The 40,544-nt window shown below is 64.2% G+C and carries 38 protein-coding genes, 1 tRNA gene and 1 rRNA gene; 13 read left to right on the top strand and 27 right to left on the bottom strand.

The window, feature by feature from the left end; genetic code table 11:
• Positions 1 to 114, bottom strand: a 16S ribosomal RNA gene (locus tag QZT63_RS01170); the annotation flags it as partial.
• Positions 115 to 630: 516 nt separating this feature from the next.
• Positions 631 to 1,842 carry a tyrosine--tRNA ligase gene (gene tyrS, locus QZT63_RS01165; protein ID WP_290647847.1) on the bottom strand — a complete coding sequence of 404 codons (1,212 nt, stop codon included), beginning with the start codon at positions 1,840 to 1,842 and terminating at the stop codon, positions 631 to 633.
• Positions 1,843 to 2,038: 196 nt separating this feature from the next.
• Between tyrS and QZT63_RS01160 the strand changes: the two genes are divergently transcribed.
• Positions 2,039 to 3,151 (top strand): anhydro-N-acetylmuramic acid kinase, encoded by a 1,113-nt coding sequence (locus tag QZT63_RS01160; protein WP_290647846.1) that lies wholly within the window; start codon positions 2,039 to 2,041, stop codon positions 3,149 to 3,151.
• A gap of 96 nt (positions 3,152 to 3,247) precedes the next feature.
• On the opposite strand, the gene erpA is transcribed toward QZT63_RS01160, so the two are convergent.
• Complete coding sequence (gene erpA, locus QZT63_RS01155; RefSeq protein WP_290647845.1) at positions 3,248 to 3,601, bottom strand: iron-sulfur cluster insertion protein ErpA; 354 nt, start codon at positions 3,599 to 3,601, stop codon at positions 3,248 to 3,250.
• 81 nt (positions 3,602 to 3,682) lie between these two features.
• Positions 3,683 to 4,714: an N-acetyl-gamma-glutamyl-phosphate reductase gene (gene argC / locus QZT63_RS01150; protein WP_290647844.1), complete on the bottom strand. Its 1,032-nt coding sequence runs from the start codon at positions 4,712 to 4,714 to the stop codon at positions 3,683 to 3,685.
• A 210-nt stretch (positions 4,715 to 4,924) separates the two neighbouring features.
• On the opposite strand from argC, the gene QZT63_RS01145 reads away from it, so the two are divergent.
• Positions 4,925 to 5,467, top strand: a complete 543-nt coding sequence (locus QZT63_RS01145) for a TlpA disulfide reductase family protein (RefSeq protein ID WP_290647843.1) — start codon at positions 4,925 to 4,927, stop codon at positions 5,465 to 5,467.
• A gap of 1 nt (position 5,468) precedes the next feature.
• A complete protein-coding gene (gene hemJ, locus QZT63_RS01140; protein WP_366635497.1) occupies positions 5,469 to 5,894 on the top strand; it encodes a protoporphyrinogen oxidase HemJ in 426 nt (141 codons plus the stop codon).
• Between the two features lie 157 nt (positions 5,895 to 6,051).
• Here the strand turns inward: hemJ and bfr are convergent, their stop codons facing one another.
• The 4 genes from bfr to QZT63_RS01120 form a co-directional block, all read right to left on the bottom strand.
• Positions 6,052 to 6,516, bottom strand: a complete 465-nt coding sequence (gene bfr, locus QZT63_RS01135) for a bacterioferritin (RefSeq protein ID WP_290647841.1) — start codon at positions 6,514 to 6,516, stop codon at positions 6,052 to 6,054.
• A gap of 141 nt (positions 6,517 to 6,657) precedes the next feature.
• Positions 6,658 to 6,891, bottom strand: a complete 234-nt coding sequence (locus QZT63_RS01130) for a bacterioferritin-associated ferredoxin (RefSeq protein ID WP_290647840.1) — start codon at positions 6,889 to 6,891, stop codon at positions 6,658 to 6,660.
• Positions 6,892 to 6,981: 90 nt separating this feature from the next.
• On the bottom strand, positions 6,982 to 9,252 hold the full coding sequence (gene ptsP, locus QZT63_RS01125) for a phosphoenolpyruvate--protein phosphotransferase (protein WP_290647839.1): 2,271 nt from the start codon (positions 9,250 to 9,252) through the stop codon (positions 6,982 to 6,984).
• A gap of 121 nt (positions 9,253 to 9,373) precedes the next feature.
• Complete coding sequence (locus QZT63_RS01120; RefSeq protein WP_290647838.1) at positions 9,374 to 9,916, bottom strand: RNA pyrophosphohydrolase; 543 nt, start codon at positions 9,914 to 9,916, stop codon at positions 9,374 to 9,376.
• Positions 9,917 to 10,065: 149 nt separating this feature from the next.
• Between QZT63_RS01120 and QZT63_RS01115 the strand changes: the two genes are divergently transcribed.
• From QZT63_RS01115 to QZT63_RS01105, 3 genes are read left to right on the top strand one after another with little or no spacing between them, the layout of a single operon-like run.
• Positions 10,066 to 10,728, top strand: coding sequence for an HAD family hydrolase (locus QZT63_RS01115; protein WP_290647837.1), 663 nt, complete (start codon positions 10,066 to 10,068; stop codon positions 10,726 to 10,728).
• Positions 10,725 to 11,087, top strand: a complete 363-nt coding sequence (locus QZT63_RS01110) for a CidA/LrgA family protein (protein WP_290647836.1) — start codon at positions 10,725 to 10,727, stop codon at positions 11,085 to 11,087. The genes QZT63_RS01115 and QZT63_RS01110 overlap by 4 nt, the downstream gene beginning before the upstream one ends.
• A 6-nt stretch (positions 11,088 to 11,093) precedes the next feature.
• Positions 11,094 to 11,822, top strand: a complete 729-nt coding sequence (locus QZT63_RS01105) for an LrgB family protein (RefSeq protein WP_290647835.1) — start codon at positions 11,094 to 11,096, stop codon at positions 11,820 to 11,822.
• A gap of 14 nt (positions 11,823 to 11,836) precedes the next feature.
• On the opposite strand, the gene QZT63_RS01100 is transcribed toward QZT63_RS01105, so the two are convergent.
• Both QZT63_RS01100 and QZT63_RS01095 read right to left on the bottom strand, forming a co-directional pair.
• A complete protein-coding gene (locus QZT63_RS01100; protein ID WP_290647834.1) occupies positions 11,837 to 12,385 on the bottom strand; it encodes a phosphoribosyltransferase family protein in 549 nt (182 codons plus the stop codon).
• Between the two features lie 57 nt (positions 12,386 to 12,442).
• Positions 12,443 to 12,517 (bottom strand) — tRNA-Gly (locus tag QZT63_RS01095).
• A 196-nt stretch (positions 12,518 to 12,713) separates the two neighbouring features.
• Between QZT63_RS01095 and QZT63_RS01090 the strand changes: the two genes are divergently transcribed.
• From QZT63_RS01090 to QZT63_RS01075, 4 genes are all read left to right on the top strand, one after another.
• Positions 12,714 to 13,637, top strand: coding sequence for a LysR family transcriptional regulator (locus QZT63_RS01090; protein WP_290647833.1), 924 nt, complete (start codon positions 12,714 to 12,716; stop codon positions 13,635 to 13,637).
• Between the two features lie 57 nt (positions 13,638 to 13,694).
• Positions 13,695 to 15,416: a M14 family metallopeptidase gene (locus QZT63_RS01085; RefSeq protein WP_290647832.1), complete on the top strand. Its 1,722-nt coding sequence runs from the start codon at positions 13,695 to 13,697 to the stop codon at positions 15,414 to 15,416.
• Between the two features lie 214 nt (positions 15,417 to 15,630).
• Entirely contained in the window at positions 15,631 to 16,251 is a 621-nt protein-coding gene (locus tag QZT63_RS01080; RefSeq protein WP_290647831.1) for a hypothetical protein, read from the top strand.
• Between the two features lie 15 nt (positions 16,252 to 16,266).
• Entirely contained in the window at positions 16,267 to 16,851 is a 585-nt protein-coding gene (locus tag QZT63_RS01075; protein WP_290647830.1) for an outer membrane beta-barrel protein, read from the top strand.
• A gap of 67 nt (positions 16,852 to 16,918) precedes the next feature.
• Here the strand turns inward: QZT63_RS01075 and QZT63_RS01070 are convergent, their stop codons facing one another.
• The 11 genes from QZT63_RS01070 to QZT63_RS01020 all read right to left on the bottom strand — a co-directional run bounded on the left by QZT63_RS01070 (position 16,919) and on the right by QZT63_RS01020 (position 27,648).
• Entirely contained in the window at positions 16,919 to 17,482 is a 564-nt protein-coding gene (locus QZT63_RS01070) for a cob(I)yrinic acid a,c-diamide adenosyltransferase (protein ID WP_290647829.1), read from the bottom strand.
• Between the two features lie 12 nt (positions 17,483 to 17,494).
• Positions 17,495 to 17,695 carry a DUF1289 domain-containing protein gene (locus QZT63_RS01065; RefSeq protein ID WP_290647828.1) on the bottom strand — a complete coding sequence of 67 codons (201 nt, stop codon included), beginning with the start codon at positions 17,693 to 17,695 and terminating at the stop codon, positions 17,495 to 17,497.
• 210 nt (positions 17,696 to 17,905) lie between these two features.
• Positions 17,906 to 19,885 (bottom strand): transglycosylase SLT domain-containing protein, encoded by a 1,980-nt coding sequence (locus QZT63_RS01060; RefSeq protein WP_290647827.1) that lies wholly within the window; start codon positions 19,883 to 19,885, stop codon positions 17,906 to 17,908.
• Between the two features lie 72 nt (positions 19,886 to 19,957).
• The gene (locus QZT63_RS01055) at positions 19,958 to 20,479 is read right to left on the bottom strand and encodes a gamma-glutamylcyclotransferase family protein (protein ID WP_290647826.1); all 522 of its coding nucleotides are present in this window, start codon (positions 20,477 to 20,479) and stop codon (positions 19,958 to 19,960) included.
• A gap of 163 nt (positions 20,480 to 20,642) precedes the next feature.
• The gene (locus QZT63_RS01050; protein WP_290647825.1) at positions 20,643 to 21,341 is read right to left on the bottom strand and encodes an ABC transporter ATP-binding protein; all 699 of its coding nucleotides are present in this window, start codon (positions 21,339 to 21,341) and stop codon (positions 20,643 to 20,645) included.
• The gene (locus QZT63_RS01045; protein WP_290647824.1) at positions 21,341 to 22,096 is read right to left on the bottom strand and encodes an ABC transporter ATP-binding protein; all 756 of its coding nucleotides are present in this window, start codon (positions 22,094 to 22,096) and stop codon (positions 21,341 to 21,343) included. The genes QZT63_RS01050 and QZT63_RS01045 overlap by 1 nt, the downstream gene beginning before the upstream one ends.
• Positions 22,093 to 23,373, bottom strand: a complete 1,281-nt coding sequence (locus tag QZT63_RS01040) for a branched-chain amino acid ABC transporter permease (protein WP_290647823.1) — start codon at positions 23,371 to 23,373, stop codon at positions 22,093 to 22,095. Before QZT63_RS01040 ends, QZT63_RS01045 begins: the two co-directional genes overlap by 4 nt.
• Positions 23,370 to 24,320: a branched-chain amino acid ABC transporter permease gene (locus QZT63_RS01035; protein ID WP_290647822.1), complete on the bottom strand. Its 951-nt coding sequence runs from the start codon at positions 24,318 to 24,320 to the stop codon at positions 23,370 to 23,372. Before QZT63_RS01035 ends, QZT63_RS01040 begins: the two co-directional genes overlap by 4 nt.
• A 96-nt stretch (positions 24,321 to 24,416) precedes the next feature.
• The gene (locus QZT63_RS01030; RefSeq protein ID WP_290647821.1) at positions 24,417 to 25,676 is read right to left on the bottom strand and encodes a branched-chain amino acid ABC transporter substrate-binding protein; all 1,260 of its coding nucleotides are present in this window, start codon (positions 25,674 to 25,676) and stop codon (positions 24,417 to 24,419) included.
• A gap of 239 nt (positions 25,677 to 25,915) precedes the next feature.
• Positions 25,916 to 26,401, bottom strand: a complete 486-nt coding sequence (locus QZT63_RS01025; protein WP_290647820.1) for a DUF2147 domain-containing protein — start codon at positions 26,399 to 26,401, stop codon at positions 25,916 to 25,918.
• Positions 26,398 to 27,648 carry a pyridoxal phosphate-dependent aminotransferase gene (locus QZT63_RS01020; protein WP_290647819.1) on the bottom strand — a complete coding sequence of 417 codons (1,251 nt, stop codon included), beginning with the start codon at positions 27,646 to 27,648 and terminating at the stop codon, positions 26,398 to 26,400. The genes QZT63_RS01025 and QZT63_RS01020 overlap by 4 nt, the downstream gene beginning before the upstream one ends.
• A 130-nt stretch (positions 27,649 to 27,778) precedes the next feature.
• Here QZT63_RS01020 and QZT63_RS01015 point away from each other — a divergent pair, with 130 nt between their 5' ends.
• Entirely contained in the window at positions 27,779 to 29,572 is a 1,794-nt protein-coding gene (locus tag QZT63_RS01015) for an acyl-CoA dehydrogenase C-terminal domain-containing protein (RefSeq protein WP_290647818.1), read from the top strand.
• Positions 29,573 to 29,831: 259 nt separating this feature from the next.
• Here the strand turns inward: QZT63_RS01015 and QZT63_RS01010 are convergent, their stop codons facing one another.
• From QZT63_RS01010 to gcvT, 5 genes are all read right to left on the bottom strand, one after another.
• Positions 29,832 to 30,764 carry a carbohydrate kinase family protein gene (locus tag QZT63_RS01010; RefSeq protein WP_290647817.1) on the bottom strand — a complete coding sequence of 311 codons (933 nt, stop codon included), beginning with the start codon at positions 30,762 to 30,764 and terminating at the stop codon, positions 29,832 to 29,834.
• 121 nt (positions 30,765 to 30,885) lie between these two features.
• Entirely contained in the window at positions 30,886 to 32,352 is a 1,467-nt protein-coding gene (gcvPB, locus tag QZT63_RS01005) for an aminomethyl-transferring glycine dehydrogenase subunit GcvPB (protein WP_290647816.1), read from the bottom strand.
• 18 nt (positions 32,353 to 32,370) lie between these two features.
• Positions 32,371 to 33,738, bottom strand: a complete 1,368-nt coding sequence (gene gcvPA / locus QZT63_RS01000; RefSeq protein WP_290647815.1) for an aminomethyl-transferring glycine dehydrogenase subunit GcvPA — start codon at positions 33,736 to 33,738, stop codon at positions 32,371 to 32,373.
• 33 nt (positions 33,739 to 33,771) lie between these two features.
• A complete protein-coding gene (gcvH, locus tag QZT63_RS00995; RefSeq protein ID WP_290647814.1) occupies positions 33,772 to 34,170 on the bottom strand; it encodes a glycine cleavage system protein GcvH in 399 nt (132 codons plus the stop codon).
• Positions 34,171 to 34,216: 46 nt separating this feature from the next.
• Positions 34,217 to 35,305, bottom strand: a complete 1,089-nt coding sequence (gene gcvT / locus QZT63_RS00990; protein ID WP_290647813.1) for a glycine cleavage system aminomethyltransferase GcvT — start codon at positions 35,303 to 35,305, stop codon at positions 34,217 to 34,219.
• Positions 35,306 to 35,838: 533 nt separating this feature from the next.
• Between gcvT and QZT63_RS00985 the strand changes: the two genes are divergently transcribed.
• On the top strand, positions 35,839 to 37,518 hold the full coding sequence (locus QZT63_RS00985; RefSeq protein ID WP_290647848.1) for an iron ABC transporter permease: 1,680 nt from the start codon (positions 35,839 to 35,841) through the stop codon (positions 37,516 to 37,518).
• Positions 37,519 to 37,554: 36 nt separating this feature from the next.
• Here the strand turns inward: QZT63_RS00985 and QZT63_RS00980 are convergent, their stop codons facing one another.
• Positions 37,555 to 38,733 carry an ABC transporter ATP-binding protein gene (locus QZT63_RS00980; protein WP_290647812.1) on the bottom strand — a complete coding sequence of 393 codons (1,179 nt, stop codon included), beginning with the start codon at positions 38,731 to 38,733 and terminating at the stop codon, positions 37,555 to 37,557.
• Positions 38,734 to 38,910: 177 nt separating this feature from the next.
• Between QZT63_RS00980 and QZT63_RS00975 the strand changes: the two genes are divergently transcribed.
• The gene (locus QZT63_RS00975; protein WP_290647811.1) at positions 38,911 to 39,948 is read left to right on the top strand and encodes a Fe(3+) ABC transporter substrate-binding protein; all 1,038 of its coding nucleotides are present in this window, start codon (positions 38,911 to 38,913) and stop codon (positions 39,946 to 39,948) included.
• The last annotated feature ends 596 nt before the right edge of the window (positions 39,949 to 40,544 follow it).

The following is a 40,544-nucleotide window of genomic DNA, read 5'->3' as shown; positions in this document are numbered from 1 at the left end:
TTACTCACCCGTCCGCCGCTCGTCAGCACCCCGAAGGGCCTGTTACCGCTCGACTTGCATGTGTTAGGCATGCCGCCAGCGTTCAATCTGAGCCAGGATCAAACTCTTCAGTTTAATCACAGAACCACTCGAAAGTGGCTTATTTCGGCTCGGTCACAAAAAACTCAAGGCACTTGAGCTCTTGCACCGAAGATCTTTCGCATCTTCGCCATGGTGCAAGCGCCCACACAAACCATCTGATCCGAATTTTTAAAGAGCGCGCCGCGCAGCGTCGCTGACGCGGGACACACATTATATAGCGTCGTGTGTTCCTGTCAACCGTCCTGGTTGGCGGTGCCGCCTGTTTGGCGGGTCGCGCATTATAGCGCTTGCGAACACGAGGTCAACCCTTCGTGTTGCCCTGACCGCGCGGTTTGTCGCGCCTTCAGGGACTGCGCATTCTACAGCCTCGCGACGGTCCGTCAACACCTTTTTCGGTGGATCTCCGCAGCGGTTGCGCGGTGCGGCTGTCGCGGCCGGCGGCCTTGATGCAGCATTGCCGCGTCGAGGTGTGGCCCTGTGCTCTGCCGGCCCGATAGAGCTGCGATGGCTCGCCAAGAGGCGCGTATTGTAGGCGCGAAACACTGGCCATCAAACGCTTTCTCCGGTAACGGTCACACGCGCAAATCGCCGCTTGCCCACCTGCAGCACGTACACACCCCCGGCGGCGACCGTACGGGAGGGATCCTCGACGCGCTCACCGTCAATGCGCACCGCCCCCTGACGCACCATGCGCTGACCATCGCTACTGGAAGCCACCAGGCCGCAGAGCCGCAATAGCGTCGCAATCGGCACGGTTCCCCCGCGGGCGGCAACGGTCTCCTCGGGCATGTCTTCCGGGGTGGCGCCACGCTGGAAGCGCGCCAGGAAGTTTTCCCGTGCGCGCACCCCGGCAGCGCGATCGTGAAAACGTTCCACCAGTTCTTCCGCGAGCAGGAACTTGATATCGCGCGGATTGCGCCCCTCAGCCGCTTCCTTGCGCAACTGGTCGCGTTCGGCCACCGGGCGCAGGCTCAGGAGATCAAAGTACCGCCACATCAGTTCATCGGAAATCGACATGAGCTTACCGAACATTTCGTCGGCCGGCTCCTGGATGCCGACATAGTTGTCCAGGGACTTGGACATCTTCTGCACGCCGTCCAGGCCTTCCAGCAGGGGGACAGTGATGACGACCTGAGGCCGCTGTCCATAGGCGTGCTGGAGCTGACGCCCTACCAGCAGGTTGAACTTCTGATCCGTTCCTCCCAGTTCCACGTCCGCTTTTAGTTCCACCGAGTCGTACCCTTGGATCAGCGGATAGAGGAACTCGTGGATGGCGATGGACTGGCCTGCGTGATAGCGCTTGTGAAAGTCATCGCGCTCGAGCATGCGTGCGACAGTTTGGCGCGCGGCAAGCCGGATCATGTCCGTGGCGCTGAAGGCATTCATCCAGCTGGAGTTGAACACGACATGGGTGCGTTCGCGGTCGAGAATGCGGAACACCTGCTCTTCGTAGGTGCGGGCGTTGTCGGCGACCTCCTCGGCGCTCAGCGGTTTACGGGTCACGTTCTTGCCCGACGGATCGCCGATCATGCCGGTGAAATCGCCGATCAAAAAGTAGAGGTCATGGCCAAGGTCCTGAAATTGCCGCAGCTTGTTGATGAGCACGGTGTGCCCGAGATGCAGATCCGGCGCGGTGGGGTCGAAACCTGCCTTGATCCGCAACGGGCGTCCGGCCTGCAGGCGCTCGCGCAGCTCTGCATCCACCAGGATCTCGTCCGTTCCCCGGCGCAGTTCAGCCAGGGCTTCGTCCACGTCAACCATGCCGTCATCTCCTGGGTGTTGAAGGAACGCTTGGCGATGCCGTGGAGGACCAGCATTCCCCGCGCGGCGCGATTCTACCAGCATGCGTTCAAAGGTCATCGCATGGTGGACGCAGCCAAACCAAAACTGGCCCACCCCCGCGACCAATGCACGTACTATGGTGCAACAAACGGTGCCAGCGACGGGAGGAGGTGACGTGTCCGAGGGTCTGTACGTTGGTCTGATGACCGGAACCAGCATGGACGGAATCGACGCCGCTCTGCTGGATACCGCCGATAAGCGCCTCCGGCTTCGCGCCGCCCATTCGGTACGTCATGATTCAGAGCTGCGCAGACGGCTGCTCGCGGTGGACGCGGCCACCCCACTTGGCGAGATCATTGCGCTGGATGCGCAGGTCGGTCGCGCGCTGGCGGAAACCACCCTGGCGCTGCTGGACAAGGCGGGCGTCAGCCGCGGCGATGTCCATGCCATCGGCAGTCACGGCCAGACCGTCTGGCACGACCCGGACACCCCCCGTCCGACAACACTCCAGATCGGCGACCCGACCCGCATTGCCCAGGCGACCGGCATCACAGTGGTGGCGGACTTCCGCCGTCGGGATCTGGCGGCGGGTGGCCAGGGTGCGCCATTGGCGCCGGCCTTTCACCACGCCTTTTTCGCCAGCCGCGACGAGCACCGTGTGGTGGTTAACATCGGCGGCATGGCCAATCTCACCCATCTGCCGGCTCAGGGTGAGCCCGCGCGGGTCGTTGGGTTCGATACCGGCCCGGGTAACGTGCTGCTGGACCTCTGGCATGGCAGGCACCGGGGCGGCCCTTGCGATGCACAGGGGCAATGGGCGGCGTCCGGCCGTGTGGATCCGGTGCTGCTGGCGCGTTTCCTGGACGATCCCTACTTCCGCAGACCACCGCCTAAAAGCACGGGGCGTGATTATTTCAATATGCAGTGGCTGGAGCGTGCCGGGGTGTCGAATCATGTCCCGTCGGCGGTTCAGGCGACGCTGGCGCAGCTCACCGCGGTCAGCATCGCCGATGCGGTGCAAGGGAGCATACCGGGGGCCACTCGGGTTTTGGTGTGCGGCGGCGGCGCCCATAATCGCGATCTCATGGGGCGTCTTGCCGCGGCGCTACCAACAATGACGGTGGAGGATACGGGATCCGCAGGCATTGCTCCGGACTGGGTAGAGGCCGCGGGATTCGCCTGGCTCGCTCGGGAGGCTTTGGCAGGGCGGGCCACCAACATCCCCGCGGTGACCGGCGCCAGCGGCCCCGTTCCCATGGGAGCCATCTACCCGGGTGCGGCGCGGTGAGGTTTGCTGACCTCTGGCGGGGTCGGACGAGCGCCATGGCGGTCGCGGCAGGGCGGGGTGGTGCGCAAAAACGACGCCAGCAGGCCGGACGACGAATCAAACGCCGAACGACGAGCCGCAGCCACAGGTGGTCGTCGCGTTCGGGTTGCGGATCACAAACTGTGCGCCCTGGATCCCCTCGACGTAGTCGATCTCTGCGCCCAGTAGGTACTGTGCGCTCATGGGATCCACCAACAGGGTCACGCCGTTTTTCTCCATGGCGGCATCGCCGTCTTCGACGTTTTCGTCAAACATAAACCCGTACTGGAATCCGGAGCAGCCACCACCTGCAATGTAGACACGCAGCTTGAGCGAGTCGTTGTTCTCCTCGTCGAGCAATTCCCGCACCTTGTCTGCCGCGCTGTCGGTGAACACCAGTGGGGCTTCCTGCTCAAGTGCGGCTTCGGCCATGACTCAACTCTCCGGTGAAGCAAATTGGACTTAGATCATTTTGCGCTGCAAACGGGCAACCGTCAAATTGCGGGATCGCTGTCACGGCAGCACGGCAACGCCCTCCAGCCCAGCTGTCTCGGGCAGACCGCACATGAGGTTCATGTTCTGCACCGCCTGGCTGGCCGCCCCCTTGGTGAGGTTGTCGATCACCGATAGGACGATCGCGGTGCGCCCGTCCTGGGGCGGGTGCACCGCGATCCGGCACAGATTCGTACCCCGCACGGTCCGGGTCTCGGGATGGCTGCCGGCCGGAAGAACATCGACAAAAGGCTCGCCTGCGTAGCGCTCCTCGTAGAGTGCCTGAAGGTCGGTGGCTTCGTCGCGCAGCGGCGCATACAGGCTTGCCTGCATGCCGCGCGTCATTGGCACCAAGTGTGGCAGGAATGTCAGGCCCACGGGCCTGCGAACCATGGCTTCCAGGGTCTGGCGAATTTCAGGAAGATGGCGGTGACCCGCGGCCCCATAGGCGCGAAAGTTCTCGTTGGCCTCACTGAACAGTGTCGGCACCTGTGCCTGGCGCCCGGCACCGGAGACGCCGGACTTGCAGTCTGCGACCAGTGCGTCCGCATCGACAAGGCCCGACTCCAGCAGTGGCATCCACCCCAAGGCCACCGCGGTCGGGTAGCAGCCGGGATTCGCCACCAACCGTGCCTCCCGAATGGCGGTGCGATAGATCTCCGGCAATCCGTAGGCGGCGACTTCGAGCAGCTCGGGACAGGCATGGGGGATGCCGTACCAGGACTCGAACGCGTTCACATCGCGCAGGCGGAAGTCTGCACCGAGATCCACGACACGGGTGCCATTGGCCAGGAGATCCGGCACCATACCCATGGAGGTCCCATTGGGTGTTGCGAAGAAGACCAAATCACAGCTTGCAAGCTCAGCCACATCCGGCTCGCGGAAGCTGAGCTCCACGTGCCCACGCAAGCCGGGGAACATGGCATCGACGCGTGATCCCGCATTGCCGCGCGAGGTAATCGTGTGCAGGTCCACGTGCGGATGCCCAGCGAGCAGCCGCAGCAATTCGGCGCCGGTGTACCCTGTGCCGCCAACAATGCCTATCGTGACCATATTGAACTCCGCTTTGCCTCCGCCGCCCCCGCCATCGAACCATTCGCAGCCACGGTGGTGCCTGCCTGGGTCCGGATTCTACCCCGCTGTGTCGCAAACGGCCAACGAGGCACCTGCGGACCATGCCGGAGCGCCAAGCTGCCAGTAGCCCGTGATGCGCGCCCAGCTGTAGAATGCGGTTTTCGCTGTTCCCGATGCAGGAGCACCTCAATGGCGACGCGCAAGGACATCTTGATCGGCCTTCTGGTCGTGCTGGTTATCGCCTCCGCCGGCGTGGCCTGGGTGGCCCCCTGGCAAGGCGAACGGGCCCCGGAGGTGCATTTCGAAACCCTTGATGGCGAACGTTTTGCGCTCGATGAGCTTCAGGGCCACCCCACAATTGTCGCGTTTTGGGCCACAACCTGCACGATCTGTGTCCAGGAAATCCCGCATTTCAAGGCGCTCTACGAAGAGCTTTATCCCGAGGGACTGGAGTTGATCGCCGTGGCCATGGAATACGATCCGGAAGACCAAGTGCGCGCTATGGCCAAGGAGCGGGAGATGCCCTACCGCGTGGTGCTGGACCGCGACGGCAGCATTGCCCGGGCATTCGGTGACATCCGGCTGACCCCGACCACCTTCCTGATCGGTCCGAACGGCGAGATCCTGCAACAGCGCCTCGGGATGGTGGACACAGACAAGATGCGCGAGCGCCTCACGGGGCTGCTACCGGGGGAGCAGGTCGCCTTGTTCGAGGATGACCGGCGGGGCTGACGTGGGGTATCTCTGGATCAAGGCCTTCCACCTGATCTCGGTGGTCACCTGGTTTGCAGCGATTTTCTATCTGCCGCGGCTTTTCGTCTATCACGCCATGGCCGACGATGCGATTGGACGCGAGCGCTTCAAGGTCATGGAGCGCAAGCTCTATCGCGGCATCATGACGCCCAGCGCGGTCGTGGCGATCGGCCTCGGGCTGTGGCTACTGGCGCTCAACCCGGTCTGGTTGAGCCAGGGCTGGATGCACGCCAAGCTGGCGCTTGTGGTCGTGCTGGTGGGCTATCACGTCTGGTGCGGACGCTTGCTGCGCGCCTTCCGGGAGGATCGCAACACACGCAGTCACACGTGGTATCGCGTGTTTAACGAGGTGCCGGTGCTGCTGCTCGTTGCGGTCGTTGTCCTGGCGGTGGTCAAGCCGTTCTAAAATTGGCAACGCTGCGCACCTGGGGCGCAAGCCATCCAAGTGGTGAATTACTACGGCGCCGCCCAATCCTCCCGGTGTCCTCCTTCGTGGAGCGAGCGACGCCTAAAACGCAGAGGCGGCTGCTCGTGGCAACCGATACCCGTGAGGCCGCGGCCGCCTACATTTGCGACTGCTGGTAATTCTCGAGACCGAGGCGGTCGATCAGCCCGAGCTGGGTCTCCAGGTAGTCCAGGTGCTCTTCCTCATCGGCGAGGATCTGCTCAAGCAGATCCCGGGTGCCGTAGTCCGCCACGGATTCGGCGTGGGCGATCGCATCGCGCAGATCCGGGCAAGCGCGCTGCTCCAGCTTGAGATCGCACTCCAGCACTTCGCGCACGTTCTCACCGATGAGCAGCTTCCCCAGATCCTGCAAGTTCGGCATTCCCTCGAGAAACAGAATGCGGTCAATCAGCTTGTCCGCGTGCTGCATCTCCTCAATGGACTCCTTGTACTCCTTCGCCCCCAACGTCTCCAGACCCCAGTCATTGAGCATCCGCGAATGCAGGAAATACTGATTGATCGCGGTCAGTTCGTTGTAGAGAATCTTATTGAGATACTCGATGATCTTAGCGTCACCCTTCATGCAGCGGCTCCCGTCTGGCTGGTGGTAGGCACGATCGCGTGGCTGATACGCACGCGCATTAGTGTAATACAAGGAATGAACTGACGTGGAGTGCCCTGGGCCCGCATTCAGGCATCGGCGACCGAGGTCACGGTGGTGGGATCAGGCAGATTGCCGCGCCCTGGCAGGCTCCATGGCAGGCAGGTCGATATAAACGGCCGTGGCGCTGATACTGGCGCAGGCTTCAGTGAGGATTTCCCGGGCTTCCGGGCCGCAGCGTCCGCAGCTGCTGCAAACACCCAAGTGCAGGCGCAGCTCCCGCATGGTGCGGGCGCCATTGGCAACAGCTCGACGGATATCATGGTCTGTGATGGCGCGGCAAACGCAGATGTACATGACAGTTCTCCCGTTCCATGATTGCAGTCTGAATGCAAATGCGACTGATTGTCAATTAGAACTGGGAGGTTTTGATCATGGAGCGAAGCGTTACTTGCCGGCCCGCACCAGCCCACCGAGCCCGGCCTCATCCAGGGCGCGATTGAGGCGACGGCGTACATCGGCGGGATTCTCGAGGGTCAGGGCCTCCTCCAGCAGCGAGGCCGCCTGCTGGCGTGTGAAGTTACGGATCACCCACTTCACCTTGAGCAGACTGGAGACACTCATGCTCAGCGCCTGGACACCAAGGCCGAGCAGCAGGATGGCCGAGGCCGGGTCACCCGCCATGGCACCGCAGACGCTGACGGGGCACGCGTTGCGCTCGCCCGCCTCCACCACTTTGCGCACCGCCTGTAATACGGCCGGATGCAGCTCGTCGTACAGCCCGGCCACGCGGGCGTTGTTGCGGTCCACGGCCAGGAGGTACTGGGTCAGGTCATTGCTGCCGATGGACAGGAAATCCACGCGCCGCGCGAGGCTGTCCGCCTGGTAGACCGCCGAGGGCACCTCGACCATCACGCCGAGTTGCGGCATGGTGACTTCCACACCCTCTTCTTCCAGTTCCTCGCGCGCGCGATCGATGAGGACACGCGTCTCGTCGACTTCCTGCACGCGGCTGATCATGGGCAACAGAATCCGCAGGTTGCCGCAATCGACGTTGGCGCGCAGCATTGCCCGCAGCTGGGTGAGAAAGATCTCCGGGTGGTCCAGGACCAGGCGAATCCCCCGCCAGCCCAGGAACGGGTTCTCCTCATGCACGGGGAAGTACGGCAGCGGCTTGTCGCCGCCCACATCCAGGGTCCGTAGCACAACCGGGCGTGGGACGAACGGCTCCAGCACCTGCCGGTAGACCACGGTCTGCTCATCCTCACCGGGGAAGCGCTCCCGGACCATAAAGGGGAATTCCGTGCGGTGCAGACCAATACCGTCGCAACCGCTCGCCAGCGACGAGGTGATATCGGACATCAGGCCCGTATTGGCGTACAAACCCATGGTGAACCCGCAGGGCGTCCGCGCGGGCTTGTCGCGCAGTGCCTGCAGCCCCTGGGAGAGCTCCACATCCTCGCGCAGCAGCCGGCGATACTCCTTGCGCACCTCCTTGTCCGGGTCGACATGAACACGACCGCTGTAACCGTCGACGATGAGTTCCTTGCCTTCCAGTCGGCCCACCGGGAGCTCGGCCACGCCCATGACCGCGGGAATGGTGAGCGCCCGGGCGAGTATGGCCACATGGGAGTTGCCTGACCCTCTGGCCGTCACGACGCCGAGCAGCCGCTCGGTGGGGATCTCCGCCAGCTGAGAGGCGCTGATCTCCTCGCCGACGAGAATCGTGCCCTCCGGGACCTGCCGCGTATCGCCGCTGTCCATCTGCAAACGCATGAGGATCCGCCGCCCGACATCGCGGATGTCACTGGCGCGCTCACGCAGGTACGGATCCTCCATTTCGTCGAATACGCTGACGTGCTGGGCGATGCTTTCACGCAGCGCGCCGCAAGCCCAGTTGCCTTCGCGGATGCGCTCGACGGTGCCTTCGACCAAGCTCTCGCTGTCGAGCATCTTCAGGTAGACATCGAACATCATGTGTTCGTCGGACGGGATTGCATCCGCCAGGCGGTTGGCGAGGTCCTGCACTTCCGCGCGCACGCCCTGCAGCGCCGCCTGGAATGCCTTGACCTCTGCCTCGACGTCGTGGACCGGCCGGTCGGGCACGGCGAACAGGTCTGCCGGCGAGTACGCCACCATGGCACGGCCAAAGGCCACCCCGGGCGCCCCCGGCACCCCTTCCAGTGCGCGTCGCGTGACCGGAAGCGGTGTGGGCAAACCGCCCGTGTTTTCGCCACCGGTGGCCTCACTGTGCGCAATGGCCCCGGAGAGCTGGGCGGCCATGGTGACGATAAAGGCCACCTCTTCCTCGCCGAACCGCCGCGTCGCCGACTGCTGGACGACCAATACCCCCAGGACGCGCCGGAAGTGGATGATTGGCGCGCCGAGAAAAGAGTGGAACTTCTCTTCGCCGGTCTCGGGAAAATAACGGAATCGGGGGTGGGCTTCGGCGTTCTCCAGGTTCAGTGGTTCCTTGCGCTCGCCCACAAGACCGACCAGCCCCTCATTAAAGCCGAGCCGCACGCGCCCGACAGCGTCGGGGTTCAACCCGCGCGTGGCCATGAGCACATACTCCTGGGTATCCTGGTCGACCAGATACACGGAGCAGACATCCACCTGCGTGCTCTCTGCCACGCGCTTGACGATGATATTGAGCGCATGCTGCAGACCGCGCGCCGCGTTGACTTCCTGGATAATGCTGTGAAGCGTCTGGAGCATGCCGATCATCCTGCCGCACGCCGGGCAGCCCACCCGAGCTTCCCGGGCGAGCTACCGCGGTCGTCATCGATTCCGCCAAGGTTACAGTATGGCCGGGGCTCGTCCCATGCAGCGCAGAAAGTCAGGAACCGGACGAGCCATGCTGTCGCCTTGCCCCCCCCTCCAGCGGTCTATCCCGGTCGAGTGATCCGTCCGGGAACAGCAACGGCGCCAGCTCGCGGAGCGCCTTGCGATAGACATGACGCTTGAAAAACACAACATCCCAGGCGGGCCGCCAGTAGTCCACCCAACGCCAGTCATCGAATTCCGGGCTATCGCTGACATCCAGGCGCACGGCCGACTCCGCGACGAGCAGCCGCAGCAGAAACCACTGCTGCTTCTGTCCGACGCAGACCGGGCGCTGATGTCGGCGAACCAAGTGTCTGGGCAGGTGATACCGCAACCAGCCGGACGTGGCCCCTATCACCTGAACATCTCTGGGCACAAGACCGACTTCCTCGTGCAGTTCCCGATAAAGCGCGTCCTCGGCCGTTTCGTGCTGCTTGATGCCTCCCTGCGGAAACTGCCACGCGTTCTGGCCGATCCGGCGACCCCAGAACACCCGTCCCTCCCCGTTGCAGAGGATAATGCCGACGTTCGGTCTGAAGCCATTCGAATCAATCACTTAGCATTTTCCCAACACTGGGTATGATGCAGGCATTGTTCCACAAATCATGAAGAACCGGCAAACTGCGGGCCGTGGCCCGCCCGGGACCGCGCAAGAGAACGGACCGGGGACACATTCAGATTCAACGAGGCACCCGCAACGACACTATGGCACTGGCACTGTTCGATCTCGACAACACGCTGCTCGGCGGCGATAGCGATTACCTCTGGGGCCGGTTCCTGGTCCACCGGGGGATTGTCGACGGGCCCACCTACGACGCCGCTAACGAATGCTTCTACCGCCAGTACCTGGACGGCACACTGGATATCCACGCGTACCTGCGATTTGCCTTGCGCCCGCTGACCAGGCACTCCCCGCAACAGCTTGCCGCCTGGCGCCGGGAGTTCATCGATGGCTGGATCCGGCCGCTGGTCCTGCCCCGCGGCCTGGAGCTGGTCCGACACCATGCGGCGCAAGGTGATACCACGCTCATCATTACCGCCACCAATCGCTTCGTCACTGCGCCAATCGCCGAGATTTTCCAGGTGCAGGACCTGCTCGCCACGACACCCGAACAGCGCCACGGCCACTATACCGGGGAGGTCGTGGGGCCAATCACGTTCCGCGCCGGAAAGGTCGATGCTCTGGAGCTTTGGCTGGCGGAGAACGGCGGCAGTCTGCGCGGGAGCTACTTCTACAGCGACTCGCACAACGACCTCCCACTGCTCGAACGAGTCGATTATCCCGTGGCAGTGGATCCAGACGATACCCTCCGCCAGACTGCCAAACAGAGGAACTGGGATCTCATCAGCCTGCGGGAGCCGCAATGAATGTGATTCACGGCATTACCATCATCCTAGCCTGCCAGCTGGCGGGCGAGGTCATTGTGCAGCTGGCCGGACTGCCTGTCCCCGGGCCGGTGATCGGCATGGTGCTGCTGCTGGGCGGCCTATTCTGCTACGGCGAGCCACCCGCCGCTGTGCGTTCGGTGGGCGAGACACTGCTGCGGTATCTGGCGTTGCTGTTCGTACCCGCCGGGGTCGGGATGATGGTGCACTTTCAACTGCTCGCCCGGGACTGGCTTGCCATCAGCGTCGCTCTCGTGGTCAGCACGGCGCTGACTCTGGCGGCAACCATGCTGGCCCTGCGCGTCATGCTGGCGCTGCGCAAACGCCGCGCCAGCCCTTGAGGGGCTATGACAGTGGCTGATGAAATCACTGATATTTGGGTTTCCCTCGCCGCCTCGCCGCAGCTGTGGCTGACCATGACGCTGGTGGTCTTTCTCTTTAGTGTATGGCTCAACCGCCGACTCGGTGGCAACCCGGCACTACACCCGGTGTTGTTGTCCATGGGGCTGCTCATCGCCATCTTGCTGCTGACGGGAACGGACTACGACACCTATTTTGAAGGGGCGCAATTCGTCCATTTTCTGCTCGGGCCGGCCACCGTCGCCCTCGCCATTCCGCTCTACGACTATCGCCATCAGATTCGCGCCTGGCTCGCGCCACTGCTGGTCGCCGGCATTACAGGTGCCGCCGTGGCGGCCCTGTCGGCCGTCGCCGTCGGGGCCGCGCTGGGGGGCGAGTCGACCAGCCTGATGTCCCTGGCGCCGAAATCGGTCACCACGCCCATTGCCATGGGCGTGGCGGAAAAGCTTGGTGGCCTCCCCTCGCTGACGGCGGCGCTGGTCCTGATGACCGGCAGCCTCGGGTGCATCATGGCACCGGGCATCATCCGCTTGCTGGGGATTCGCGATGACGCGGTCAAAGGCTTCGCGATGGGCCTGACCGCCCACGGGCTGGGAACGGCGCAGGCGTTCAGCATCAGCGCCAAGGCCGGTGCATTCGCCGGGCTCGGACTGAGTCTGGCAGGGCTGATTACCGCACTGATGCTGCCGCTGCTGATCGGCTTCCTGCCCGTTTGAGACTGCCCCGAAGCCTACGCTTTGAATAGGGGAAGATGAGCCAGGGCGATGACATCGCGCCCACCGTCGCCTTCGGTGCAGATCGCCGCCCGGGCCACCACCGTTGCCGAGGCCCGCGTCATGACCGCGTCCATGGCCGTTAGCGTCGAGCCCGTGCTGACGACATCATCCAACAGCACCACGGAGCTGGCCGCAACGAGGGGGCGGTCCTTGGCATCGAGGAACAACGTCTGCTCGTGGCCGGTGGTGATGGAGTGTGTGGTCGCGCTTAGGGCCTCGCCCATATAAGGCTTCCAGGTCTTGCGCAGCACAACGTAGGGGCGACCGGTGCGCACGGACAGGGCATGGGCGAGCGGGATGCTCTTGGCCTCCGGGGTGACCAGGGTGTCATAGTCATACCGCGCCAGACGCGCCGCCAGAAGGGTCGCGGCGGTCTCCACCAACTCCGTGTCGCCGAGGCTATTGAGCACGGCGATGCGCAACCCGGTGGCGACCTCGATCAGTGGCAGATCCCGCACCACGGTGCCAACGGTCAACCGATGCGTGTCAGAGGCGTTGGTCACTTCGATCTCCACCACGTAAAACGCCCCGGGGCCGAAACCCTCGGGGCGTCCGGAATCTGGAGCGGGTGATGGGATTCGAACCCACGACCCCAACCTTGGCAAGGTTGTGCTCTACCACTGAGCTACACCCGCTGATGGCGAAGCGAAAAGTTTAAAAAAACGGGCCGGGCCATTGCAAGGTGACCCGGCCACGAGGACGGTGGTTCAGGAACTGTCATTCCCAGGCGCGATCCGGCGACGGGCACGCCGGACAGCACCCGCACTATTGTTCGTGATAAGCAACAATGAAACAATCTCGCGCTCATCATCGTCAACATGAGAAGAATTCATGTTTTTGGACCTTCGACACCTCCGCGCGCTCCTCGCCATCCATGAACAAGGCAACCTCTCTCAGGCGGCCAGCACCCTGCATGTCACGCAGTCGGCCCTGTCTCACCAGCTGCGCGCGCTGGAGAACCATTTCGACACCCCCCTGTTCTTCCGTCGCTCGCGTCCGCTGCGCTGGACCCCTGCCGGACAGCAGCTCCTGGAGCTCGCCCGGCACATCGTCCCCGAAGTGGAGCGGGCCGAGTCCGCGCTTCGCAGCACTGGCGACGGACAACAGGGCCGCTTGCACATGGCCGTGGAGTGCCACAGCTGCTTCGAGTGGCTCATGCCGACGCTGGATCGTTACCGCCCGGAATGGCCGCAGGTGGAACTGGACCTGTCCATGGGCTTTAGCTTCCACCCCCTGCCGGCGCTCTACCGCGGCGACGTGGACCTGGTCATCACCTCGGACCCAGAAGCCGATCTCGGCGGCCTGACCTATGTGCCCCTGTTCCGCTACGAGATGCTCCTGGCTGTGGCCCGCGCGTCGCCGCTGGCGACCAGGGACTGGATCACGCCCGCGGATCTGGCCGACCAGACCCTCATCACCTACCCCGTTTGCCCGGAACGCCTGGATATCTTCAGCCGCTTTCTCGGGCCTGCGGGAGTGGAGCCGGCGCAGCGGCGCACAGCGGAACTCACGGTCATGTTGGTGCAGCTGGTGGCAAACAATCGCGGCGTCGCCGCGCTTCCCAATTGGGCGCTGCGCGAGTACCAGGATCAGGCGAGTATCCATGGCCTGGCGCTGGGAGAAAGCGGACTCTGGAGCACGCTGTACGCCGCGGTCCGTAACGAGGACCGGGGCAAGGCGTACGTGGACGCGTTCATCCGGCTCGCCCGGGATCGCACCGCGGAAACCCTGCCCGGGGTCCTTCCAGCCCGCTGACAATAACCGGGAACTGTTCTATATACACGGCCAACCCATCCTTTGTCCGGCGGCACCATGACCCCGATCGAGTCCCTCGACCACGGTTTCCGTCACCGTTACCTGGATTTCGCAACGTTGACCGCGCAGCTGCGCGCCTGGGCAAGCGCGTTTCCAGACGTAGTCCGGCTGAACAGCATCGGCACCACGCCGGAGCGCCGGGAGATCTGGGTCATCACCATTGGCCGCGACCCAGACGCCACCCGGGCGGCCGCTTGGGTCGACGGCAACATGCATGGCACGGAGCTGGCGGGTTCAAGCGTCGCCCTGGCCATTGCCGAGGCGATACTCAGGATACATGCAGAGCCGCAACGGGCGTCCAGCGATTTGCCCGGGCCGCTGCTTGAGGCCCTGAGCCACATCCACCTGCATGTGGCACCGCGGTTGTCACCGGACGGTGCCGAAGCGGTGCTGGAGCGCGGCGGCTTCGTGCGCTCCGTGCCCCGCCGCACCGACGGCCAGGCCCCCGGTGCCTACTGGCAGCCTCGGGACCTGGACGGTGACGGGCGCTGCCGGTACTTGCGGGTACGCGACGCCGCCGGCGATTTCGTCGCCTCCGAGCAGTTCCCGGGTTTGATGCTGCCACGGCAGCCGGAGGACTCCGCGCCCTACTTCCGCTTGTATCCGGAGGGCGACATCATCCATTTCGACGGCGAAACCATTCCCGAAGCGGACCCGCTCGCCAACACCACGGACCTTAACCGCAATTTCCCTTGGGACTGGCGCCCGGAGCCCGAGCAGACCGGCGCCGGTCTTTACCCGGGCAGCGAACCGGAGAGCGAGGCCGTGCTGCGTTTCGCCGCCCGCCACCCCAACTTGTATGCCTGGCTCGATCTGCATACCTTCGGCGGAGTTTTCATTCGCCCCCTTGGCGACTCGCCGGACAGCCGTATGGAGCCCGGCGACCGGCGACTCTTTCGACAGCTGGAAGCCTGGGCACGGACCTTCACCGGCTATCCAACGGTGAGCGGTTACGCGGAGTTCACCTACGAACCGGAGCAGCCCCTGCACGGCAACCTAACCGACTTCGCCTATCATCAGCGCGGCTGCCTGGCCGAGGTGTGCGAGCTATGGGACCTATTCCGCCGCATCGGCATGCCGGAGCAATCCCGGTTCGTGGATCACTACACCGCCGGCACGCGCAAGGACCTGGAAAACCTCGCGCGCTGGGATGCGGCGCAGAATCACGCCCGGGTTTTCGGTGACTGGGTATCGCTGGACCATCCGCAACTGGGCGCCGTCGAGGTCGGGGGGCCAGATCCCGTGATCGGCATCTGGAACCCACCACCAGAGAGCCTATCCGCGCTGTGCGAGGGCGTCGCCGCCTACTGGCTGCGGGTGGCAAGCCTCCTCCCCCGTCTTGTACTGGAGGAAGTGCTGGTCACACGGCTGGAGGAGCAACTGCTGGAGGTGACCGTGACGGTGGCGAACCACGGTTACCTGGCCACCAACGGCATCCCTTCCAGCCGCAGCCTCTCCTGGAACCACGGCATCCTTGCGGAGCTCGAACCACGGGGCTGCCGGCTGGCCTCTCCGGAAAACAGGCGCCGCCAACTGGGCCACCTGGACGGCTGGGGCGACGGGCTGGGCAGCGGGGGGCACATGCCCTGGTTCCAGCGCTCCAGGGGCAACGCCCACCGCAAGAGCGTGACTTGGCTGGTGCGCGGCGAAGGCACCCTGGAGCTTTGCGTCGGCAATGCCCGGGTGGGATGGCTGCGCCGCTCCGTGGTCGCACGCTAACGACACTCTATCGCGGACGCCATCATCGCCGTTGGCGTCGACTCGCCCTCCGGCAATGGGGCGAACCGCATGACCCCCGGTCAAGGTCACGAACGCCGGCAATACCGTTTCCGGCGGGCGCAGCCAGAAGGATCCATTGGCTGTTCGGCCTACATGACTGGCATGATGGCCGGAACGACGGCACGGCGTCCCCCGTGTGCCTAAAGGAATGTCTATGGGAAAGCTCCGTTGCATTCTCCTGGCCGTGTGCACGGCCGGCCTGTTCCTCCCGGTCACGGGCACCGCTGATGGCCGCGCGGCGGCCCTGGAGGTGGACCGGCGAATGTACTCCGGCATTGCCGGTTTCACCGCCCAGTCGCGCATGCGCGCCGAAGACAGCGCCGGTGACAACGTCAACACCCTAAGCAACGGCTTGATGCTGCGCTTCGGGCGCACGGGGCGACCCGCACGCTACGACGTGGAACTTGCGCGGACCAACTATGATGAGGGAGAGCTGTGGCTCGGAATGGCCTCCCTGGACTACCTCATCGCCGGCGGCGATCTGTTCTCTGGCTTTGTCGGTGTTGTGGCCGGGTACGGACTCCTGGAATGGAACAGTAACGATCCCTTCGATGGGGGCGAGGATTTCGGGGTCCGCGGCGAGCAGGATGGCAGCCCGGTCGTCGGTGCCCGCGCGGGCGGCTTGATCGAGGTCACGGAAATGGTGCAGGTGGAAATCGGTTATCGCTACCTGCACACGGAATTCAGCCGGCGTTTCCGCGCCAACGACGTCGGTGGCAAGGTGCGCGTACGAAACATTCGCATGGTGCATGCAGGGGTGAACTTCCGGTTCTGAGGCGGAGGCAGGATTATGCAGATGATAAGGAAGCTCCATTGGTTGGTTCACCGGCCGCTGGCGGCGCTCGTCATCGTGCTGTTGGTATTTCCGGGGTTGGCGTCTGCCGCGGACGAATCGTTTATCGGGCTCGGCGCCGGAGTGCACCGGCTTCACTTCGACAGTGACGACCGCAATGCCCTCGACGTGAACAGGGAGGACGAGATCGCGGCGCACGTGCGTGTGGGGCTGATTCGCCCGGACAATCGCCTGTACGGTCAGTGGACCATCATTCCCGCCAATGATTACTTCGTCACATCATTAACTGTCAACGCCGATTACCTCTTGCGCATGACCCCCCAAGTGCTTCTGTTTGGGGGTGTCGGCGCCGGCGCCGTCTCGCTGAGCTGGAACGGGGATAACGCCCAGGACACCATGCCGGCGCTGACCCTGCAGGCCGGTGTAATCGTGGAGATCACGCCGCGCGTGGAAGTGGAGCTGGGGGTGCGGCAGTTGTTCACCCGCCTGCGTACGGAGCCCCAGGGGGCGGATGGGGAAGCGGTAAATGTGGACCTTGATCGAATGGGTATGGCCACCGCCGGCGTGAACGTCCGTTTCTAATGTCCTGTGACCGAAATTCGGTTACAGGACATTAGCCTTGGGGCTCCCATGGCCGGGACGGAGGCGGCTAACGGTTCTTGCCCGGCACCCAGAGGACATCACCGTCGGCTTGCGCGTTGGCGAACCGGGCGGCGACAAAGAAGTAGTCCGAAAGACGGTTCATGTACTGCAGGGCGGCCGGATTCACCGTGTCGCAGGCCGCCAAAGCGGTGATGTCCCGCTCTGCCCGACGCGCCACGGTGCGCGCATGGTGTAGATGCGCAGCAGCGGCCGTGCCCCCGGGAAGGACGAACGAGGCAAGCTTCGACAGCTCCGCGTTCAGCGCATCGATGCGCTGTTCCAGCCAGTGCACCTGCGGCTCGCTCACCCGCAGTGGGGGAAATTTCGGCTCCGCCACCGCCGGGGTACACAGATCCGCGCCCACATCGAAGAGGTCGTTCTGGATCCGTTCCAGATCGGCGGCGACGGGCGATACCGCATGCAGCCGGGCGACGCCGACCACAGCATTGACCTCGTCCACCGCGCCGTAGGCGGTCACCCGTTGACCGTGTTTCGGCACCCGGGAGCCGTCGCCGAGCCCCGTCTCGCCTCCATCCCCCGTGCGCGTATAGATCCGTGTCAGTTTGACCATGGCGGCCTCCACTCACTCCGCCCTGTGCCGCGCGGGGTCCACGACAGCGACCTGCCCGAGGCGCTGCAGCACGGCACGCTTGTCGTCAACACCCATGCGCGACCAGTTGGCGATTTCGCCCAACGTGCGGCCACAACCAAGACAAAACCGCCGCTGCCCGTCCATCTGACACAGACCCACGCACGGCGATTGCGGATACGACGCAGGGGACATCCATTGCCTCCGGTGCTGCAAGTGCGAGCGGTGTAAACCACCCGGCGAGGGAGGTGAGCCGCCGCACATTCTCAACGGCCCGCGTCAAAGACGCAAGACAAGAGGCGCGCAGCCAGCAGGCCGTGATGCCCGCGATGGCGCGCATTCAAAACCAGCGGCTGGGCTGGCCTCACGCCGTTGCCGGGGGTAAGGGCCGGGACTCCAATGCGACTATTCAGGCGCCGCGAAGGCGTCAATTGTGTGATGAAACGCAAGCTCGTCGGCCCCCAGGCCGGGCATAATGGGCATGACCGTCGCCAGGCGCCGTGCCTCGCCGTGCAGCTGCCAGTCGAACACCGCACGGAATGCCAGCACGCTTTTTACGTAATCCCGAGTCTCGCCGAAGGTGATGTTCTCCACCCAGACCGCGGCGGGCTGCCCGGGGTGACGCTCCATCCAGTCCTTGGCGCGCTCGGGGCCGGCGTTGTACGCCGCTGCGGCGAGAATGATATTGCCGTCGAACCGCTCCAGCATGTCGGCCAGGTAGGCGCTGCCGAGGCGCGCATTGACCGTAGGCTCCGCGAGATCCAGCGCCCCGGAGTCCGCCGACAGCCGCAGGGCATCGGCAACACGCCTCCCGGTCGCGGGCATGACCTGCATCAGCCCCAACGCCCCCACCCGCGAGCGCGCGTCCGGAGAAAAGGCGCTTTCCTTGCGCGCAACAGCGAACACCAGTGCCGGATCGACGCCGGTCTCTGCGGCCGCCCGCTCGAGCACGTCCCGGAACGCGGTGGGAAATCGCAGGGCCAAGGCGTCGTGCAGGCCCGCACGGTTAGCCCCATGGATAGCGCGGTCATACCAACCCCAACGCAGGGCGAGCATGGCCGCCTGGCCACGGGTCTCGGCATCGGTGCCAGCAAGCGCGGCTTCCCACTCGCGGCGCGCTTGCGTCACCAGTCCGACCTGGAGAAGCTCCCTGGCGCGTCGCATACCCGGGCCATCCGCCAGTGCATCCTGGGCCGCGGCATCCGCCCGCGGCTGCCGATCGTTCATGGCATAGGGCAGGCCAAGGGCGTCAGCGGCGAGGAAACCGTAGTAGTTTCGCTCGCCGGCGAGCCGCGTGAGCAGCTCCTTGGCACGGTCACGGGCGCCCGTCTGCCAGAGGGCATGGGCCCGCCAGTACTGCCACTCGGAGCGCTCGCGGGTGCCACCCGGAAGGTCCCAGACCGCGCTCACAACGCGGGGCCAGTCCTGCTGACCGACCGCCACCCGTGCGCTCCATTGGCGCACATCGTCGTTAACAGCGGCCTCGGGCAAGTCATCCAGCCATTGCAGCGCCCGTGCATCACGCGAGTAGGCGGCACGCAGCGCGATTTCCCGCTGCAATTCGACCGTGGCCTCAAGAGCCACGACGCCAACGCTGCTCAACGCCGCGAGCCGTTCGCGGGCGAGCTCCCGATCCGTGCGCGCCAGCATGCGCAGGCCGTAACGAACAAGCTGGCGCCCCCGGCGCGTCTCCAGGTCAAAGGTCGGATTTGCCAGCGCTGCCGCGGGATCCCGGTTCAGACGCAACCACTCATCAAGCCATTGGCGGTCATCATCGGCCAGCCGGCGCCGCAGGGCGCGCGCGAGCCCGGAGTTGCCGGCATACATGCTACGTGTGATGCGCTCCCAGCGCTGCTCGGCACTGAGCGCATCACGGGCGTAGAGCTCGGAGAACACCGGGTCGCAGGCCGACGGCTGGGAGTGCCCGACCAGCCAGAGGCGACGCGCCTCGCGCAACCACTGCTCATCGACATCGCCAATGCCCTGTCGCGCCTGAAGACCGTAACATTGCAGCGTCGCACTACCCCCACCCCTATGCACATCCAGGTAGGCCTCCCAGTCCTCCCGCGCGCCAAGTTCGTGCAACCATTGACCGTGAAAGCTTTGCGCTATGGGCAGATCGCCATACGCATGCAGGAAGGCATCCACCTGTTCGCTGTCCAGCCGGCTGGTATCGCGCAACAGATAGGCGTACTCAAGGTATGCGAGCAGGGGATAGCCCTGCAGGCGTCCGCGCAGCTGGTCGATATCGACAGTGGCACCCTGCTGGATGCGCTCGTGGGCCTGCTGGAACAGCGCGCGTTGCGCTTCCAGGCGATCGGTCGCGGCCGCCGTCTGCACCACGGACAGACAACACGTAAGCAGTAGGACGAAGGTCCGCGGCATGACCACCCTCGATCAAGGTAACGTTCTACGGCAGATTGCCTAAGAACGTCGCCAAGCGACGTGAACTAGTTCTCAGTGTTGTGCGAGCTGCAGGAGTTTACGGTGGTGGGCAGCGCGTCGTGCATCCGGGTCGTCTATGGCCACCTCCCGCGCGATGGCGTGTATGTACGACTCCGGGAAACAATGCTGCCTGGCCCCTGCCAGGACGATATCACGATACCACCAAAACGGCCGCGCGCGATCATCGAGCGTCCCGGGTACCGCCACGTAACAAAAGACATCCACCCGGTCGCCCCCCATCTCAACGCGGCGGTTCTCGATCAGGTACCCACTCCCCAGGCTTTCGGCGCGGTCGAGCACCGGCTGCTCCTTCACCGGCAAGGAATAGACTACCCCCCAGACCCTGTCCCCACCGGCCTGCGTGGCGGCAATGTTGCATTTCGCGGACCCATCGCCGCGACTGACGTGGTTGAACGCCAGCCGGTGCCCCGGCAGGCACGCTGCGCCAAGACAGGCTGCCGAGGGCGTGCGCTCGCGCAGGCGCGCCGGGAGCATGTTGGAACCGTAGGCAAAGTAATAGCGCCAGCGGGACACTAGTGTCCTCTCCCGCAAATAACGTTACGATTGTCGCGGCCCTGACGGCCCCTGACGGCGTTGCGCCTCCTCGCCGTAGTCCCCGCTACGCCTCGTCGGCGCGCCTTGCCAGGAACCGTCAGGATCCACGCCAATTTTCGCAACGTCTTTACGGGACAGGACACTAGACTTCCAGCCACTCCTTGCGAACCTCCGGGGCATCATCCAGCTGCTGAGGCGTGCCGTCAAACACGATTCGCCCATCCCCCATGACGTACATGCGGTGGGAGATCTTGCGTGCGATGTTCAGTTTTTGTTCCACCAGGAGCACGGCAATCCCCTCGCTGGCGATTTCCTCGAGCAGATCGGCAATCTCGGCGACCACCCGCGGCGCCAACCCCTCGGTGGGCTCGTCCACCATGATGCACTTGGGGTTTCCCAGCAGCGTGCGCGCCATAGTGAGCATTTGCTGCTCGCCCCCCGAGAGTGCTTCGCCCGGTGTATCCCGGCGCTCCTCGAGGCGCGGGAAGCGCTGGAACACCTCCTTGTAACCCCAGCGGCTGGCTTGGCGGCCACGATTCTTTATGCCCAGCTCGAGATTCTCGCCAACCGTCAACCCGGGGAAGATGGCACGGTCCTCCGGCACATAGCCCAACCCCAGGCGGGCAATCTGGTGAGGAGCTTTACCGCCGATTTGTTGACCCTCCAGTTGCACCTTGCCCACGGGCGCCACCAGGCCCATAACGGCTTTGCACAGGGTCGATCGCCCAACACCGTTGCGCCCGACGAGGCTGACAATCTCACCGCCCCGAACTTCCATGGACACGCCACGCAGCACGTGCGACTTGCCGTAGTAGGCATGCAGATCGTGTGTTTTCAGCATCAATGCGCCTCCGTGCCGAGATAGGCTTCCTGCACGGCAGCGTTGGCGCGCACTGCCTCCGGGGTGTCGCTGGCGATGATCTCGCCGTAAACCAGCACCGAAATCCTATCAGCCAGATTGAAGACCACCCCCAAGTCGTGCTCCACGAGGACAAGCGTGCAGTCGGTGGTGATCTCGCGGATGAGCTCCACCATGTCGTCCGCCTCCGTACGGCTCATGCCTGCGGTAGGCTCGTCGAGCAGCAGCACCTGCGCGCCCGACGCAATGGTGGCGCCGATCTCCAAGGCCCGTTGCTCGGCATAGCTCAGCAGCGACGCGGGCACGTCACGCTTCTCACTAAGGTGGAGGCGCTCCAGGAGCTCTTCGGCGCGTTGTGTCACCCCCTGCTGCGACGTCACCCGTTTCCAGAACGCGTACTTGTGGCCCTGCGACCACAGCAGGGCACAGCGCAGGTTCTCCATGACCGTCATGTTCTGGAACAGATTGGTGACCTGGAAACTGCGACTCAGCCCCATGCGGTTAATCCGGTGGGGTGGCAGACCATCGATCTCGCGACCGAACAGCTGGATGGAACCGGAACTGGCCTGTAGCCGGCCGCTGATCAGGTGGAATAGCGTCGACTTGCCGGCCCCGTTCGGGCCAATCACGACATGCCGCTCGTTCTCGCGAATTTCCAGATCCACGCCACGGATGATCTCCGCGCGCCCGAAATTCTTGGTCACGCCCTTCAGCGCCAGTGCGGTGCGCGCGCTCATCGTCCACCTCCGCCCATAGCGCGGCGCAGCATGGGCCGGGCGTGCCCGACGTAGGCCGCCAGGCCGGCCACCGCCACCGTAAGCGCCACCGCCCAGGGCATGGGGCCGGTCACGGTCACCTCGAAGATGAACAGCGCCATGGGTTCGGCAGGATTCCAGTGCCGGAAATAGTGATACGCCATCTCGATGACCGCAACCACGCCAATGGCAGCCACGACCAGGGAGGCCACACCGTAAAGACGTGGGCCCAGGGACCCCCTCCAAGACCCCGCACGCCAGGCGAAGAACTGCTGTGTGAGCACGCCGAAGATGCCCTGGGGTGCGAACATGACCACGAGCACGAAGAGCAAGCCGAAGTAGAGCAGCCAGGCATCCGTGATGTCGCTCAGCTCGCCCTCCAGGAACACCACCAGGATGGCACCGAGCACCGGACCGAAGAAGGAGCCGATGCCGCCAATGTAGGCGCTGAGCAGCACGGTGCCGGACTGGATCATGCCCACGGTCTCGTCGGTGACGATCTCGTCCACCAGCACGTACAGCCCCCCGGCCAGCCCGGCGAAGGTGGCCGCCAGCGCGAACTGGAAGAAACGCACCATTTGCGGGCTGTAGCCAACGAACTGGGCCCGCTCCGGATTGTCACGCACGGCGTTGGCCATCCACCCCAGTGGTGTCTGGCGCAACAGGTACATGGCCACGGCAGCGAGCAAGGTCCAGACCATCACCAGGTAGTAAACGGCGATGCCGGGTCCGTAATCCACACCGAACAGGGACGACGGCACCGTGCGATTGCCGAACAGCCCGGCCTCACCGCCGAAGAATCCGGTGAAGATGTGGGCACTGGCGTGCACCATCTCACCGATGCCGAGCGAGATCATCGCAAAGACGACACCTGCGCGCCGGGTGGAAACGGAACCGAAGATGATGCCGAAGAACAGTCCGGCCAACGCACCGACCAGGGGGATGAGCTCGATGGGCAGACCGAACCCGGTCGCCTGGATGTAGCGCAGGACATGCATGGCCGTATAGGCACCAAGCCCGAAGTACACAGCATGGCCAAACGACAGCAACCCCGTATTACCCAGGAGCATGTTGTAAGACAGGGCAAAGACAATCATCACCCCCATGTGGCTCATGAGCGTGATTGCATAGCTGGAGGTGAATATGACGGGCATCACCACAACAACGCCAGCACCCAGCACCCAGGGCCAGAGTCGCTGAGCCCAGACTGCGGCCGACGCGTTAGGCCCGGCGGCAACGCGTTCTTGTGTCGTATTCATGTCTCACGCTTCCCCATCAGGCCACGCGGGCGGAAGATCAGCATCAACACCAGCAGGATGTAAGGCAGGATGGGTGCGAGCCGCGTGGAATCCATGTACCAGAGTGTGGCGAAGAAATGGTCGGGTGGCACGGCGTAGCCGAAGTAAGCCCCGAGCGCCGCCAGGGACCAGTCCACGGACAAGGCGAAGGTCTGCAGAACGCCGATGAGAATCGAGGCGATCAGGGCACCCTGGATCGAACCGAGCCCTCCCAGCACCACCACCACGAATACGATTGGGCCCATCATGAAAGCCATGCCCGGCTCGGTGACGAAATGGATACCGCCGATCACACCGCCAAGCGCCGCCAAGCCGGTGCCAAAGGCGAAAACCCACATAAAGGCTTGCGGAACATTGTGACCCAGCGCCGAGACAATGTCCGGCCGCGACAGGGAGCCCTGGATAATCAGGCCGGCGCGGGTCTTCTTGAGCAGCAGGTAGAGGCCAACGAACATGACCACGGCCACCACCAGCATGAACACGCGGAAGGCGGGATAGCTCGTGCCGAACAGCGTAAACAGTGGAAAGTTCAGCGCCTCGGGCATGCGGTAGTTCATGGGTATGTTGCCCCAGAACAGCCGCACCAGTTCCTCGATGACATATGCCAGGCCAAAGGTGAACAGGAGTTCCGGGACGTGCCCGTGCTGGTGCACACGGCGCAGCCCGTAGCGTTCCACCATCGCACCGAGCAGGGCCACCAGTACGGGCGCGAGGAACAAAGCGACCCAGAAGCCCGTGTACAGCCCCATGGTGTACGCGAAATAGGCGCCGAGCATGTAGAAGCTGGCGTGGGCGAAGTTAAGCACGCCCATCATGCCGAAGATCAGCGTCAGACCGCTCGAGAGCATGAACAGCAGCATGCCGTAGAGCAGGCCGTTCAACAGGGAAAACGCGATTACCTCAAGCATGAAAGCCCCCGGGGTGAGTCGGGTGCCGCAACCCCGGGCCGAGAGATCCCTGATAGCGCCTCGGCCCGGGTTACCCGCTCAAGTTAGACTGACCAATTACGGGCGCTCCATCTCGCAGGTGGTGGGCAGCATGGCGTCCTCGCTCGAGATTTTCGCCAGCGTCCGGAATCCAACTCCGGTGTTCTCCACGTCATACTCGACATCATCGTCCATGATGGAGAGGTAGAGGGGCTGCTGGAGCTGGTGGTCATCTTCACGCATGTGAACGGTGCCGGTGGGCGACTCGAACTCCATCCCCGCGAGCGCTGAGGCGACATCCTTCGGCTCCGTTGTGCCGGCTTCTTCGATGGCCGCCTTCAGCATGTACATCTGGTTGTAGATTCGGTGGTAGTACCAGTCGATGTCGGGGTAGCGTTCCTTGAAGGCGTCCACCCACTCGGCGTACTCGGGCTGATCCTCCTCCACGTTGACGTTGGCATGCCACTCGGTGATCTGCAGGACGCGGTCGACGCCCCGGTCGCCGATGGCGGCCGGCACACCGAGACCACCGCCGTAGTAGGTGTAGAAGTTCACGTCCAAGCCCGCACTGTCGGCCTCACGGACCAGCAACGCCAGGTCGCTGCCCCAGTTGCCCGTAATCACCGAATCGGCGCCGGAGCCGCGAATGCGCGAGACATAAGGGGCAAAGTCCCGGACCTGCCCGATGGGGTGGAGCGTCTTGCCGGCGATTTCGATATCCGGCCGCTTCTCGGCCAGCATCTCTTCGGCTGCCTGTTCGATCACGTGACCGTGGGAGTAGTCCTGGTTGAGCAGATAGACCTTTTGAACGTCGTCAAGGTCTGCCATGTAGGTGGTCAACGCCTCGATCTTCATGGTGCTCTCGGCGTCGAACCGGAAGTGCCAGAAGCTGCACCGCTCGTTGGTGAAGGCCGGATCCACGGCCGCGTAATTGAGGTAGAGCACGCGGTTGTCGGGGTTGCGGCGATTGTTGCGGTCGACCGCCTCGAGGATCGCGCCGGCGATGTTCGACCCGTTGCCCTGGGTGACGAACTGGATGCCGCGACCGGTGGCGCGCTGCACGTGCGAGGCTGACTCCGAGGGGCTTTGCTGGTTGTCGTACGGCACGATCTCCACCGCACGCCCAAGAATCCCGCCCTCGTCATTGATGCGCTCGGCGGCAAAGCGAAAATGGTTGAGCCCCGCATGACCGACGTCCGCGAAAGGCCCGGACAGGGGGTCGATGTAGCCGATGCGAATGGGCTCGTCGGCCTGTGTGGCGGTCAGTGGGGTCAGCGCCAGGGCGCCCGCGGCAACCATGCCGACGAGCGCCCCGCGCTTATGGTATAGGGTTCTCATGAGTGTCGTCCTCCAGGCGGCGGCTGCAAGAGCCGACGGTGCATGGTTGTGTTTTTATTCGGTGTTGCGGTTCCATCCGGGGTCTGCATGCTTCCTTGCATCGGGCAACGCCCGGGCTACTTCTTTGTATAGGCCGGTGTGATACGTTACGCAACCCTCCCACTACAAACGCTCCGGGGTCCCCCAACCCATACCGGGCAGGGTCACGGCGTCAAGCGAAGTACGCGCTGTCGAATCGCTCAATTCGCATTGAACGGTTCGACCGTGCGCCGGTCGTCTTCCCGGCTCCAGACGCTGGTCCGGCCGAAGGTCGGTATGCCGACATAGCCGCGTAGATCGAGGGATTCACCGTCCTCGGAGAGGTCCATGCGCGCGCGGTAGGTATTGCCGTTCTCGGGGTCGTAGATGCGACCGCCGCCCCAGCGCCGCTCGCGATCCGCGTCCGGTTCCATGCCCCAGACGATGCGCAACCCGAGGAGCTCGCGATCGCGCAGATCGGGATCGTCGTTGTTGACGTCCAGACGGGGCTCACCGTGCTCGTCATACGGCTCCTCGAGCCAGACGATGTGCCCGCATATGGCATCCGGATCGTCCTCGCAGGGCGCGAGCTCGATCTGCGCCGTCTCCCGCTCGGAGAGCCAGTAGCCCTCCACGTCTGCAGACGCTGCGCAGGCCCCTGCCAGCAACAGGCTGCAACACCCGAACACAACCGCCGATTGTCTCATACCCTGCCCTCCCGGCCCTTGGGTTGCTGCACCGCCTTGCGATACCGCTCGAGGAAACGTTCGATCTTCTCCAGCGCCTTCTCCAGGTCTTCCAAATGGGGGAGAAAGACCATGCGCAGATGATCCGGTGTCGGCCAGTTGAATGCTGTCCCCTCCACCAGCAGCAGGTGCTCCTGGCGCAGCAGATCCAGCACCACCTGCCGATCGTCGCGTATTGGGTACACGCTGGGATCCAGCCGCGGGAACAGGTATAGCGCCCCACGCGGCTCGACACAGGAGACGCCGGGGATGGCGTTGACCCGCTCCCAGGCCAATCGCCGCTGCTCATACAGGCGCCCGCCCGGGGCGACCAGGTCATTGATGCTCTGGTACCCCCCGAGCGCCGTCTGAATGGCAAACTGCGACGGCACGTTCGCACACAGGCGCATGGAGGCGAGAATACTCAAGCCCTCCACGTAATCCGCTGCGCGATCCTTACCGCCCGAGAGAAACATCCAGCCGGAACGAAAACCCGCGGCGCGATAACTCTTCGACAGGCCGCTGAAGGTGATACAGAACGTCTCCCCGGCAAGTCGCGCCAACGGGACATGCTCGACGCCATCGTAGAGAATCTTGTCGTAGATCTCGTCGGCGAACAGGACGAGATCATAGCGGCGGGCCATTTCCACGATCTGGCGCAGCGTCTCCTCACTATAGACGGCGCCCGTGGGGTTGTTGGGATTGATGACCACAATACCGCGGGTGCGATCCGTGATCTTCGCTTCCATGTCGGCCAGGTCCGGCTGCCAGTCATCGGCCTCGTTGCACAGATAGTGCACAGGGCGACCGCCAGAGACACTGACAGCGGCGGTCCACAACGGATAATCCGGCGCCGGAATGAGCAACTCGTCGCCGTTATTAAGCAGGGCCTGCATGGCCATGACAATAAGCTCGCTGACGCCGTTGCCCAGATAGATGTCTTCCAGTTCCACCTGGGTGATGTCACGCTGTTGGCAATGCTGCATGATTGCCTTGCGCGCCGAGAAAATGCCCTTGGCATCGGAGTAGCCCTGCGCGGCCGGCAGATTGCGGATGACGTCGTGCAGGATCTCGTCCGGGGCGTCCAGGCCGAACGCAGCCGGGTTTCCAATGTTCAGCTTCAGAATGCGGTGCCCCTCGTCCTCAAGACGCTTGGCTTCCTCCAGCACCGGGCCACGAATGTCGTAGCAGACGTCGGCGAGCTTATGGGACTTACGAATCAGGGACACGCCCGGCTCCTCGCAGCATGTAGAGTTAACGCGCTAGGGACTGGGAGTATAACGAGCGCGGGAATATCGAGGAACCGATGACCCTGCGGTTCCGTCCAATCGAAGCACCCAACATGGAGAAGCCAAGGCCATGACTGATTACAATGCGCCAACCCGCGACATGCAGTTCGTCATGCAGGAGCTGCTGGATCTAAATGCCATCAGCGAGCTGCCCGGTTTCGAGGAAGCCACGCCGGAGCTGGTGGATGCCGTGCTGGAGGAGGCCGCGAAGTTTGCCGGCGGTGTGCTCGCCCCATTGAACAAGCCCGGTGATGCGGCGGGCGTGCGTTGGGACGACGGCAGGATCACGACGCCAGACGGGTTCCCGGACGCTTATCAGCAGTACGTCGAGGCGGGCTGGAACGGCCTGCCCTGTCCCGAGGAATACGGCGGCCAGGGATTGCCCGAGTTCGTCGCCACCGCAACCCAGGAGATGTGGCAGGCGGCGAACATGAGTTTCGCCCTGGGCCCCATGCTCACCGCCGGCGCCATTGAAGCGCTGCACGCCCACGGCTCGGAGACGCAAAAGGAGACCTATCTGCACAAGCTCGTCAGCGGCGAGTGGAGCGGCACCATGAACCTCACTGAGCCGCAGGCCGGTTCCGACCTGGCCGCGGTGCGCTGCCGCGCCGCGCCCGAGGGTGACCACTACCTGGTGCAGGGTCAGAAGATCTACATCACCTGGGGAGAGCACGACTGTGCGGCCAACATCATTCACCTGGTGCTGGCGCGCACGCCGGACGCGCCCGAGGGGGTCAAGGGGATTTCGCTGTTTATCGTGCCCAAGTTTCTGCCCGATGCCGGCGGCAACCCCGGGGAGCCCAACGACCTACGCTGTGTAAACACCGAACACAAGATCGGCATCCACGCGAGCCCCACCTGCACCATGTCCTACGGCGACAACGGCGGGGCCGTGGGCTATCTCGTGGGTGAGGAAGGCAAGGGCCTGATGTACATGTTCACGATGATGAACGAGGCCCGCCACAAGGTGGGTGTCCAGGGCTTGTCCATCGCCGACCGCGCCTACCAGCAGGCCCGTTGGTACGCAGCCGAACGCATCCAGGGCATGCCGGCCGGCCACAGCGGCGCCGAGAAGGTCAATATCCTGCACCACCCGGACGTCAAGCGCATGATGCTCACCATGCGCGCACAGATCGAGGCCATGCGCGCGCTGTGCTACTCGGCGTCGTGGTCCATGGACATGAGCCGGCGCCACCCGGATGCCGACGAGCGGATCCGGCATCAGGCACGGGTCGATCTGCTCATCCCGATTGTCAAAGGCTGGTGTACCGAGGTGGGGCAGGAGCTGGCCAGCCTGGGCATCCAGGTGCAGGGCGGCATGGGCTACGTGGAAGAGACCGGTGCCGGCCAGCATTACCGTGACGCCCGGATTACCACGATCTACGAAGGCACAACCGGCATCCAGGCCAACGACCTCATCGGCCGCAAGACGTACCGCGATGGCGGCAAGGCCATGCACACCATGATCGCGGAAATGGAGGGACTGACCGCCGAGCTCAACGACAGCGCCGACTCGGGCATCCGCGCCCTCCATGAACCGCTGACCACTGGCATTCATGCCCTGCGGGAAGCGGCCCAGTATGTGGCAACAAACCACGGCGAACACCCCGCGGCGACAGCCGCCGGCGCTGTGCCCTACCTGATGATGGCGGGGTATGTGTGTGGCGGGGCGTTGATGGCGCGCTCCGCGCTGGTGGCGCGCCGAGCACTGGACAACGGCTCATCGGAGCAGGCGTTCTACGAGGCCAAACTGGTCACGGCCCGGTTCTACGCCCAACACATTCTGCCCAAAGCAGCGGCGCTGCTGCCGGCGGTGCTTGCGGGCGATGATGCCGTGGGCGCCATGCAGGTGGAATGGTTCTGAGCCGCTAGTGTCCTGTCCCGTAAATACGTTGCGAAAATTGGCGTGGATCCTGACGGTTCCTGGCAAGGCGCGCCGACGAGGCTTAGCGGGGACTACGGCGAGGAGGCGCAACGCCGCCAGGGGCCGTCAGGGCCGCGACAATCGTAACGTTATTTGCGGGACAGGACACTAGGCGGCGCATCGGGCGGGGCGGTTCAATTGACGGCGGATGACGGCTGCGCCTAATCCGCCGACGTGCCGCTCCGCGCCCGCACCGCACTCAGAAATCCGAGCCGAAGGCCTTGCGGTACAAGCCCCGGAACTGATCCAGGGTAAAGTGGTGGTTCTGAGTGCCAGCCCGAGCGATCTTGATGCTGCCCATGAGCGAGGCGATCTGACCGGTGGTTTTCCAGTCCAGGTTGTTGATGAGGCCATACAACAGCCCGGCACGGTAGGCGTCACCGCACCCGGTGGGGTCGAGGATATCCTCGGGTTCGACCGCGTCCACATGAACGGCCTCGCCGTCGACGAAGATATCGGAGCCCTGCGCGCCGCGCGTGACAATCAGGGCGTCCAGGCGCTTCGCCAGCTCTTCCATGCCCAGACCGGTGCGCTCCTGCACCATGCGCGACTCGTAATCGTTCACGGCCATGTAGGTGGCCTTGTTGACAAACTCCAGCAGCTCCGCCCCGTTGAACATGGGCAGCCCCTGGCCCGGGTCAAAGATGAACGGGATGCCGGCATCGGCGAACTGTTCGGCATGGGCGAGCATGCCGTCCCGGCCGTTCGGTGCCACAATGCCGATTTTTGCGTGCTCGTTGGTGGGAACGGCCACCTTGTGGGCCATATTCATGGCGCCGGGGTGGAATGCGGTGATCTGGTTATCGTCCAGGTCCGTGGTGATGTAGGCTTGGGCGCAGTACTGGTCGTCGAAGCGACGCACGTAGTCTTGCGGCACGCCCCAGTCCTTCATCCACTGACTATAGCTGCCGAAATCCTTGCCCACGGTCGCGAGCGGCAGGCCGCGCTCGTTGAGAAGCCCCAGATTGTAGGCAATGTTGCCGGCGCAGCCGCCGTATTCCCGTCGCAACTCATCCACGAGAAAGGCCACGTTGAGGATGTGCACCTGCTCGGGCAGCACGTGGTTCTTGAACCGGTCCCTAAAGACCATGATGGTGTCAAAGGCAATGGATCCGCTAATCAGTGCGGTCATGGATACTCTCCAGTATTGCTTCCGAAACTATTGCGCCTGTCTAATGGCACGCCGCCTTCGCCCCTCGGAGCGATCCAAGGGCGAGGCGCGGCAGCGCAGATGCGAGAAGGCGGGATTGGGCTCAGTCGGCCTCTCCCTGCCATTTCAGGTCAAGCTCTTTGGCAGCCTTGACTTCGTCCAGGCGCCGGACCGGCATGTTATAGGGGGCGCCCTTGACGAAGTCCCTGTCCTGCCGGGCTTCGTCCCGGATGGCAACCATGGCCTGCACAAAGCCGTCCAGATCGTCCCGCGTCTCCGTCTCCGTGGGCTCGATCAGCAGACACTCGGGCACGAGCAGTGGAAAATAGGCGGTTGGGGCATGGTATCCGTAATCCAGCAGGCGCTTGGCAAAATCCCCGGCGGTGACCCCCAACTCCTTGGCCTCGGGCTTGAGGCTGACGATGAACTCGTGGCTGGCCCGCCGCTGCGGTAGCCAGACCTGGAACCCTTCATCGCGCAGGCGGCTCATGAGGTAGTTGGCATTGAGTGTGGCGAACTCCGCCACCCGGATCATGCCGTCCCTGCCAAGCATCCGCGCATACACGTACGCGCGCAGCAGCACGCCGGCGTTGCCGCCAAACGCGGACAACCGCCCAATGGTCTCCGGAATCTCCTTGTCCGTGCGCCAGTGGAAGCGCTCGCCGGTCTTGCCCACCTGGGGGATGGGCATGTACGCCAGCAACCGCTCACCCACCCCCAGGGCGCCGGCGCCGGGGCCGCCACCGCCGTGGGGCGTGGAGAAGGTCTTGTGCAAATTGATGTGGATGACATCGAAACCCATGTCACCGGGCCGGGCCTTGCCCAGAATGGCGTTCAAGTTGGCGCCATCGTAATAAAGCAGCCCGCCGGCCTCGTGCACCACGGTGGCGATCTCCTGGATGCGCCGCTCGAACACGCCTATGGTGGAGGGGTTGGTGAGCATGATGCCGGCGGTTTGCGGGCCCACTGCCTCGCGCAAGGCCTGCATATCCACATCGCCCTCAGCGTCTGTGGGAATCTCCCGCACCTGGTAGCCGCACATCACCGCTGTGGCCGGATTGGTGCCGTGGGCGGCATCGGGAACAATGATCTCGGTGCGAGCGTCATCGCCGCGGGCATCGTGGTAGGCACGAATCATGGCCACGCCGGCGAACTCGCCCTGGGCACCCGCCATGGGGGCGAGCGACACGGACTCCATCCCCGTCACCTCGGCGAGCATCTCCTGGAGCTCCCACATGCAGGCCATAAACCCCTGACCGGTGCTATCCGGCGCATGGGGATGGCGATCGAGCAAGCCCGGCAGCATGGCCAAGCTGTTACAGGCCCGCGGATTGTACTTCATGGTGCACGAACCCAGCGGGTAGAAGTTGGTATCAATGGAGAAGTTCTTCTGCGACAGCCGCGTATAGTGCCGCACCACCTGCAATTCCGAGACTTCCGGCATGACGGCGCGCTGCCGACGCCGGAACTGCGCCGGGATGTCGGCGAGATCGGCGCGTTCCGCCGGCGCCTGGGCACGGGCATAACGCCCGGTGCGACCAAGATCGAATATCAGTGCTTCCTGACTCACGCTGGCACCTCCTGTTGATCAGGCGGCCCGGGCCAGCGCATGGCCCAAGGCCTCCTCAAAGCGATCCATGTCCGCCTCGGTGACGGTCTCGGTGGCGCACACCAGCAGCGCGTTACTCAGGCGTTTGTCGTGGCGCCCCAACGGATAGCCGGCAAGCACGCCCTGGCTGGCGAGCTGCTGGCATAACGGCTCCGTCGGCCGATCCAGCTCCAGCACCCGCTCGTGGAAATACGGCCCTTCGAACCGCAGGCTCACGCCCTTGAGGTCGGTGAGCCGTTCGGTCAGCTGCCGGGTGTTGGCATGGCAATGACCCGCCACCCGTTCCAGGCCCTCAGCGCCGAGCAGAGCGAGGTACATGGTCGCCGCAGTGACCATCAGGCCCTGGTTAGTGCAGATGTTCGAGGTCGCCTTGGAGCGCCGAATATGCTGCTCCCGGGCCTGCAGCGTCAGCGTGTAGCCCGTGCGCCCTTCCAGATCCACGGTGCGGCCAACGATCCGTCCGGGCATCTGCCGCACAAACGCGCGGCGACAGCACATGAAGCCGAAATAGGGCCCACCGGAGGACAACGGAATGCCCAGCGGTTGGCCTTCGCCACACGCGATGTCGGCGCCATTCGCCCCCCATTCGCCGGGCGGCGTGAGCACAGCCATGGCGGTGGGGTTGACCACGGCGATGACCAACGCGCCGTTACGCTGCGCCCAGTCGGTGAGCGCCTGAGCCTCTTCCAGGCGACCGAACCAGTTGGGCTGCTGAATCACGAGGGCGGCAACATCCTCACCGTCCCACTGTTTCAGCGTCGCCACGTCCAGCGCGCCGGTGGAGGCATTGCTGGTCACCGTTTCCAGCTCAATACCCTGGTTGCCGACAATGGTCCGCGTGACATCACGGTACAGCGGGTTAACCGTATCCGGCACCAAAATGCGGCCGGACTTGGACTTGCGGTTCGCGCGCACCGCCATGAGTACGGATTCGGCCAGTGCCGAGGCCCCGTCATACAACGAGGCATTGGACACATCCATACTCATCAAGCCCGCCATCATGCTCTGGTATTCGTAGATGAGCTGAAGCGTGCCCTGGCTAGCCTCGGCCTGGTAGGGCGTATACGCGCTGTAGTACTCCCCCCGGGTGGCGATTTCCCACACTGCGGCAGGCACATGGTGGCGATAGGCACCAGCCCCGAGGAAGCAGGGTCCAAGTATGTCGCCGGTTGCGCGGGCGTTCATCACCCGGCTGATTTCCATCTCCGTGACGCCCGCGGGGATGCCCGGCAGGCCAGGATCGCGGAGGTCTGCGGGGATTTCGTCGAACAGTGCGTTGATACTGTCGACACCAATACCCGCCAGCATCTGGCGGATGTCTTCGTCGGTATGTGGAATGAACGGCATGGTATTACCCGACTCCCGTTGCGAAAACAGGCCTCATCCGTCGTCTTCTTCGGTGATGAGGTGCTCGTAATCGTCGGCGTCCATGAGTTCGTCCAGGGCGTGCGGATCATCCAGGCGAATGCGCATGATCCAGCCCTCGCCATAAGGGTCCGTATTGACCAGTTCTGGGGCGTCCTGCAGCTGGCTATTGGCATCGATGATGGCACCGGGGACCGGCGCGTAGACGTCGGAGGCCGCCTTGACCGACTCGACCACGGCAACGGCCTCCCCGGCCTCCACCGTGCGACCGATCTCAGGGGTCTCCACAAACACCAGATCGCCGAGGGACTCCTGGGCATGATCACTGATGCCCACTGTGACCGTGCCGTCGTCTTCCTCTCGGACCCACTCGTGCGTGGATGCGTACTTCACATCACTGGGTACGTTACTCATCGGTTTGTGTCCCTTATGGTTACCGACCCAATCGTTGCCGGGTCGTTCAATCGACTAGAGCGTGACCGTTGCGCACGAACGGCGGCTTAACCAGGCGGACCGGTAGCGCACGGCCGCGGATGTCCACAGTCCAGGGACCGTCGTCGTCGGCGGGAATGCGTGCCAGGCCGATGGAGCGGCCCAGAACTGGCGAAAACCCGCCCGAGGTGACCTCGCCCTCGCCCCCGAGATCGGACTGCAGGGCTTGGCCGTGGCGCAATACGCCGCGCGCATCCAGCACCAGCCCCATCAGCCGCCGCACGACACCCCGGGCGCGCTGGGATTCCAACGCCACGCGACCAATGAAATCTCGGTCCTCGGGTTTCCAGGCCACGGTCCAGCCCAGTGCCGACTCGAGCGGCGTCGTGGTGGTATCCATATCCTGGCCATACAAGCAAAGCCCCGCCTCCAGACGCAGGCTGTCCCGGGCACCCAGGCCACAGGGCACCGCGCCGGCGGCTGTCAGATGGTCCCAGAGATCGAGCGCGGAACGCCCGGGGAGAATGATTTCGAAGCCGTCCTCGCCCGTGTAGCCCGTACGGGCAATGAGCCAGTCGCCTGTTTCCACGACGCGAAAGGGTTTGATTCCGGCAAGTCGGCTCTCGAGGCGCGCATCCACCGCCTTGCCAAGGCACGCCTGCGCCTTGGGGCCCTGTACGGCGATCACCGCGGCGTCCGCGCGCAGGCGGATGCGAACGTCGTAGCCCGCCGTATGCTGCTTCAGCCAGGTTAGGTCCTCCGCCCGGCGGGCCGCATTGACAACGGTGCGATAACGCCCCTCGGAGAGATAATAGACGATCAGGTCATCGATAATTCCGGCCTGATCGTTCAGCATACAGCTGTAGAAGGCCTGCCCCGGCGCCTTCAATCGCCCAGCATCATTGGCGAGAACGCGGCGGAGAAAGTTCCGGGCTCCCGGACCGGTCACATCCACAACGCCCATGTGCGAGACGTCGAACACCCCGGCGGCGCCGCGGACCTGTTCGTGCTCCTTGATCTGGGAGCCATAATTCAAGGGCATTTCCCAGCCGGCGAAATCCACGAGCTTGGCTCCAGCGGCCTGGTGCCGGTCATACAACGGTGTGCGCTGCAGCATAATGGCGCAAAACCCTCCCGATTACATGACGCACCTGCCCGCAGCGGGGCGCACAAAACCGGGGCTCCACCACAGGCAGAAAATGGCGCTGAACCGTGGGTGGAACGGGCCTCCACGTCGCACCAACCATTCCGAAATCGAAAAGCTTAGCCCGCAAGGGTATTCCGGCTGGACACGAGTAGCAACCGCCGCCCACCGTCGAACAGGGACAGCCACGCTTCGCCAAGCGGAACTTTTATGACCACGATCCCGCGCGCACAACGCGCTAACTCTTGCTTTGAACACATAGTCATACAACGGCTTTTCGAGCACATATCAGCGCACGCAAGCCGGGCCCGCACCAGGGTTCACCGCCGATAAGGAAATCGATGTTGTCCGGCTCCGACAACGCGTCCCCCGCCACCGATGGCGGCAAGCGCTGGATGCACAGCCAAGCGTGAACCGTTATCATTTGCATTTACGATGCGCAGGCGCGGGATCAGCGCTCCCAGCGCCACGCGCAGCACGCCCACAGGAGGTTGCCGTTGCCCTCGATGGCCAGCGTCCGGCTCCCGTCTCTGCCACGGGGATTTCTCCCGCGCCTGGACGCGTGGAAGGTACTCACCCTCGGTATCGCCGCCATGGTGGCACTGCCGGTGGTGGTGGTCCTCGCCCATGTCGTCATGCCCACCGACGGGGTATGGGAGCACCTGTCCAGCACTGTGCTCACGCGCTACGTGGGCAACACGCTGTTCCTGCTGGTGGCCGTTGGTCTCGGCACCCTGGTGATCGGTGCTGGAACCGCCTGGCTGGTGGTGATGTGCCGCTTCCCCGGACAGCGGATCTTTGAATGGGCGCTACTGTTGCCGCTGGCGGTGCCCACCTACGTCATCGCCTATGCCTATACGGATTTCCTGCAGTTCGCCGGCCCGGTACAGACGTGGCTGCGCGAGGTCTTCGAATGGACCCGGCACGACTACTACTTCCCCAATATCCGCTCCCTGGGCGGCGCCGCCACGCTGATGACCTTTGTTCTGTATCCCTACGTCTATCTGCTGGCCCGGGCTGCCTTTCTCGAGCAATCCGTGTGCGTGCTCGACGTGGGACGCACCCTGGGGCGCGGGCCGTGGCGACTGTTCTCCGGCGTCGCCCTGCCGCTGGCCCGTCCGGCGCTGGCCGGTGGAGTTGCGCTGGCGCTCATGGAGACGTTGAACGACTTCGGCGCGGTGCAATTCTTCGGTGTGGACACCTTTACCACCGGGATTTACCGCACCTGGTTCGGGCTGGGTGAGCCGGTGGCCGCCGCGCAGCTGGCGGCGTTCATGATGGCCTTCGTACTACTCCTTGTGCTGCTGGAGCGTTGGTCGCGCGGGCGCAGCCGCTACTTCCACACCTCCAGCCGCTACCAGGCCCTGCCGGAGTACCAACTTCAGGGCTGGCGCGCCGCCGGGGGCGTGTTCGCCTGCGGGCTGCCGGTGCTGATCGGGTTTCTGCTGCCAGCCGGCCTCCTCACCAACTTGAGCATCCGGCAGGGCGATGCCCTGCTGGGCTCACGCTTCCTGGAATTCGCCACCAACAGCCTGACCCTGGCGGCGACCGCCGCCGTCATTGCCGTTGTGCTATCGGTGCTGCTGAGCTATGGGGTCCGGCTCAATCCCGGCCCGGTGACCCGGGGTGCGGCGCGCATTGCCGCCATGGGTTACGCCATCCCCGGAGCCGTGATCGCCGTCGGCGTGCTGATTCCGCTGGGCTGGATGGACAGTCAGCTCAACGCATTTTTCAACGAGCGCTTCGACGTCCACCTGGGCCTGCTCTTGTCAGGCTCGATGTTCATCCTGGTATACGCCTACGTGGCACGCTTCCTCGCGGTATCGTTCAACACCGTGGAGGCGAGTCTGGGCAAGGTGACGCCGACCATGGATGCCGCATCCCGGACCCTCGGCAAGACAGCCGGCGGAACATTGCGCCGGGTACACACGCCGATCATGCGCAGCAGTCTGTTGGCAGCAGGAATTCTGGTGTTCGTGGACGCAATGAAGGAACTGCCGGCCACCATCATCCTGCGGCCATTCGACTTCGAGACGCTGGCGGTGCGCGCCCACAACCTGGCCTCCGACGAGCGCCTGGCCCAGGCATCCACGTCGTCCCTGGCGATTGTGGTGGTGGGGGTCATCCCGGTCATCCTGCTCAGCCTGGCGATGCGACGGGCTCGTCCAGGCAGCGGTAAGCAGTGAACTAGTGTCCTGTAACCGAAATTCGGTTACAGGACACTAGCGCCAGCCTTCGGCGCGCATGGGCGGCGCGTCGGCCCATGCCGGTGCGGTACCACCATCCACCCCGTCGAGCGGAAAAACAAAGGCCTGGGAGGGATCCAGATGGACCTCCACCGGCTGATTTGCGGTTGGCAGAAAGACACCGGGCATACGCGCATGCAGGTGGGTCTCGCCCCCCCGACCGTCGTGAACACACAAATGCACCAGGCTGCTTGCGCCCAGTAGCTTCGCCATGACTACGTGACTGCGGCTGTGGCGGTCGTCCGGCTCTCCCTGGACCGCAACGTGCAGCGCTTCCGGGCGAATCATCACCCGCACCGGCACACCGTCTGCAAGCCCAGGGGCATCGACGTGGCCCATCGGCGTCTCCACAACACCGCCGCGGACTTCGCCGCGATATTCGTTGACGTCGCCGAAGAAAGCGACCACGAACGGATCCTGGGGTTGGCAGTAGAGTTCCATGGGCGTGCCCATCTGGACAATGCGGCCGTCGCGCATCAGGGCGATGCGGTCAGCCATAAAGAGGGCTTCCTCCGGGTCATGGGTGACCAGCAGGGTGCCTGTGCCGCTGTCCTTGAGCACATGGAGGGTGTCGTCACGAATCTGGTTGCGCAGCCGCGCATCCAGGCTCGAAAACGGTTCGTCCAGGAGCATGAGTCGCGGCGCTGGAGCCAGCGCACGCGCCAGCGCCACGCGCTGTTGCTGTCCCCCTGAGAGGGTGTGGGGGAAGCTGTCGGCAAACTGCGCGATGCGGAGCTGCTTCAGCAGCGCAAACACCCGCTCGCGACGCGCCCGACCGGAACGTTCGCTGAGCCCAAAACCGATATTGTCCGCCACCGACAGATGCGGAAACAGGGCCGAGTCCTGGAACACGAGCCCGACATTCCGCCGCTCCGGCGGCACTGGATGACGTCCGGGGGCGGCGACGGTCTGACCGTCGATCGCGACCTCACCCTCCTGGAGCGTCTCAAGGCCGGCAGCGATGCGCAGCAGTGTGGTCTTGCCGCAGCCCGACGGCCCCAGCAGGCAGACCACCTCGTGCGGACACACAGTGAGGTCCACGCCAGCAACCGCCGATTGCGCTCCGAATGCCCGGGAGACGCCTTCGACCGCAAGGACCGGGGCGCCTTCAGGGCCGGAGTGAAACGCAGGTGTGGTGCTCGACATGGCGGCCATGGGCAACCCGCCTTTTTCCAAGAATGACGGGGAGATGGTATGCAAATGCGAATCATTTGTAAATGCATAAAGGGAGCGGGGACACGCCCCGGCCTTGACAGGGGCGTGCCGCGCGGTGTGCACTACAGCTAATGCGAATGCGAACCGTTCCTATTTACCAAACAGCGGGGAGTGCCAATGCTAAGCGCCACTATCCGACACGCCCTTGCTGGGGCGCTGTGCGTCGCCCTGGCTGCGACCGCATTTGCCAACCCGGTGCTCGCCGACGAGGTCACCATCTATTCGGCGCGCCACTACGACGAGGATCGCGTCCTGTACGACGCCTTCACGGAGCATACGGGCATCGACGTGCGGGTGCTCGAAGCCGACTCCGATCAGCTCATGCAGCGCATCCGACGCGAGGGCGCCGCCAGCCCCGCGGATGTGCTGATCACCGTCGATGCGGGTCGCCTGTGGCGCGCGGCACAGGACGGGCTATTGCAGCGAGTGCAGTCGGATGTCCTGGACGAGCGCCTGCCGGAGGCCATGCGGCACCCGGAAGGCCTATGGTTCGGTTTCAGCCAGCGTATGCGGCTGATCTTTTACAACCCTGACGCCATTGACCCGAATGAGCTTACCCGCTATGAGGATCTGGCCGAGCCGCGCTTTGCCGACCGTCTCTGCATACGCTCCTCCAACAACATCTATAACCAGTCGCTGCTGGCCTCCATGATCGCGGTTCATGGCGAGGAGCAAGCCGAGGCCTGGGCCCAGGGCGTGGTGGACAACCTGGCCCGCCCGCCACAGGGCGGGGACACGGATCAGATCCGGGGCGTGGGTGCGGGGGAATGCGAAATCGGTGTCGCCAATCATTACTACTACATCCGCATGCTGAACTCCGATGACGACCATGACCGGGAGCTTGCGGAGCGCGTGGACATCCTCTTCCCCAACCAGGCCGACCGTGGTGTGCACGTCAACATCGGTGGAGCCGGTGTTGTCAGGGGTGCGCCCAACACGGACAACGCCGTGCGCTTTCTGGAGTTCCTTGCCTCCGACGACGCGCAGGAGATTTTCGCCGCCGGCAACCATGAGTTCCCCGTGGTCGAGGGCGTTAGCAAGGACGAGGTGTTGGAGTCGTGGGGGCCTATCAAGCAGGACTCCCTGAATGTCAGCGAGCTCGGGGAGAACAACCCGGCCGCTGTGCGCATTTTCGACCGCGTCGGCTGGCGCTGAGACGGCGTCACCCGAAATACCGCTACAACCTGCCCCCTGGAGCGGCACCCGGTCCTTGTGCAGACCATGTGCGGGTGCTACATGTCCCGGAGGCACCGCGCAAAACCACACCCATAACGGCACGCAAGCCATGGGCGTATGCGAGCACTGGGTATGGCTCTCGCTGAGGAGCCATCCTCACAGGCGCGGCGGCCATGGGCTGGATCGGCGGGGCCGCATGGCCCCTGGAGTTGCCGGCACCCCGCTGCTTTCGGCCCGATCGTTATCCTGTCACTGTCCTGGAACCGGATAGACTGACCGGCGAGAGCGCCGGCGCCGAGACGGCGCGTGTCTGGGACCGCCGCCTCCCGGGCGGCGCGGCGGGCATGTTTGCTCACGCACACCAGATGATCCAGCACGACTCTGGGCCGTGTGATAACCAACCTGAAGGATGGCCGTGAGTGTCCTGTAACCGAAATTCGTTATCTTTTGCTTGTCGGTGCGCCTTCGAGGCTAGGCGCCGGGCCGAAGGCGTAGCGGCCCCTACGGCGAGGACCGGCAACACCGCCTCGGAGGCGCACCGGCAAGCCCTCCGGGAGCGCCTGTCCGGCCGCGCA

Origin of the sequence: Aquisalimonas sp. (assembly GCF_007120195.1) — a bacterium.
GTDB lineage: Bacteria > Pseudomonadota > Gammaproteobacteria > Nitrococcales > Aquisalimonadaceae > Aquisalimonas.
Note: the sequence above shows the minus strand (reverse complement) of the source record. Positions and strands in the feature narration are given on the sequence as shown.

Bases quoted from the DNA above. Each gene is read 5' to 3' on its own strand.
- QZT63_RS01090 (WP_290647833.1), top strand. From the start codon at position 12,714: ATGTTTTTGGACCTTCGACACCTCCGCGCGCTCCTCGCCATCCATGAA.
- QZT63_RS01015 (WP_290647818.1), top strand. From the start codon at position 27,779: ATGACTGATTACAATGCGCCAACCCGCGACATGCAGTTCGTCATGCAG.
- QZT63_RS00985 (WP_290647848.1), top strand. From the start codon at position 35,839: ATGGCCAGCGTCCGGCTCCCGTCTCTGCCACGGGGATTTCTCCCGCGC.
- QZT63_RS00980 (WP_290647812.1), bottom strand. From the start codon at position 38,733: ATGGCCGCCATGTCGAGCACCACACCTGCGTTTCACTCCGGCCCTGAA.
- gcvPA (WP_290647815.1), bottom strand. From the start codon at position 33,738: ATGCCGTTCATTCCACATACCGACGAAGACATCCGCCAGATGCTGGCG.
- QZT63_RS01060 (WP_290647827.1), bottom strand. From the start codon at position 19,885: ATGCCGCGGACCTTCGTCCTACTGCTTACGTGTTGTCTGTCCGTGGTG.
- QZT63_RS01010 (WP_290647817.1), bottom strand. From the start codon at position 30,764: ATGACCGCACTGATTAGCGGATCCATTGCCTTTGACACCATCATGGTC.
- QZT63_RS01145 (WP_290647843.1), top strand. From the start codon at position 4,925: ATGGCGACGCGCAAGGACATCTTGATCGGCCTTCTGGTCGTGCTGGTT.
- QZT63_RS01040 (WP_290647823.1), bottom strand. From the start codon at position 23,373: ATGAATACGACACAAGAACGCGTTGCCGCCGGGCCTAACGCGTCGGCC.
- tyrS (WP_290647847.1), bottom strand. From the start codon at position 1,842: ATGGTTGACGTGGACGAAGCCCTGGCTGAACTGCGCCGGGGAACGGAC.
- QZT63_RS01025 (WP_290647820.1), bottom strand. From the start codon at position 26,401: ATGAGACAATCGGCGGTTGTGTTCGGGTGTTGCAGCCTGTTGCTGGCA.
- QZT63_RS01030 (WP_290647821.1), bottom strand. From the start codon at position 25,676: ATGAGAACCCTATACCATAAGCGCGGGGCGCTCGTCGGCATGGTTGCC.
- QZT63_RS01085 (WP_290647832.1), top strand. From the start codon at position 13,695: ATGACCCCGATCGAGTCCCTCGACCACGGTTTCCGTCACCGTTACCTG.
- argC (WP_290647844.1), bottom strand. From the start codon at position 4,714: ATGGTCACGATAGGCATTGTTGGCGGCACAGGGTACACCGGCGCCGAA.
- erpA (WP_290647845.1), bottom strand. From the start codon at position 3,601: ATGGCCGAAGCCGCACTTGAGCAGGAAGCCCCACTGGTGTTCACCGAC.
- gcvH (WP_290647814.1), bottom strand. From the start codon at position 34,170: ATGAGTAACGTACCCAGTGATGTGAAGTACGCATCCACGCACGAGTGG.
- QZT63_RS01070 (WP_290647829.1), bottom strand. From the start codon at position 17,482: ATGGTCAAACTGACACGGATCTATACGCGCACGGGGGATGGAGGCGAG.
- QZT63_RS01115 (WP_290647837.1), top strand. From the start codon at position 10,066: ATGGCACTGGCACTGTTCGATCTCGACAACACGCTGCTCGGCGGCGAT.
- QZT63_RS01035 (WP_290647822.1), bottom strand. From the start codon at position 24,320: ATGCTTGAGGTAATCGCGTTTTCCCTGTTGAACGGCCTGCTCTACGGC.
- QZT63_RS01050 (WP_290647825.1), bottom strand. From the start codon at position 21,341: ATGCTGAAAACACACGATCTGCATGCCTACTACGGCAAGTCGCACGTG.
- bfr (WP_290647841.1), bottom strand. From the start codon at position 6,516: ATGAAGGGTGACGCTAAGATCATCGAGTATCTCAATAAGATTCTCTAC.
- QZT63_RS01110 (WP_290647836.1), top strand. From the start codon at position 10,725: ATGAATGTGATTCACGGCATTACCATCATCCTAGCCTGCCAGCTGGCG.
- QZT63_RS00975 (WP_290647811.1), top strand. From the start codon at position 38,911: ATGCTAAGCGCCACTATCCGACACGCCCTTGCTGGGGCGCTGTGCGTC.
- QZT63_RS01130 (WP_290647840.1), bottom strand. From the start codon at position 6,891: ATGTACATCTGCGTTTGCCGCGCCATCACAGACCATGATATCCGTCGA.
- QZT63_RS01045 (WP_290647824.1), bottom strand. From the start codon at position 22,096: ATGAGCGCGCGCACCGCACTGGCGCTGAAGGGCGTGACCAAGAATTTC.
- QZT63_RS01105 (WP_290647835.1), top strand. From the start codon at position 11,094: ATGACAGTGGCTGATGAAATCACTGATATTTGGGTTTCCCTCGCCGCC.
- gcvT (WP_290647813.1), bottom strand. From the start codon at position 35,305: ATGCTGCAGCGCACACCGTTGTATGACCGGCACCAGGCCGCTGGAGCC.
- QZT63_RS01080 (WP_290647831.1), top strand. From the start codon at position 15,631: ATGGGAAAGCTCCGTTGCATTCTCCTGGCCGTGTGCACGGCCGGCCTG.
- QZT63_RS01075 (WP_290647830.1), top strand. From the start codon at position 16,267: ATGCAGATGATAAGGAAGCTCCATTGGTTGGTTCACCGGCCGCTGGCG.
- QZT63_RS01065 (WP_290647828.1), bottom strand. From the start codon at position 17,695: ATGTCCCCTGCGTCGTATCCGCAATCGCCGTGCGTGGGTCTGTGTCAG.
- ptsP (WP_290647839.1), bottom strand. From the start codon at position 9,252: ATGCTCCAGACGCTTCACAGCATTATCCAGGAAGTCAACGCGGCGCGC.